The organism is Alphaproteobacteria bacterium (assembly GCA_030739735.1).
Lineage (GTDB): Bacteria > Pseudomonadota > Alphaproteobacteria > UBA7887 > UBA7887 > UBA7887.
The window spans coordinates 1-49,401 of sequence record JASLYQ010000021.1 but is presented as its reverse complement, the minus strand read 5'-3'; the positions used below and the strand labels follow the sequence as shown (position 1 = coordinate 49,401).

Genomic DNA, 49,401 nt, shown 5'->3' with positions numbered 1-49,401 from the left:
TGATCATGTTCTTCACGTAATCCGCATGACCGGGACAATCTACATGCGCGTAGTGCCGAGCCTCCGTCTGGTACTCCACATGCGCCGTCGCGATCGTGATACCGCGCTCCCGCTCCTCCGGAGCCTTATCGATTTCATCATAGGCTGTAAACTCCGCCCCCCCAGACTCGGCCAGCACCTTCGTGATCGCAGCCGTCAGCGTTGTCTTACCGTGGTCAACATGACCGATCGTGCCAACATTTACGTGCGGCTTCGTACGTTCAAATTTTTCCTTCGCCATCGCTCTTATGACTCCGTTCCTTGACGCCAACGCCCCTGCGACCGGTTTGGAGCGGGTGATGGGAATCGAACCCACGTAACCAGCTTGGAAGGCTGGGGCTCTACCATTGAGCTACACCCGCAGCAAACGCCACGCCCGCAGGCCACAGCCGACTTTGCCAAATGGTGGAGGGGGGAGGATTCGAACCTCCGTAGACGTACGTCGGCAGATTTACAGTCTGCTGCCTTTAACCACTCGGCCACCCCTCCGCGCCGAATCGGTTGTCAGGGCCGTCGGGCAAATGAGCGGACTATCGACATTAGCCTGGGCTTGTCAACCGGATTAGGGCTGATGCCGTTGTCGCGGCCCGATGCGAAAGGTAGGTTCTCCCATGGTAGCACGCAAACGCCGCAGATGGCTCCGCCGCCAAGCCCCCGAAACCGGTGCTACGGGCGCGCCATATTGGCTCTATGGACGCCACGCCGTTGGCGCCGCCGTGGACAACCCGGAACGCCGTATCGTCACTCTGTTGAGTACAGCGGGCATAGCGCCCGACGGGGCCGACATCGTCACTGCCGAGGTACTGTCCGCTCAGTTGCCGAAAGATGCCGTGCATCAAGGTGTCGCGGCGCTGGTGCAGCCACTGCCTGAAGCCGAACTCGCGCCCATCCTGGGTACCGACGCGCCTTTGGTGGTACTCGACAGGGTTAGCGATCCGCGCAATGTTGGCGCGGTGATGCGCTCGGCCGCAGCCTTCGGCGCCGCAGCGATAATCCTACCGAGCCGCCACGCGCCATCGGAATCGGGTGCCATGGCCAAGGCTGCATCGGGTGCGCTGGAGCGCTTGCCGCTGATACGGGTGACGAACCTGTCACGCAGCCTGGCCCAGGTCGCGGAAGCGGGATTTTGGCTTCTTGGGCTGGATGCCGCCGCGACGCGCAGCCTGGCCGAAGCTGCGCCGGTACGCCGTTCGGCCCTGGTTCTCGGTGCCGAAGGCGCGGGCTTACGCCGCCTGACCGCCGAGGCCTGCGACGAGCTGGTGCGCCTGCCGATCGGCGACGCCGTGGAAAGTCTCAATGTCTCGGCCGCGGCCAGCGCTGCGCTTTACGAGATCGTCCGCTTGTCGCCGTAAGCGCCTCGGGGTATCGTCCGCATCGCCATGCCGGCGTAGCTCAACTGGTAGAGCAATCGCCTTGTAAGCGATAGGTTGCGGGTTCAAGTCCTGCCGCCGGCACCATGGAGCCTCAGCATGCCAAATTTACCTTTGTTGCCGACCATGGGGGTCGGAAGCTATGCGTCGCCCGGCTGGATGATCTCGGCCCAGCACCAGATTCGTAATGGTGCCTTTGGCGCCGGCGATATCGCCGAGCTTTATGACGATGGCATCCGCATCGCCGTCGCGGATCAGATAGAGGCGGGCCTCGACGTCATCAGTGATGGTGAGCTGCGGCGCCAGCGTTTTGTCTTTTCCATGTTCGATGGCCTTGACGGCCTGGTGCGTATGGCACCGCAGCGTCGACTCGGCATCCCAGGCTACGACATGGCACCAGCGTTTATCGCGGAAGCGCCACCAACAGCGCCGAAAGGACTCGGCATCGCCCAAGACTTTGCGGTTCTCAAAGCACTAGCCCCCGATCGCCCCCTCAAGGTCGCCCTTCCCGGACCGCTGACCTTTGCCAGCGCCATCGATGCCGCCGCTGTCGGCAGCAAAGCCGTGCTCGATGCAACCACGCGCATCGTACGCAACGAGGTAGAGGCCCTGGCAGCAGCGGGTGCTGATTTCATCCAGCTCGACGAGCCGTCCCTTCCCCATCCACCCTACGACCTCGGGCCCGAAGAGAGCGCCGCCACAGTCAATGCGGTGCTCTCGGACATTAGTGGACGTCGGGCCGTACATATTTGCTTTGGCAACAATGCCGGACGGCCCCGTGCGGACCGGCGTTTCGGGCGCATGATGACGGCCATGGCCTCGCTGGCCTGCGAGCAGCTGGTACTGGAGTTCGCCAATCGAGAAATGGCCGAAATAGAACTGCTGGCGCTCTTGGTGGAGCGGTTCGAGATCGCCGCCGGTGTTGTCGACGTGAAGAACTGGCGCCTGGAAACCGCCAACGACGTTGCCGAGCGCATCCGCCTCTGCCTGGATCACGTGCCGGCAGAGAGATTGTGGCTGACAGCAGATTGCGGCTTTTCCGCCCTGCCCCGCTATCTGGCGCACGAAAAGATGCGGGCGCTCGTTGCCGGCGCTCGCATCGTCAGAAACAGTCTTTGAGACCTACCCAATTTCCAGCCGCAGAGCATGACCAAGAACGTGCCCCGTGTGAGCGATCAGGTGTGTGGATGACCCGACGATCAGCAGATCCGGCGGCAAGCTATTCGACCTCGACCGGTGGCGGCATGGTGATCAGATCTTCGAGCCGCTTGCTCAGCTGGCTGATCTTGAAATCCGGCAGCACGAAGACCCAGGAATCGGTCACTGCTGCCACCTCCGCCACCGTTGCCTCGACATCGAATGGCAAAGCTGCCTCCAGCGGATCGTCCTCCAAATCCATCTCTTCCTCCGGCATTGCCGCCGCCGCATCGTAGCTTGTCTCAATCCTCACCCAGGTCTCTTCGCCCGCCTTGTGCTGGGTGAAGATCACGGTCTGGCCGTCAAAGGTATCGAAGCGTGTCACGATAGGACCGTCGTCCGGCTCCGGCATCTCCGACAGACCGACAACCTCGTTGAAGCGCATCACCGTTACCGAGCGGATCATGTTCTCGATGGTCTTCGGCGAGCTGAAACTAGCACCCTCGGGCATCTCCACCAGAACGAACTCCGCATCCTTCGGCGTTTCCTTTGAGAGGTTGATAACCTGCCCGTCTGGGTGCTCTATCCTCACACCGCGCACGCGCTCCAAAGGTAGGCGAAGCAGCAACGTTTCGACCCAATCGTTCACCTCGTTGCCGGGATCGAGTGCGCTCTTCACGAGCCAAGTCTGGTCGTCATCCGAGCGCCGCACATAGCGCTGGTTATTCGTGCCACGCGCCGCGTTGCCGACCATCAGCTCGGCCAGCACGCCGTCATCATCGTTAAGCAAGGTAACCTTGGTAGCCACACCTTCCTCGGCATCAGGCGCGGCAAGCCCGAGCTTGGCATGGCGCTCCGGATTCGCGGTCTTGGCCTCGAGCGCGGTCAGTTCCGTCAGGTGCAGCAGCATCTCGCGCACCAGCTCACCGCGCGCCGGGAAATCCGCTTTGTCGGCGACAAACCAGTCCTGCCCGTCGCGAGTGAGACGAAACGTTCCGTCGGCCGTGGTTAAGGCCACCGCGGCAACATCGTTGATACGGCTACCGAGCTCAGGAAAGATCGTCTTCTCTACCAGAACACGCTCGACCGCCGACTCCCGTGTGGAGACGGCGAAAACGGTACCGATCACGACGATCGCAGTAAGGCCAGCCAGAATTAAGAGACTACGGTTCTGCATGATGTATCCATCAGTTTAACCCATAGCATGCGCACGGCGGCGGCGCTGCCGGCGCACCCACGATACGATTATCGCGACGCCGCCGATCAACAAGGGCACCAGTGCAATATTGAGGAATGCCAGCCGCGAGCCTAGTCCTTCGATATCCTTGCGCAGCGCGAGTTGAACGTCGCGCAACTCCTTGCGCGTAGCAACCAGCTCCCGGCGGAAGTCGGCGATGGCCTGGGTCTGCTCCTCACTCAGGATCACATTGCCACCAACGTTCTCGCCACTTTGCATGTTCGCAAGCTTGGCCTCGGTCTCGGCGATGCGAGCTTCAAGCACTTGCTCTGTCTCACGGAACTGGTCCTCGGCCTGACGCTGCAGATCTTGGACCACCTCAAAGGGCCGCGACGTGGCGCCACGGCTACGAAGGGCAATCAGCTCGCTCGAGCCTGCGAAGACGTCGATCGCATTGACCACGAAGGCGCCATTGTCAGCCGCCGGCACAGCATAGGCCTGCCCGGAAAACTGCTGCACGCGCACCCAGCTGCGATCGTGAAGGATATCGGAGTCGGCCACGACGACGACATTGATATCGCCCTGCGACTCGCCGATATGTTCGCGCCCGGTATCGACGCCTTCCGTCGGTCTGCCATCAGGGAATGCACTGCTAACCGGACCCGAGATGCGTGCGGCCAAAGTGTACTGCTCACCGCTGGCAACGAAGTTGGCAAGCAGAGATGCGGGATTGGGCACGAACTGGATCTGCACTCGCTCGAACAGCATCGCCTCCTGCGACGAAGTCACGAGCGGCACAAACTCGGTTGCCGCGCCCTCGATCTGGCTGAAGGCGCCTGAGCTCGCGAGATTTAACAGCGTCAAGCGGTTGGTGACCATCTCGTCGCGATTGACGAAGCGATCGTCGAGGGCGAGCCAGGCGATGTAGTCTATAGCCTCGGGCCGATCGGGCGGACCGGTACGCACGCGCCGCGCCAACTCGCGGTCGCCGACCACCATGCCCGGCGCCAGCTCGACACCCCAGGCCTTGAACAATTCCGGTAGGTTGGAGTTGTGCATGGGAATGGGATTGGACGGATCCGGCGCCCCTGCCGCCACTTCCGAATGCGGGTCAACGAAGATCATCGCCTTACCACCGCCGAGCACGTACTGGTCGATGGCATAGCGCGTCGTCTCTGGCAGATCTTGCGGATGGACGACCAACAGCACGTCGACCCCCTCAGGCACCGCGATGACTTCGGTCCCGAGATCATTGAGCTTGAACAGCTGGCTGATTTGTTGGGCCACAGCCCAGGGCTGTGTGAAGCTGCCAGTTTGAGGATCCACGCTACCATTCACGGGCAGCTTGCTGATCAGACCAACTACCTTCTGCTTCGGGTTAGCGAGATTGTAGAAGGCGCGCGTCAGGTCGTATTCGAGGAACGGCTCGCGCTGATCCTGGAAAAAGGGGATGATCTCCGCGTCATCGGTAGTGTTTGTCGCCGCCATGCCGAAATACAGGCGATCGCCGGAGGTATTCAACGGTACACCCTGCAGGCCGAAGGCCACAGCCTCGTCTTCCGTATCGGAAAACGGCTCCGGGTCGATCACCTGCAAGGTGATGGCACCATTCGAGACCGCAGCATAGGTCTCCAGAAGCTCCTGTACCCGCCGCGCATATTGGCTAATGGTCGGTACCGCGCTCGCCAGGCCATCGCTGAAGAAGAAGCGCACCGTGATCGGCTCATCGACAGCACCGATCACTGAGCGTGTTCCGTCGGACAGCGTATAGAGCCCCTCAGCGGTAAGATCCAGCCGAGCACCGCGCAGGACCGTCTGGCTAAGCACGTTAAGCGTCACAAACAGAACTGCCGCAACGACCACGGCTCCCCAAGCGCTAAGTCGGCGCGCCGAAGTCATGAGCTGATACCTTTCTCAGTCCGCGCAACCATGCCCTCACACCCCCTTCGTGTTATTGACGACAATTACATTGACGAACAGCCAGACAGCGATCAGGGAAACGAAATAAGTGATGTGACGAAGATCGATCACGCCGCGCATCATGTCGTTGAAATTGCCCAGAAAACTGAACGAGGCAATGGTCTCGACGAGCGCCTGCGGCGCCCAGCCAGCGAAGAAGTCCAACACGAAGGGCAGGCCGCTGACGGTGAACAGGAAACAGACCACAACGGAAACCACGAAAGCGATGACCTGGTTCTTAGTCATGGCCGAGATGCAGGATGAGATGGCCAGGAAGCCGCCCGCCATGAGCAGGCTGGCAAAATAACCAGCAACAATCAGGCCGTTATCCGGCTGGCCGAGATAATTCACCGTGATCCATATCGGGAAGGTGAGTGCCAACGCGATTGCCGCGAAGGCCCAGGCCGCCAAAAACTTACCGAGCACGGCTTGGGTCACCGAGATCGGTAGGGTCATGAGCAGTTCCAGCGTGCCGGTACGCCTCTCCTCGGCCCAAAGCCGCATGCCCAATGCCGGCACCAGAAACAGGTACAACCAGGGATGCCAGCTAAAGAAGGGCTGCAAATCCGCCTGGCCTCGATCGTAAAAATTACCCATGTAAAAGGTGAACATGCCGTTTAGCAGTAGGAAGATGACGATGAAGACGTAAGCGACGGGGGTCGCGAAATAGCCCCCAAGCTCGCGCCGAAAAATGCTCATAACCGTGCTCATCTGGCCGGCTCCCGCCTATTTGGCACCGGCGGACGCGCCGGTAGTGATGTTGCGGAACACCTCTTCGAGACGACCGCTCTCGACCCACATCTGATCGACCTCCCAGCCAACACTGCTGACGTGGGCGCTGACCTCGGCGATGATGGCGGCCGAGGCTTTCGGAAACAGCGTGCACCGCGTCACGCCCGTCTCGTTGTCGCTGAAGGCCACTTCCGCGACGCCGGAGATCGACGCCAAGCTGCTCTGCGCCTCTAGCGCCCCGATGCCGCGCAGAGTCAAAGTTACCGCATTGTGATAGCGCGACCGCGCCGCCAGCTCGATGGGTGTGCCGTCGGCGACCAGCTTGCCGCGGCTGATGATGACAGCGCGCGAGCAGACCGCGTCCACTTCCTCTAGGATATGGGTCGAGATGATGATGGCCTTGTCCTGTGCCATATCGGCTATCAGGCTGCGCACTTCGTGTTTTTGGTTGGGATCAAGACCGTCGGTGGGTTCATCGAGGATCAGCACTTCCGGATCGTGCAGCAAAGCCTGCGCCAAGCCGACGCGGCGTTTATAACCTTTTGACAGCGTATCCATAGGCTGGTCGAAAACGCTTTCGATACCGAGACGCGATACTGCCCAGTCCGTCCGCTCGCGCGCTCGAGATGCGCTCATGCCACGCACCGAGGCGACAAAGGCGAGTAGCGCCCGCGGCGTCATATCGCCATAGAGCGGCGCACCCTCGGGCAAATAGCCGATGGCAGTCTTAGCTGCGATGTCCTCGCTGGTCACGTCGTGCCCACAAACGGAGATTCGACCACCGTCATGGTTCAAAAAGCCAGTGATCATGCGCATGGTGGTGGTCTTGCCGGCTCCATTTGGGCCAAGGAAACCCAGCACGTCACCCCGGTCGACAGCAAAACTCACATCGTCAACGGCGAGCAAATCGCCGAAGCGCTTGCTGAGACCCTCGATTTCGATCAGAGCCGCCATGGTCTCCTCCTCAGGCATGCCACAAATTAACCCGCACCGCCGCTGTCGTGATCCGTGCAGGCCCAACACGAGGTGATAGGTAGAAAAACATCCCTAAGGATTCAAGAGGATTGCCTATAGATTTCACAAAGCGCACGAATTTGATACATGTCGTAGGATTGAGATTGCTACAATTGGCGGCCCCGCAAAGCTGGCAAATAGATAAAATTTAGTCAAAGTCCAATCCTTATTCCATTTTCGGTGACAACAGTGTTGTGGATGGTTGCCGACAAGGCTCACCCTGACATCAACACTTTGTAGGCTGCACTGGACCAGATTTGGTGATCGTGGTCTTGTTGGTGCCACTCAGAGGCAAAAGGATAGCAAACTCGACCGCACTGGCGTCGCGGCGCTAGCTGCAAAACCTATTTTCCCAAGTGGCACACTCAACGCCTCGTCCATTGCTCCAACCAGATCGACATTTTTACCACAGCCCCCTCAACCTGCACTGTCGTCCTTGCCGAGCTCGACAAGCCATCGGTGTGCCAGAGCTTACTAGAGACGATTCGATAGTAACTCATATATTCACATCTTATATTTTATAAAACTCATAATAGATTCGTATAATAAGTACATTACTTAATTCATAATTTTTATGACCATACGTTTCATTCTGTCGAGAAAGACCTCGTGGCACCTCAGGTTCCATCAGACAGATTACGGGAATATTGATGCCTGACCTCTAACCGATTAATATCACAACATAATCTTAACAAAGCTTTCAAGCAGTGCAAGCTGCATCCATAGGTGATATCACTTCGTATACTATTGTAAAACCGCAACGATAGTGCAGATACGTCGTACTTACCGAAATTAACCACCGATCAGAACCGCCATGACTGGAGAGCGTGGCAGTGAAACAACCGTTCCCGTGGCAATCGCCACGCCGTATGGCACCGGCTCGGTTGGCCGATGCAACGCGCCGACCCAGTCCACCCTGGCCAGCCGGGAGCCCAGCGGCAGGTGTCGGAACAGCAATAAAATTAGAGACAGAATGCCGCCAGCAACTGCAACCGCCATTACATATGGCGCAAATGCCGACCAACCAGTCCAAACGGCGCCCGCGGCGAAAAGCTTTATGTCGCCGCCGCCAAACACCCCGAGCGCGAAGGCTGCGATTCCGACCGTCAGGCAAGACAGCCCTATACCCAACGACACGGCAATCTGCTGAACATCGAGACCCGCCGCCCACGCCGCCACGAAGAACGCGGCCACCGCCAACAACGGAACCCAGTTGGGAATCGTAAAGCGGCCGAGATCGCTCACTGCGCCATAAATCATGGCCATGACCAGGACAACGGCCGATATGCCAAGCGCAAGGCTAGAAAAGACGCTCATGGCTCATGCGGCCGATTCGGAAGCCATGACGCGACTATCACTATTTCGGCAGCACTAAAACGCAACGCACTGGCCACATAGATGCCACCATGCGCAGATGCGAATGTCCCGCACAACGACGCACCACGAGTGATTGCCGATGCTGTTGTGTTCACCACCATAGCGGCACCGACACTTCGGCCAAGCGATCCAGTTATAGGGGACAGACTATCTCGCCCCCACCATGATGTGGTTGATCACCAGTTTGACATTGTCGGTCCCACCTGCAATGGCCAAGGCGCGCTGCCGCTCACCCTGGTTCGCGGCACGGCCGATCACGTAGACAACTCCCTCAGCCACGCGTACGCGATAATGCGCCGCACGAATGGATTGCTCGAGGGCATAATTGTCGGCGATAGACTTCTCGATCACCACGTCATTGAGGAAGGTTCCAACACCACTCTCGCTACCGACGTAGATCTCGTCGATGACCTCTTTGACGGTCTCCACGCGCGTCGCCACAGCAACAGCCACTTGCCGGTCGTCAGGCTCAGTGACGCGCCCCAGCAGCAGCGCTCGCCCCTCGAACACGACCGTCCTAATATCCTTGAACAGCCCCGCGCCATATTCGATCAGGCGCTTGTTCAGCTCTAATGTGATCATGTTATCGTCAGCCAATGTCGTCGCGTCGCTGTCTGCGACGACCACGCGCTCGCCGCTACCCGCACCCCCGATCGGCAAAGTGCTTGGCGCGCAGGCGGCAACCAACATTATGGCCGACAATAGCCATCCGAAAGCCGATGCCCCAGTCCTGTGATGGACGTTCCCGCGCAATCCAACCTCCCTGCGACCACCCAGTCGCCACACCATTAACAAACTATTGCACTCCCCGCATTTCCAACCTCTTCTCCCCTCGACCAAAACGGTCACACTACATAGAGTGCGTAAATCCGAATGTTATTAGGAAGTCATGGTGCTACACGGAACCAGCGGACGACATCGAATCTACCTTATGCGCCATGGCGAAGTACGCTATTTCGACGACGGCGGCCAGCCGCTGGAGCCGGATGGCGTTTTGCTGACCGCCGATGGCAGGGCCCAGGCTGAGGCGGCCGCGCAAGTGTTGGCGAGTGTCGATATCGATAAAGTGGTCTGTTCCGGCCTGGCGCGCACGCGCCAAACCGCAGAGTTGGTCATGGGTCTGCGAGCCGACGGCATCGAAGAGCGCCCCGCCCTCGCCGAGATGCGTCTCGGCAAGCTCTCCAATATTCCCCGCGACCGTATCGAGGCGGAACTGATCTACGGGCTGGAATCAGCCCATCTACCCGGCGCCCGCATGGCCGGCGGCGAGGTCTTTACCGAGTTCGAGGCGCGGGTAGTCGGTGGCTTTCTGGAGCTACTCAAGGAGCCAGTCTGGACCACCATGCTGGTGGTCGCGCACGATGGCGTGAACCGCGCCCTACTCGGCTGGGCCTGCGGCGCGGGGCTTGCCACCCTCGGCAGCTTCGAGCAGGACATGGGCTGCATAAACATCATCGACGTTGACCTAGCCGACGGCGAGATCGTGCGGCGCCTGATCAAGGCGGTAAATCTCACACCCTATAACCTCTCCAAGTTGGGCCTCAACTGCACCAGCATGGAAACCGTCTGCGCTGCGCTCATTACGCGACCATAGTAGCGCTCCCAGCTAGGCCGTGGAAGATGTCGCCCTCGCGCCAAATGGTAACTTCGACCGCTTCGAGTGCCAGCGTCAATTCAGCGACGTATAACGTCTGCACACCACCAAAAATATCGAACTTGAGCTGGGCTGCCACTGGTAGATACAAGGGCACGTGCAACTTAATGGCACCGAGAGCTTAGACCCCCAGAGTCGGCGCCAGGCCGTTCAAGAACTGAGCTGGATGGAAGACCGCATTGAGCACCGCATGGGCGTTGCCGCATGCAATTCGCTATAAACACCGACCGAACGGTCCATGGGTTCGCGCCGTAATGGGGCGGGTGATGGCAGAAAGTACTGGTCGGTCATGTCCTCTAAGGTGAGCGTCACCAGCACCATGCGGGAGAGAAAACCATCGCCGTTACAGCGCAACCACTCCAGAATATGGTCGATACCTAGCATCAACCAGCAATGCCACGTGCCCCAGTGTCGGGCATCTAGGCTAAGGCCGCAGGTTATGTTGTCGTACCAGAAAACCGTGGGAATTGTTAGGCATGAGACAAAGCCTGCGCTAGAACGACCGCGACGTGCTCAGCTTGGCGCCTGGCACCGTCAGCGATTTGGCAGCGGCAGCTGGTGCCGTCGGTAACAACGAGGGCGTCGACGGGCGCAACATCGAGTGCTGGGAACAGGTCGAGAGCGCCTACGGCCATGGAGATCTCGTAGGTCTCTGTCTGATAGCCGAAGGCGCCGGCCATGCCACAGCATGTCGACTCGATTGGCTCGGCCATAAGACCGGGGACGCGCCTGAGCATCTCGGTTGTATCACCCGCCGCCGCGAAGACCTTCTGGTGGCAATGGTCGTGCACCATCACCCTCGTTCCCGATTGCTCAGCGAATGGCAATGCGACGTCGGTCTCGACAAGATAGCTCTCGAACAGTTGCGCCTGTGCTGCGACAGCATCGGTCTTGGGACCGGGCAACAGCGCCGGCCATTCATCGCGCAAGGTATAGAGACAACACGGCTCGAGACCGAGAATGGGAACACCACGCTGCGCCAGCGGTGCCAGCACTGCCAACGACCGCTCTATCTCCTTGCGCGCTACCGCGATATCGCCGACGGCGAGCGCTGTGCGACCGCAGCAAAGGGGTCGACCCGTCGGGGCGCGCACGACAGTGACGCGGCAGCCGGCGGCGTTGAGCACGATAAGTGCGGCGCGCGGCACCTTCGGCTCGAACCAGGTGTTGAAGGTGTCTGCGAAGAGGGCAACTTCTGGCCCCTCGCGCTCCGCTCGTGGCGTCTCCAGGAAGGGGCGTGCATGCCATTCTGGCAGATCGCGACGAGCGCTGAAGCCGATACGCTCACCTAGGTGGCGTAAAAGATTAGAGCGGTTACGCAGATTTGTTAACCAACGAAAACGTGATGCCCATGGTGCATAGCGTGGCAAGTATGAAATCAGATGATCACGTAGTCGCTTCTGGGACCTCGCCAGCACTTCGATCTTAAGCTTCGCCATATCGACGCCGGTCGGGCATTCGCGCTTGCAACCCTTGCACGAGAGACAGAGCGACATCGCCTCTGCCATGGCGTCCGAGCCGAGCGCATCGGCACCCAGCTGGCCCGACAAAGCCAATCGTAAGCTGTTGGCGCGGCCTCGCGTCACATGCCGCTCGTCACCGGTGGCGCGATAGCTCGGACACATGATGCCGCGCGAGGCCTTGCGGCAGGCGCCGTTGTTGTTGCACATCTCTACCGCCGGCAGCAGCCCACCCCAGGCCGACCAATCGAACACCGGCTTGTGGGACAGCGATGCATAGCCGGGCGCATAGCGGAACAATGTGCGGTCGTCCATGCGCAGTGGGCGCACGATCTTACCTGGGTTGAAGGTGCCCACAGGGTCGAAACGGTCTTTTACCGCCTCGAAAGCCTCGACAATGCGCGGGCCAAACATGGCCTCGTGAAACTCGGAGCGTACCAAGCCGTCACCATGCTCTCCGGAATGCGAACCTTTGTATTCACGCACCATCTCGAAGGCCTCTTCCGCAATGGCGCGCATCTTTTTAGCCCCACCTTCCTCCTTCATGTTGAGTACCGGACGCACATGCAGGCAGCCCACCGAGGCGTGCGCATACCAAGTGCCGCGCGTGCCGTGCTTGGCGAAGATCGCTGTCAGGCGGTCAGTATATTCCGCCAGGTCTTCGAGCGGCACTGCACAGTCCTCGACGAAGGATACGGGCTTGCCCTCGCCTTTCATCGACATGACGATGTTGAGGCCCGCCTTGCGCATATCCCAGATTTGCGACTGCTCGGCACCGTCGATAACCTCGGCCACCGCATCGCTGTGGCCGAGATCGCCGAGCAGCTCACCAAGTTGTGTAAGTAACCGTTGCTGCAGCTCAAAATTGTCACCGGCGAACTCAACCAGGAGAACCGCCTCGGGTTGTCCCTTGATGAAGCGCTCGATGGTCGCCGCAAAAAGCGGCACGTCGCGGGCGAGATCCATCAGCGCCCGGTCGGCAAGCTCCACCGCACTGGGGCCAAGCGCAACGATATGTCGGGTCGCCGCCATGGCATCGTGCAAGGAAGCAAAATGGCAGATACCGAGCACCTTGTGCACCGGTAGCGGCTGCAGGTCGAGTTCCAACCTGGTGAAGAAGCCAAGCGTGCCTTCCGAGCCGACCAGCAGGTTCGCCATGTTGTGGCCGTCGGCTGCGATGGTTTCGATGTTGTAGCCGCCGACGCGGCGTAGCAGCTTTGGAAATCGCGCCGCGATCTCGTCCGCCTCGCGTGCGGCCAGTGCCCGCATGTCCTGCACAAGCGCGGCATAGGCGGACGTACCGTCGAGGCCGTCAAAATTACCCGGCGCCGGGGCGAAGCGGTGACGGGCGCCGTTGACCAACGCTTCGATGGCGTGCACGTTGTGCACCATGTTGCCGTAGCGGATCGAGCGCGCGCCGCAGGAGTTGTTGCCAGCCATACCACCGAGCGTCGCTCGGTTGCCGGTCGAGATATCGACGGGAAAAAACAGGCCGTGTTGCTCGAGTTGGCCATTGAGCTGATCGAGAACCAGACCCGGCTCGACCGTCGCACGCCGTGCCCCAGCATCGATGTCATGAATGCCGTTGAGATATTTCGACGTATCGACGATCAGCGCCTCGCCGACGGTCTGGCCACATTGCGAGGTGCCGCCGCCGCGCGGCAATACGGCCACGCCTTCCTCCACCGCGATGCTCACCGCTGCCTCGATATCGGTGACACTTTTCGGCACCACCACCCCGAGCGGCGTGATCTGGTAGATTGAGGCATCGGTGGCATAGCGCCCGCGGCTGAAAGCGTCGAACAGCACCTCGCCTTCGAGCGCGCGCGCGAGCCGCCGTGCCAAAACGCTGTCTGATGCCGAGTTAATCATCATTCCACCATCGTCTCCATTGCCACCCAGTTTGGCTCGGCCGCTGTCGCGAAACCGCAACAAACGAGCGAGCCAAGCGTCACCTTCCCCTTTCCTATCGTCAGGCGTGCCACCCCTTCGGCGCGATGATAGACGCCAAGGTGGGCGTCGAGAAGGGCCGCGGCCTTGCTCTCAGGCACGCCGGCGAGGCCGTCGGCGTAATGATAGCCGTTACACTGCATGTGGGTAACGCCGATCAGCGCAGACGATCTAGGTGTCGGGCGGGTTAAAATGTCCGCATATAGACTACCAACACCTCGCGCCATCCTCGCTCTGGACCCGCACACACGCGAAGCCCCTCAGTGCCTCGGCCTCAGCGATGAAGCCGAAACAAAACGTCAGGTGCGACCGAACTGGGCGCTCGTACAGACGCACGTCATGCGGTCTTGCTGTCTCTAACACTCAGCCCTCCCCGGAACGACGGCGCCGCCAAAGTAGGCCGTGGATACACGGGCAAAAAGCGGTAGCGGATTACGCCGATGCCGGGTAGCGCACCGCCGCCTGAGTGATCCTTCCTTGTTCCGCGCCGCTCAGTTAGGGTGCGCGCCCGTCAATGAGGCGGGAGAAAAGGCTGACAGATGACCGAGCGCAAGGCCGCCGCAGCCCGGGGCCGGCAGTTCCTGCATACGCCGGGACCGACCATGATGCCACCACGCATTCTGCGCGCCATGGACCGAGCGGCGGTCGATCATCGCGGGCCCGAGTTCCGGGCTCTGGCAATGCGCTGTCTGACGGGGCTCAAGGATGTCTATTGCACGAAATCACCCGTGGTAATTTTCCCATCCGCCGGGCATGGCGCATGGGAGGCAGCGCTGGTCAACACCGTCGCACCCGGCGAGCGCGTGCTGATGGCCGAAACCGGCGCCTTCTCGCACATGTGGAAAGCAATGGCGGAGAGCTACGGCATCGCCGTCGACTCCCTGCCGGGCGACTGGCTCCACGGCGCCAACCCTGACGCCATCTGCACGGCACTGACGGACGACCGAGCGCATGCCATCAAAGCGGTTGCCATCGTGCACAACGAGACTTCCACGGGAATCACCAGCCGGCTTGCCGAGATCCGCCAAGCCATGGACGCGGCACAGCACCCCGCCCTGCTGCTAGCCGACACCATCTCGTCAGCCGCGTCGATCGATTTCCGCATGGACGACTGGGGCGTCGATGTGACGATCGGCGGCTCGCAAAAGGGTCTGATGCTCCCGCCCGGCCTGAGCTTCAATGCCATCGGTCCAAAGGCGTGGCACGCCTCGCAGGTTGTCGAGCGGCCACGCAATTATTTCGACTGGCGCCAGGTGCTGCCCGACGGTACCAATCCGGCTTTTCCCTGCACCCCCGCCATGAGCCTGATGTTCGGTCTGACGGAAGCGCTCGACATGCTGGAAGAAGAAGGGCTTGAGGTCTGCTTCGCCCGCCATGCGCGCCTTGCCGACGCCGTACGTGCAGCCGTTACAGGCTGGGGCTATACGCTGGTTCCACAGGACGCGCGCGAGCATTCCAACTCGGTCACGGCATTCTTCCTACCGGAAAACGTAGACGCCGACGCGTTCCGCAAGCATTGTCTAAACAGCTATAATCTAGTGCTTGCCGGCGGCTTGATGAAGCTGGCCGGACGTGTGATTCGCATCGGCCATCTTGGTGACCTCAACGAGGCAATGATCCTCGGCACCCTGGCTACGGTCGAGCTGGCGCTCGGCACTGCGGGTGTACCTCATGAGTCAGGTGGTGTTGCCGCCGCAATCGATTTTCTTGCAGGAAAGAGCGATGGATGAGCTGATAGGCCTGAGCGCATGTGAGGCTGTCGAAAAACTACGCCTAGGCGAGGTCTCGTCGCTCGAGCTGATCGACGCGGCGGAAGCCCGTATTGCCAAGACCGACGGCACGCTCAACGCACTCCCGACACTATGCCTTGAGCGCGCACGCGAGCACGCCAAGCGCATCATGGCCAAGGCACCGAGTGACGCGGCACCACACTACCTACACGGCCTGCCCATCGCCGTGAAGGACCTGGTCGAAGTCGAGAGCGTACGCACCACCCACGGGTCGCCGATCTTTGCCGAGAATATCTCGGCCTTTTCCGACTACCTTGTCCAGCGCCTGGAAGCCAACGGCGCGGTGGTCCTCGCCAAGTCCAACACGCCGGAGCTTGGCGCCGGCTCGCAGACCTTCAACGAGGTCTTCGGGCAAACGCAGAACCCTTGGAATGGCACCTTGACGCCGGGCGGCTCATCGGGCGGCTCAGCAGCAGCGCTGACGGCGGGCCAGGTCTGGCTCGCCACAGGCAGCGATCTCGGCGGCAGCTTGCGCAATCCGGCCAGCTTCTGCTCGGTCATCGGCTTGCGCCCGAGCCCCGGCCGTATCGCCCACGGCCCGGCTAACCTACCTTTCGCGGACATGGCAGTGCAGGGCCCAATGGCGCGCAACGTCGCCGATACGGCGCTGATGCTCGACGCCATGGTCGGACAACATGCGGACGATCCACAGTCCCTACCCGTACCAGCAAGCCCATATGCCGATATCAAGGCCGTGGTGCCGAAGCGCGTCGCCTTCAGTCCAGATCTCGGCGGCATCGTGCCCGTGACGGCGGAAGTGCGCAGCGCCATCGCGCGAGCAGCAGAGGCCTTCGCCAATCTTGGCGCCGAAGTCGTGGAGGCCTGTCCAGATCTATCGCAAGCGCGCGATACCTTTCATGTGCTGCGCGCGCTGGGCTTCGCCTCAGGCCACGGCGCCCTGCTCGATAATCACCGCGATCTGCTCAAGGAGGAGGTGGTGTGGAACATCGAGGCGGGCCGCGCACTGACTAGCAGGGAGATCAGCCGGGCCCAACTCGCCCGTAGTCAGATCTTCCACAATGCCACGGAGTTTTTCGCAGACCATGACCTGCTGCTCTGCCCGGCTGCGGTAACGCCGCCGTTCGATAGCAGCATACGCTGGCTCGAGGAGGTCGAGGGCATCTGCTTAGAGACCTATATCGACTGGCTGTTGATTTGCTCGGCAATCACGCTCACGAGTTGCCCTGCCATTTCGGTCCCCTGTGCCTTCAGCACAGACGGCCGACCGATCGGCGCACAGATGGTAGCACCGCCACGGCGTGAGGACCAACTGATTGCCGCCGCGCTTGCCTTCGAAGACGCACACAACTTCGCCGCCATGGTGCCGATGGATCCGCGTTAGTGTTTAGCCTCCATGGACAATAGTCCATGCTGATTGTTAGTGCATGACCGGCCTTTGATCCATCGAGATGACGGTTTCCGGGGTCGGTGGCAAGGAGAATTATTACTCACACCTAGATAACGCGAAAGACGCTGTCTTTAGAGAGCGCCCTTTCGTCTTAGCTTACGCTTGACCTTACGCAGCCCGTTCGATCGCCATCGCCGTCGCCTCGCCACCACCAATACACAAGGTTGCAACTCCCTTCTTGAGGTTGTGCTTTTGCATAGCGCCAATCAGCGTTGCAATGATGCGTGAGCCCGAGGAGCCGATGGGGTGGCCCATGGCGCAAGCGCCACCGTGGATATTAACGATGTCGGGGGACAGCGCATGCTCCTTCATTGCTGCCATAGTGACCACCGCGAAGGCCTCGTTGATCTCCCAGAGATCGACTTCGTCCTTGGACCAGCCGGCCTTTCCCAGCACCTTGGTGATGGCGCCGACGGGCGCCGTGGTGAACCACTCGGGCTCGTGCGCGTTGACGGTGTGGGCAACGATGGTGGCGAGCGGCGTCAACCCACGCTTCTCAGCCTCGGAGCAGCGCATCATTACCAGCGCGCTGGCGCCGTCCGAGATCGAGCTCGAATTGGCCGCAGTCACCGTGCCATCCTTTTTGAAGGCCGGGCGCAGATTGGGAATCTTGCTGGTGTCGGCGCTAAACGGCTGCTCGTCGCGCTCGACCACCATCTCGTTTTTTCTGGTCTTGACGGTTACCGGCACCATCTCGGCGGCGAAAGAACCGTCCTCGTTGGCGGTCTTTCCGCGGTCCAGCGAGCGGATGGCAAACTGATCTTGGTCTTCGCGGCTGAACTGATATTTCTCCGCCGTGTTCTCGGCAAAAACGCCCATCAGCTTGCCCTTGTCGTAAGCATCCTCAAGGCCATCGAGGAACATATGGTCCTTGACCTCGGCGTGGCCCATGCGGAGGCCACCACGGGCTTTAGGCAGCAAATACGGCGCGTTGGTCATACTCTCAAGGCCGCCCGAGACCACCACGTCAGCAGTGCCGGCGGCAAGCATGTCATGGCCGAACATGGTCGCGCGCATGCCGGAGCCGCACATCTTGTTGACCGTGGTCGCGCCCGTAGAATTGGGAATGCCGGCGCCGATCGAAGCCTGGCGCGCAGGCGCCTGGCCCTGGCCCGCCTGCAACACGCAGCCCATCACCACCTCGTCGACATCGCCCGCCGCGATTCCCGCGCGCTCCAGCGCGCCGGAAACGGCAACCGCACCAAGTTCGGCCGCCGAGCAGGCCGCCAACGTTCCTTGAAAGCTGCCCATCGGCGTGCGCGCCATGCCCACAATGACGATCGGATCTTCAGCCATGTTTCTATCTCTCCCGCTGAATCTGAAACCCGCCCTTACGACGACGGCCGCGACTATACATAAATGGTGCAAGTGCGAAAAGCGTCAAAGTTTATTGTGCAAGTGCGAGATGCCCAAGATAGCAACAACGCTCGAAGCGCCTTGAGTCGATGTTGAGCGGGTGGCATATCCAGCAAGGAAGTCAAGGGCCATCCGCAAGGTGGAGGCATAGCCCTTGACTTCCTTGCTGGATATACCGAATGGCAACCATCGACCCAAGGTGCGAGCCGCCCAGGTGAGGAGTTACAATGACCCTGTCAAACGATCCGCAGCCACTGTGGCAGCCCTCACCCGAGCGCATCAAGAGCGCGAATCTAACCGCCTTCATGGCCGCGCTGCGCCGCGACTGGAGCGTGGACGTGGCTGATTATGCAGCGCTGTGGGACTTCTCGGTCGGCGACCGCGAGACCTTCTGGCGGGCGATCTGGGACTTTAGCGGGGTCATCGGCGACGGGCCCGGCAATGTTGCGATCGAGAATATGGACGCCATGCCCGGCGCACGCTTCTTTCCGGACGCCAGGCTGAATTTTGCCGAGAACCTGCTGCGCCGTCGCGGCGCCGGCGACGCCATCGTCTTCTGGGGCGAGAATAAGGTAAAGCGGCGGCTGTCGTGGGATGAGTTGCACGCCGCGACCTCGCTCCTCGCCCAGGCACTGGCGGCTGACGGCATTAGCAAGGGTGACGTGGTGGCAGGCTTTATACCCAACCTGCCGGAGGCCGTCATTGCCATGCTCGCCACCACCTCGCTGGGTGCAACCTGGACCTCGTGCTCGCCCGATTTTGGCGACCAGGGAGTGCTCGACCGCTTCAGCCAGACTGAACCCAAGCTGCTGTTTTGCGCCGACGGCTATCACTACAACGGCAAAAGCCACGAATCGCTCGCCCGTGTCGCGACCTTCGCGGCCGAGCTGCCGACAATCGAGCGCATCGTCGTGGTACCCTATCTTGGCAAGTCGGTAGATATCGACGCGGTGTCGCTTGCCGACTACATCGCACCCTACAAGGCGGACGACATCGCCTACACCCGCGTGCCCTTCAATACGCCGCTTTACGTCATGTATTCCTCCGGTACCACGGACAAGCCCAAATGTATCGTGCACGGGGTCGGCGGCACACTTCTGCAGCACTTGAACGAGCATCGTTTGCTCTGCGACATAACACCGAACGAACGCGTGTTCTACTTCACCACCTGTGGTTGGATGATGTGGAACTGGCTAGTCTCGGCGTTGGCCTCAGAGGCAACGCTTCTGCTCTATGACGGCGCACCGTTCTATCCTGACGCTAATATCCTATTTGACTATCTAGAAGCTGAGCAAGCAACCGTGCTCGGCACCTCGGCGAAATATATAGACGCGCTAGCCAAGGCTAACCTTGACCCAAAATCGACGCATAATCTGGGGGCCTTGCGCTCGGTGCTCTCGACCGGATCACCCCTGTTACCGGAGAGCTTCGATTACGTCTACGCGCACATCAAGGACGACGTCTGTCTCTCGTCTATGTGCGGCGGCACAGACATTCTCGGTTGCTTCATGGCAGGCAATCCCACCGGCCCAGTTTGGCGTGGCGAGATCCAGGCACGCGTTCTGGGGATGGCAATGGACGTGTTCGACAGCTCCGGCCGGCCGATCCGCGGCAAGAAGGGCGAACTGGTCTGTACCAAGCCGTTTCCGTCGATGCCCATCTGCTTCTGGGATGATGTCGACGGCGCGCGCTATCGCGCCGCCTATTTCGCGCGCTATCCCGGCGTCTGGCACCATGGCGATTATGTCGAACTCACCCAGCACGACGGCGTGATCGTCTACGGTCGCTCGGATGCTACGTTGAACCCCGGCGGCGTGCGCATCGGCACGTCAGAGATATACCGGCAGGTCGAGCAGATTGAGGCAGTAGCGGAATCGATAGTCATCAGCCAGGACTGGGATGGCGACGTGCGCGTAGTGCTGTTCGTCAAGCTACGTGACGGCCTCACCCTCGACGACGACATGGCGGCGGAGATCAGGGCGCGTATCCGCGAGGGCTGCACGCCGCGGCACGTGCCGGCCAAGGTGCTGCAGGTAGCCGATATCCCGCGTACCAAGAGTGGCAAGATCGTCGAGCTTGCGGTGCGCGAGGTAGTACATGGCCGCACCATTAAGAACATCGAGGCGCTCGACAATCCGCAAGCGCTCGACCTCTATAGGGACCGTGTGGATCTGAGAGATTAATGTCTGACTGTCATTTAACAGAAATCAATATCGGGCGCATTGTCGCGCCCGATACTGTCGACCCGCACTTAGCCGATTCTTGAGTGGACTCGACGAGATCAACGCGTTGGCAGAGGCCGCGCTGGGCTTTGTTTGGCGGCTTAAGAGCGATAAAAACAACACCACCGACATCCGCACCTATGCCTGCCAAACCTCTTTCAGAAAGCGCAGCCAGTTTTCGCCGAGCACCTTACGGGTCTTGGCCTCTGACCAGCCGGAGGCCAGCATGGCGGCGGTCAGCGCCGGGTAGTCGGCGAGCGAGGCAAAGCCGTCCGGGAAGCTGATCTCGCCAAACTCCGTCAGCTTGCGCGCGTAGCCCTTATCGCGGGTGATCCACTCGAAGAAATCGTCGCCATAGCCTTGCGTCATGTCGGTGCCAATGCCGACGCAGTCCTCACCTATCAGCGCGATAACGTAATCGATCGCCGCCACCACGTCGACAAGGGTGGCCTCGGTGCCGCGGGCGAGGAAGGGCGGAAACATGGTGACGCCGACGAAGCCGCCACGGGACGCCATGAAGCGCAGTTCATCATCGCTCTTGTTACGCGGATGCGACCGCAGGCCGGCGGGTAGGCAGTGGGTGTAGGCGACAGGCCGCTCAGAGACCTCAATGACGTCGCGTGAGGTGACCGGACCGACATGGCTTAGATCGCAGAGCATACCTACGCGGTTCATTTCGGCCACCATCTCGCGGCCAAAATCCGACAGCCCGCCGTCGCGCGTCTCGTAACTGCCGCTGCCGGCCAGGTTCTGGGTGTTGTAGGTGATCTGGGCGATACCAACGCCTGTCTCTTTAAACTCCGCCACCCGCTCCAGGCGGTCCTCAAAGGCCGAGGTGTTCTGGAAGCCGAGAATGATCCCGACCTTACCGGCAGCCTTGGCAGCATGGATGTCCGCGACCCCACACACCGGCAGGATGAGGTCGTCATGAGCCTCGAACCAATCCCGCCAGCGCGCCACGTTGGCGCGGGTGTCTGCCGTGTTTTCCCACACCGAACAGGTGCAGTTGGCTGCGGTGAGCCCACCAGCCTGCATGGAACGAAAAACATCTGGGCCCCAGTTGGAGACCACCAGCCCGTCAATGACGAGCGTCTCCCCGTGCAGGGCGGCGGCGGCCGTCACGGCCTCAGAACCCGATCGGCTCGGTAAGCTGCACCCAGCGTCCACCCTCGACCCGGTTGACGAAAACCGTCTCCGCGGCGAGCCGGCGCTCGGGCCCGAAGCTGGCGGGCGCAGCGCCGAACATGTCCGTATAGCCCTGGATTTTCTCGAGCCCGGCAACGAAGCTATCGGTGGAGAGATCGGGACCGGCATTCTGCATGCCGAGCGCGGTCAGCTGAATCACCTGGTAGCCAGCTACCGCCTGGATGTTGGCATCGGCATCGAAGCGCTCTCTGTAGCGATCCATCCAAGCCTGCACGTCGGTGCTGGCGCTGTCGTAATCGGGGATCGGCGTCATGCCCATGGCGTAGAGCCCTTCGACGACCTCCTTGCCGAGCATCACCACCTCGGGCGCGTAGCCCGCCTGATTGACCAAGAAGTCGACATCCCAGCCGATCTTACGCGCCTCAGCCATTGAGCCAACGGTCTCGCGGATAACTGACTGCAACGTCACCAAGTCGCATTCGGCGGCGCGCAGGCGGGCAATCTGACTCGAGAAGTCCGTGGCACCGCGCTTGTAGGTGGTGGTCTCAACCAGTGCCATGCCCATCGCCTCGAGCTGGGCGACGACGCCGCGATGCCCGTTGAGACCGAACTCGTCGTCCTGGTAGAGCGCGCAGACGCGGGTCTTACCGTGGTTTTCTACCATCCACTTCGTGCCCGCACGCATGGCGTGATAGTAGGGGGCAAAGAGAGCGAACTTGAGCTTGTCGAAAGGCTCGTACATCTGCTTCGCCGCGGTCAACGGGAAAACATGCGCCAGGCCCTGTCGCAACACGAGTGGCATCGAGGCGAGGACTGTCGGCGTACCCATAGCGCCGGCCATGACGAAGATCTCATCTCGATTGAGTAGCTTCTGGGTCGCTAGCACCGCCTTTTTTGGATCGTAGCCAGAATCTTCCACTACCAGCTTGAGTGAGCGGCCGTGGATGCCACCAGCGGTGTTGATCTCCTCGACCGCCATGACCATGCCGTTACGCACCGGCACGCCCCAGAAGGTGATCGGACCACTGAGATCCTGATGTGTCCCGATTACGACCTCGTCGTCGCTGACACCCTGGTCCGCAGCGGCTGTAGCAAGCGGCCCAATAGCCGCAGCCAGAACGGCGATTAGCGTGATACCTGTTTTCATAATAGATCCTCCCATTCGCTACCGCTCTCAGGCGGCCTGATACATCTCGTCGATAAGTGTCTTGTACTTGCTGCTGACGAAGCTGCGCTTGAGCTTCATGGTCGGGGTCAACTCCTCGTCCTCGGGGTCGAGCTGCTGATCAATCAGACGAAAGGTCTTTATCGTCTCAACGCGGGCAAATTTTGTATTCACAGCCTCGACCTCGGCGTTGATCAGATCAACCACTTCAAGCGCGCGCGTCAGGCTGGCAAAATTGGTAAAGGGGACGGCATTATCCTGGGCGTATTTCACGACCGTGTCGTGGTCGATCATGATCAGGCATGAGAGAAACTTACGGCCGTCGCCGATCACCACCGCATCCGAGATATAGGGGCTGAACTTGAGTTGGTTTTCGATCTCGGATGGTGTGATGTTCTTACCGCCAGCGGTGATAATAATGTCTTTCATGCGGTCGGTGATCCGTACATACCCTTGATTGTCAAGGCTGCCGACATCGCCGGTGTGCAGCCAGCCGTCGCGGATCGTCTCGGCGGTCTTTTCCGGGTTGCGATAATAGCCCATAAAGACGATATCACCGCCGATGAGGATCTCGCCCTCGTCCGATATGCGGATCTCGGCATGCGGCACCGTACGCCCCACGGTGCCGAGCTTGATGGCATCGGGCGTCGCGAGCGTGGCGATGCCGGCACTCTCGGTCTGGCCATAGGCCTCCAGCATCGGCAAGCCAAGCGCGAGATACCACTTGATCAGGTCTGGTGCGATGGGGGCGGCGCCCGTGGCCAGCCATTTACAGCGATCGACGCCGATCATGCGGCGGATGTTTTTCAACACCAGCCAGTAGGCTAACTTGCGCTTGATACGTAGGCCCAACGGTACCTTCTGGCCTTCGAGTTCGCGCTCGACCGCAGCCAGCCCGACCTCGATTGCCTTGCCGTAGGCGAGCTTCTGCAACCAGGTCGCGTCGCCCACCGCAATGGTGATCGCGGAATAAAACTTCTCCCAGATTCGTGGCACCGCGACCACGGCGCGCGGCTGCACCTCGCGCAGATCTTCGGCAACTGTATCGACGCTCTCGGCGAAGTTGGTGGTGATGCGGGCATAAAGCGAGATATACGCCATGCCGCGCTCGGCAATGTGGCAAAGCGGTAGGAAAGATAGCCGGTCATCGCCCGGTTCAGCCGGCAGCAACGGGGTGAAGTTGACGGCCTGATAAATAAGATTGTGGTGACTGATCATCGCCCCCTTCGGTGGGCCCGTGGTACCCGAAGTGTAGACCAGGATGGCGAGGTCCTCGGACTTCGCTTGGTCGATGCGCCAGTCCCAAAGCGCCGCATCCTCCTGGTGCAGCGTCTCGCCAAGGACGAAGAGGTCGTCAAGGCTCATCACCAGAGCATCCTCAAGCTCGTGCAAACCCTCCATGTCGAAAACTATTATCCTGATCAGATTAGGCATGTCGTCGCGTGCCTCGAGCGCCTTGTCGAGCTGCTCGTCATCCTCGACAAAGAGGAACTTGGCCTCACAATTTTCGACGATATAGGCAACCTGGTTGGGCGCGTCTGTGGGATAGATGCCTGAGACCACACCACCCGCGCAGATGGCCCCGAAATCGGCATAAAGCCATTCCGGATTGTTCTCGCTCAGGACGCAGACCTTGTCGCCAAGCTCAAGCCCAAGCGAGACTAGGCCGAGGCCAAGAGCGCGCGCGCGCGCGCCGAACTCGCGCCAGCTGATGCTGCGCCAGATGCCAAGGTGCTTCTCGCGCAGCGCGACCGCGTCGCCACCTTCGCGCACCTTCTCGCGAAACAGGGTGGCAACCGTGTGCTCCCTGTCCTTCCCTAGCGCCACAGCTTCTTGCGCTTCCATCGTTTTTCCCCACGCACGCCCTGGTCTTGCTTGCCGAGGTAGAATTCCTGGATGTCCTTCTGCTCGCGCAGCCGCGCGCAACTATCCTCCACGACGATCCGGCCAACTTCAAGCACGTAGCCCTTCTCGCCGATTTCCAGCGCCATGTGGGCGTTCTGCTCCACCAGAAGTATGGCGGTGCCCTCCTCCACATTGACGCGCGCGATGATGGCGAAGATCTCCTGCATCAGGATCGGCGAAAGGCCGAGCGAGGGCTCGTCCAGCAGCAGCAGCTTCGGGCGCGCCATCAGAGCTCGGCCAATGGCCAGCATCTGCTGCTCGCCGCCGGACAGACTTGCCGCCTCCTGGGAGTCACGCTCGGCAAGCACCGGAAAATAGTCATGGATACGCGCAAGGTCGCCAACGACGGTATCGCGATCGCGCCGCGCATAGGCGCCCATCATCAGGTTCTCGCGCACGCTGAGATAGGGAAACACCTCACGCCCTTCCGGCACATGGGCAATTCCGAGGCGTGCCACTTTATCCGGGTCGCGGCGCTGGATCTCCTTGCCCTCGAAGGTGACGGTGCCCTTGTCCGGATCCATGACACCAGAGATGGTCTTGAGCACGGTGGTCTTGCCCGCGCCGTTGGCGCCGAGCACGGTAACGATCGTGCCTTCCGACACCTTCAGGCTGACACCGCGTATGGCCTGGATTGGCCCGTAACTGGTTTCGACATTGCTCAAGCGCAGCAGCGGCTCGGTCATCGCATCCCCCGCCTCATTCACCGAGATAGGCCTTGACCACTTCCGGGTGACGGCGAACTTCCTCCGTCGTGCCGGTTGCTATCATGCGGCCGTAATTAAGCGCCAGCACGCGGTCAGAAACGCGGCCGACCAAGTTCATATCATGCTCGATCATCAGCACCGTGATGCCGAACTCGCGGCGGATATCGGAGATCCAGAAGGCCATATCACCGGTCTCTTCCGTATTGAGGCCAGAGGACGGCTCGTCGAGCAGCAAAAGCTTGGGCTCGCTGGCCAGCGCTCGACCCAGTTCTACGACCTTGCGAACGCCGTAGGGCAGGCTGCCAACGTGATTATGGCGGTAATGCTGCAGATCGAGAAAGTCGATCACGTCCTCGACCCGGCGCCGATGTTCGCGCTCGGCCCGGCGCACCATGGGCAAGAACAGCATATCGGCCAGCAAGTTGCTGTGATCGTGCGCGCGGGCATGGCGGCCTAGCAGAAGATTGGCGAGCACGCTGGCATTGTCGAACAGCTCAATGTTTTGGAAGGTACGCGCGATGCCAAGCCCGGCGATACGGTGCGGTGGCAGACGCGTGATGTCCTGGTCGTCAAAGGTAATGCGGCCGGCTGTGGGATTGTAAATGCGGTTGATCAGGTTGAAACAAGTGGTCTTGCCGGCGCCGTTTGGACCGATGATGGTAAACACCTCACCCGGCTCGACGGCAAAACTGAGTTCGTCGACGGCGCGGATGCCGCCGAAGGCCATGCTCAGCCCCTCTACCACGAACAGACTCATCGCAAGCGATCCGATTTTACATAGGATTTCTGCCGCTTGAAGGTCGCCTTGCGGTATACCGGAAACATGGCAAAGTAATGCTTGATCTTGTACCAGCGGCCGTAGATACCGAGCGGCTCGTACAACATAAAAAGCACGATCACGAGCCCGAAGATGCCCATCTTAATGCCGGTTTGCTGGGCCATCTTCTCTGGCAGCGCGCCCTGCAGCATGGCGACCAGCTCTGGTAGCACGATGACGAAGATGGCGCCGAACACAGCCCCGTGCAAGGACCCCAGCCCGCCGACCACGACCAGCAGCAACAGTTCCACCGACAACAGGATGTTGTAGCTCTCGGGGCTGATATAGGTGAGTTGATGGGCGTAAAGCGCGCCAGCGAGACCAGTGAAGGCGGCACTTATGGCAAAGGCCATGGTCTTGTACCAAGCCAGGTTCACGCCCATGCTCTGAGCTGCAATCTCGCTGTCCCGAATAGCTATCCAGGCGCGCCCGGTGGACGAGCGGAGCAGGTTAATCGCCGCCAACATAACTAGCACCGCGACACCGACACAGAGATAGTAGAAGTAGGTCTCATCATAAAAGGAGACGCCGGCGATGGTCAGCTCTGGCACCATCAGACCGCTGGTCCCTCCGGTTAGAGATTCCCAGCGCGCCAGAACCTCCTCGACGATAAAAGCGAACGCCAAGGTAGCGATAGCGAGATAGATTCCGGCAAGGCGCAGTGCCGGCAAGCCGATGGCGATGCCGAGAACGCCGGCGAGCAATCCTGAGCACGGCAAGGAGATTAGAAACGGTAGACCCGCATCCATGAGGATGGTTTCGGTGTAGGAGCCAGCGGCTAAAAAGGCGGCATGACCGAGTGAGACCTGGCCGGTATAGCCCGATAACAGCATCAGTCCGACGCCGGCGATAGTGAAGATGGCGACGAAGCTCGCCTGGGTCAAAAGATAGCGGTCAAGCAGCAGCGGCGCGGCGATCAGCGCGACGATCAGGACCCCGTACCAGAACAACGCTCCCGCATGGGGAAACATGCGGATGTCCTGGTCATAGGAGGTCTTGAAGACGAATCTCATCTCAAACCTTTTTCCGTGCAATCTCGCCGAACAGGCCCTGTGGGCGCACGATGAGCACGGCCAGCAGTACGACATAGGCGGCGACGTCCTTGAAACCTTCCGGCAAGTAGAAGCCGGCCAACGCCTCAACGACGCCGATGATCAGGCCGCCGACGATAGCGCCAGGGATCGAGCCGAAGCCACCCAGCACAGCAGCAGGAAAGGCCTTGATGCCGAGAAAGCCCATATTGACGTGGACGAAGGCGATCGGCGCCAGCAAGATGCCGGCGAAGGCGGCAACAGCGGCACTCAGCGCCCAGATCATGGAGAAGACCGTCTTGACCGGGATGCCCATATAATAGGCGGCAAGCTGGTTTTGCGAAGTCGCCTGCATGGCCACGCCAAGGCGGGTGTAGCGGAAGAACGCGAACAGCGCCGCCACCAGCAGAACGGTCAGCACGATGATCGCCAGATGATCTTGGCTGAGGACCAGATCGCCGAGGCTCACGACCTTACCGTAGAACGGCGTTCCGATGGTGTAGGTGTCAACACCCCAGCCCGGCGTCATGGCGACGATGCTGCGGAACATGAAGCCAATGCCGATGGTGACCATGATGATGGCGAAGACAGGCTGGCCCACCATCGGCCGCATCACCACGCGGTCGAGTGCGCCGCCGAGCAGCGCCGTGCCCAGCAGCGCCAACAACGCGCCAAGCCAGAAGCCCATGCCGAGAATGACGATGAAGGTGTAGGCCAGAAAGGCGCCGACCATCATCAGCTCGCCCTGCGCAAAGTTGACCACCTCGGTCGCCTTGTAGATCAGAACAAAGCCAAGCGCCACCAGCGCGTAGACACAACCGATGGCGGTACCGCTGACCACCTGTTGGGCAAACTGTACGAGGCCGTCCATCCCCTCCCCACTCTCGCAGGCCAGCCTTGTAGCATGGCTCCTGGTGAAGCCAAACCTTGCAGACCGATGAGTTCGCCACGGCCAATGTGCACTTCGTAAACAAGGACTTGCTGGACCTGAAGTGGGTGGATTTCCACGATCTCATCGCGCCGCAAAGTTTGCGCATTACCGGCGAGGCTATCATCACGATCGATGTCATCGACCCCGTGCTGCGGGAGATGCTAATGAATGTCCGCATCATTCGCGATGCCAACAATATCACCAACAACGCCGCCCTCGCCGATTTCGACAACACAAGCGATATTGAGAGCGCGACGCTGTTCTACGAACCTGCGCCGATCCACCCACCAGCACAGTCTCCGTGCGATACGAGTTCGCCGAAGAGGGCCATTACATCAGCTTCGCTGCCGCCCACAAGCCGGGTTTCGACGACGCGCTGCGTTCGTTATTTTCCTTTTCCATCGGTGTTGGTAAAACTGATGACCTAAATTAAGTGGGCGGTACGAATTCTGGCCTTAGGAAGCGGCCGCTATGTCTTCTCAGTTGATTGGGCGCGGCGAAGCCGTCACCCTTCCGTATGATCAGCGGTCGTGATTACCGATGTATAGAGCACTCGTCCTTATCGCGCTGACGCTTGGTCTTGCTGTGGGGGGCATCGTGCTGGCGCCGCCGGCTTGGTGGCCGGAGAGCTGGCAGCAGGCGGTCTTTACCCGAAAAGTACCAGCTTACGAGGCACCGCCGGCAAGCTCACCCCCGGTCGAACTCGCGACCGAGGCTATCTGCAACGAGCCCTTCCCGGAATGGCGCGCCGCGCAAACCCTGGACGGCGTGGCGATCGAGGCTTCGCCGCGCTGCAATCCCGACGCCCCGGCCGAGGTGGCTGCTTTCGTCAAGGGCACGAACAACGTGTCACCGGATGTGCTCATGCGCACGCGCCTTGCGTCCGATGCCGTGGTCAAGGGCGCAGACAGAGACGGCGACGGCGATGCAGACGAGATTCACCTGCGGCTCGAAGTGGCCGAACTCAACGGCGCATCGCCCGACGGCCTGGCACCGTCGCTCGATTACGCCATTGCCCCCGGCATCAGGCCAGGCTTCTGGGTGTTCGCACCCAAAAGCCGTGGAATGGCCACCAAGACCTCTGAGAACAGCGCCGCCTATCGCACACTGCGCGTGCCCTCACCGGTAATCCGCGTCGAACAGGGGGACACGGTCAAAATCACCCTCGAAAACACCCATACCATGCCCCACACCATCCACTTCCACGGCGTCGACCACCCATACGTCGGTGCCCAAGGCGATGGCAACGACGGCGTGCCTCTGACCAGTGAGATGCCGGTGATGCCGGGCGAGAGCCGCACCTACGAGATGACCCCACGCCAAGCTGGCACTATGTTCTATCACTGCCACGTGCAACCCGCCGTGCATATCCTGATGGGTCTGCAAGCGATGTTCGTGGTGGAAGAGAACCGGCCAAACAATCCCGTGCAGACGTTCAATGTCGGCGCTGGGCAGGTGCGGGCGCGCTCGCAAGCCAGTCAGGAGGCTTACGACCGCGAATACGACCTCCACTATCAGGAGGTGGATCGCGAGATGCACGATCTGGTGCGCCTCTCCAACGATCCACGACGGGTGATCAAGGAAATTCACCGCCGCTACGACATCACCGAACGCAGCTCCGATTATTTTCTGCTCAATGGCCGCTCCTTCCCCTATACGGCGCGCGAGTCCCTGATCGTGGTAGCGCCGAACGAGCGCGTGCGTCTGCGCGTGGCCAACGGCGGCGCAGAAGGCGTCGCCCTGCATACCCATGGCCACAAGGTCACCGTCACCCACACCGACGGGGTGCCAGTGCCGCCCGCGACCCAGCTGATCCGTGACGTGGTCTGGGTGGCCCCAATGCAGCGCGCCGACCTGCTACTCGAGACCGTAGACGACGGCCTGCATAGCTATGGCCAGGGGGTCTGGCTGATGCACGACCATCACGCGCCCGCGGTCACCAATAACGGCATCGGTCCCGGCGGCGGCATCAGCGCCATCGTCTATGAATCCTACCTCGTGGATGGTGGCCTGCCGAAACTCCAGGGCGTCGACTGGAGCCCCTATTTCAGCCCGGCCTTTTATGCTGGGCGGGTTCCCATATGGCAGACCTACGACCCGCTCGGCACCCTGGCTGACGTGGCGCCAGAGAGCTGGCCGACACTGCGACCGATCCTGTTCGGCCTCGATATCGGCCTCTTGCTGGCCGTGCTCTTCGCCTTGATGCGCAGACGGCGGGCATGATGCGGGCTCTCGCGCTGGTGATCACGCTGCTGGCAGCGGCGGCGTTGGCCGATGACGAGGCGGCCAGCGGCGTCGGCGTCATCCACCGTATCGCTGAGGATGGGCGCAGCCTGAACCTTACCCATGACCCCATTCCCGGCATCGGCTGGCCCGAGATGACCATGGACCTGGAACTCTCAGAAGACGTCAGCGCCGGAGATCTCGCGGCAGGCGACATAGTAACCTTCAGCCTCAAACGCGGGCGCGACCACATTTACCGCATCGGCACAATCGCCTTGGCGCCGCCCGGCATCACGGTCGCAGCGGTGACCGAGGACACAGCATCGATAGATCATAGCGCCCACGACCACCAGGCCATGACCTTCGACGACGAGGGCATGGTGATGAACGAGAATCGTGACACGCTGCCGGAGAATTGCAGCGCCATCTCTGCTGATATCGAGATAACTGTTCGCGCGGGTCGCCATTATGCCGAGGGGTATCCCGGCACCACTTTCGGTTACAACCGCAACGTCTTCGACGTCGAGCCATGCACACGCCTGACCGTGACCTTCATCAACGAGGACAGCGTGCGCCACCAGTGGATGGTGCACGGGCTGCCGCATTACCTCTACCCGCAAGGCATGTTCCATATGGAGGCGGCGGGCAAGGCGCAGAAGACGGGAACCTTCATCCTACCCAGCAACCGCGCCACCTATCTGGTCCATTGCGACATGCCCCAGCACACGGAGAAAGGCCTGCGCGGCGAGATCCGCGTCGCCGGGGGCGATGGCGACATACCGGGTATCCCCGGCCTCACTGGGCCGTTGCGGATCGAGCCCGTGCCGGGTCCCGGCCCGATCGGCGCACTCGCAGCGCTTTTCGGGCTGCTCGCCGGGTTGCTGATGTTACGCAGGCTCTAAAGAATAGAGCATCGACACGCCGGTGTACCGATCGCCTGGACTGTGAACGACAGCAGCGGCCCACGCGAGGTCATTGTAGAATCAGCCGGCCGCTATGACTACCTGCACCTTGATCCGAGTTTACTGAACTAATAACCCTGAACGAATAACCGGTATTGCTTGAATAGGCGGTATTTGCCGACGTACCGTGCGGCGCGCGCTTTTGCGTGCGTGGAATTTGACCTAGGAGCAGGAGTGATGGCGAAGGCGAGCACCGTTGCGAAAGCGGATATCGCAAGCATTCCCGATGCTGTGGCGCCACCACTGATTAATCCCAGCGCCGTTACGTTGCACCAGCTGCGAATCTTCTGGGCCGTGGCGCAGGCCAAGTCGTTCACCAAGGCATCGAAGATTCTCGACCTCGCTCAACCCTCGCTGTCGCAGCAAATCTCCAAGCTTGAGGAAGAGGTCGGCACCCAGCTCTTCAATCGCAGCCGTAACGAGATGACGCCCACCGATGCCGGTCAGTTTCTGCTGCGCAAGGCCGACGTTATTCTGTCGAGCGTTGAGGAAGCCCTGATCGGCCTGGAGGAGTTCTCCGCCGGCACCCGCGGCGTGGTTTCGATCGGGGCACTCAGTTCCATCGCCCGCAACGTATTGCCCGAATCGCTGCGCCTCTTGGCTACGCGTTATCCCGAGTTGGAGATGGACGTTCACGAATCCTCGCCGGCGGAAGCGGTTGATCTACTCTACGGACGCCGCATCAACATGGCCTTACTAGCAACCGATTCGACCGCCGGCGACGGCGCCAGCTTCCTGAGAGAAAAAGTGTCCTCTGACCCTTATGTGCTGGCGGTGCCTGAGGGGCTGGACCTTTCGGATGTGGGCGACGTGGAGCGAGATTTAGCACCGACAGAGCGTACAGTCGTCAACAGTACCATCCAGTTCAATTTCGGCAACCAGCACAAAAAGCGCATCGAGGACTGGTACCAGCACGTTCTACCCCATTACCGGGTTATAGCCCAGTCGCGCAGCTACGAAGTGGCGCTGTCTATGGTCCAGGCAGGACTCGGCGTGGCCGTAGTCCCGGCCCTGACGGCAGCCTTGGGCGCCAAGCGCGGGTTTGCCGTCACGCTCTACCGCACAACGCTGCCTAATCGCGAGATCGTCGCCCTGTTGCCTACCCAATATGCGCGCATCGAGCCCTATGTCAGCGTCGTCGAAATGGTCAAAGCCGCCGGCGCGACCATACAGCTGCCGCCCATCGAGCCCCTGCCACCGCTCCTCAAAGCGCTCTGAGCCGCGCCATAAGGATTCTTTATAGTCATTATAGAGTGTAATGGCGCGGGCAATCCGTAGCCTTCGTCATGCGGGGCGTTGCCTCGTCAGCGTCCCAAGGGTTTGGGTACCGTAGAGTTAGCCACAACACAGGCCAGAAGGCTTGGTAAATTTAGGAGTTCGGATCATGTGGACGAAGCCTGTAATCGTTGAAGTTGCGGTCGGTCTCGAAATTAACTGTTACGCCTGCGCCGACCTCTAGTCTCCGCGCAAGGCTGAAAGATTTAGCCGCCGGTCCCGCAAGGGGCCGGCGACTTTCGTTTAACCGTTATTCAATCCGAAACGACTACTCGCCTTCAACCCTCGTCGGCCAGCGCCGCGCCCTGGGGGGCGCTACGAGTATCGACCGTGACCACTACCGACATACCCGGCACCAGTCGTGCCGCGAAGCCCGCCGGAAAGTCGAAGAATATTTTTACCGGAATTCGCTGCACCACCTTGATGAAGTTGCCGGTGGCATTCTGCGGCGGCAGCAGGCTGAACTCGGCAGCGCTGGCCGGCGCCAAGCTGTCAATATACCCGACCAGCATCATGCCCGGGAAGGCATCGATCTCCATGTGCACTTCCTGGCCGACGCGCAGTCGCTCAAGCTGGGTCTCCTTAAAGTTGGCGATGACGTAGGTGGTCTGCAAAGGCACCACCGAGAGCATCGGCCAACCTTCCTCGGTATACATGCCGTTCTCGACGCGAAGATTACCCACCACGCCATCGATCGGCGACACCACCACTGTGTCCGACAGCGCGATCTCGGCCCGATCGAGATCGGAGCGGGCCCGGTCGACCTTGGCCTGCAGTCTATCGATCTCGCGCTCGATACGCAGCACATCGGTATCGATCACCGGCAGTTCGGCGCGTTCCGCTGCGGCCTCCGCCTGGGCGCGCGTCACCTCAGCCCGCATGGTGCGGTCGTGGGTCGTCGCCTCCTCAAATTTCTGGCGTGTTCCCGTGCCACGATCCAGCAGCTGACTATATCGCTCGACCTCGCGCGCAGCTTGCTCGGCCTGGGCCCGCGCCGCCTCCACACGCGCCTCGGCCTGGCGCACGCGCGATTGCTGCAAGGCACGCCGGGCGCCCATATTCGCGATGGTGGCCCGTGAGATCTCGATCTCGGCCTCGGCAGCACGCAGATCTGCACGCGCCGAATCGACATCGGATTCGTACTGGTCCGCCTGCAGCGTCACCAGCGGTTGGCCAGCGGTCACGTGCTGGTTGCTCGTCACATGCAGGGTCTCGATATAGCCGGCGACACGAGGGCTAATTGCAGTCACGTCACTACGCACATAGGCGTTGTCGGTGGTGACGACGACCTGTCGCATCTTCCACCAATTCATGCCATAGGCTCCGCCGCCGAGCACAGCGGCGATCAGGACAGTGCTGAAAATTGTCGTCTTCAGTTTCATTCGCTTTATGCCGTTTTGGCTCTTCTGCTGGGGTTATTGCGCTCTAACCACCGTGGAATATGGGAACTTGAATATGGGCTTTTTTGCAGTCTTTGAAAATAGCTTCGCCTGCAACCCAGACCCGCGCAAAATCGACAACCGAGGCGGATTTGCCTATATGCAAGCAAAATCGGCTACACTGGCCAACGTCAGCACAGGAAAGGCCCACGGATGAGTTTGTTCAAGAACGATGCCGACAGCTTGGTCGAGGCCATTTCCGACGGGGCGTCCTTGATCATGCCTTGCGATACCAACGGCGTGCCCATGGCCGCCGTTCGCGCCTTGATTCGCAAAGGCGCGCGCGGTCTTACGCTCATCGGTGGTCCCACCAGCGGCCTTGCCGCCGACCTGTTGATCGGAGCCGATTGTGTGGCGCAAATCGAGAGCGCTGCGGTGAACCTCGGCGAATATGGCGGCGCACCGCGTTTTCATGTGGCCGCGGGCAAGCCCGGCCTTGCCGTTCGCGAGACCACGTGCCCGGCCATTCACGCGGCATTACAGGCCGCCGAGAAGGGTATCCCTTTCATACCGCTGCGCGGCCTCATCGGCTCGGACGTACAGCGCCTGCGTAAGGACTGGAAGCTAATCGACAATCCGTATACACCCGAAAGCATGCGCGATCCGATCGCTCTGTTGCCGGCCATCACTCCTGATGTGGCCCTGATCCATGCCGCCTGCGCCGACGATGAGGGCAATGTTTGGATCGGCTTGCGCCGCGAGGTCCTGACCATGGCTCACGCCGCGCGTATCACCCTAGCAACGGTGGAAAAACGCGTCAGCGGGAACCTGCTCGACGACCCGGCGACCGCCTCGGGCACCATATCCTCACTTTACATGGACCATGTCGCGGCCTGTCCTGGCGGCGCTTGGCCGGTCGGGTTCGCCAACCAGTACGGGCCCGACGGCGCCCATATGCGCGCGTATGCCAAGCAGGCAAAAACGACTGCCGGCTTCACTGCCTATCTGGACGACCATGTGCTGAATGGGCAGGCCGTCGCCGCCGAATAGCCGATGTCACCTACCTCCTACAGCAACCGCGAGCTGCTGATTGCCGTGCTTGCGCGGCGTCTGCCCGATCACGGTCACGTGGTTGCCGGCGCAATCTCACCCATCCCGGCCGCTGCTGCCATGCTTGCGCACCAGCGTAGCGCTAGGCACTTGCGTATCACCGTTCTCGGCTCCGAGCGCTTCTACCGCCATGCCGACGGCGGCCGTGAGATTTTCGATGCAGCCGGGCGCGGCCGTGTCGACGTCTTCTTTCTTAGCGGTGGCCAAATCGACGGCAAAGCCAACATCAACCTAGTCGGTGTCGGCGACTATCCCAACTTGAGCGTCAGGTTTCACGGCAATTTCGGCTCCGCCTATCTCTATTACATGGTACCAAACGTTATCCTGTTTCGCGAAGAGCACAGCTCCAGGGTGCTGGTGCCGCAAGTGGATTTCATCAGCGCGCCGGGCAGCGGGCCAGAGGGCGTCTACCGTCCAGGCGGGCCCAGCGCGCTAGTCACCGGCCGTGCCATATTCGACTTTGACAAGGCGACCGCGCGCTTCAACCTTGAAAGTCTACACCCAGGCCATGATTTGCAAGAGGTCGAGGCGGCCACGGGGTTTCCCTTCGCCCATGCCGCAACAGCGGCGACCACGCCCGCGCCGAGGCGCGAGGAGCTAGACCTAATCCGCGGTCCTGTGCGCGAGATGTTAGCCGAAACCTATCCAGAAGTGGCAGCAACACTCGGCTGAGCGACCGGCAAGGCACCGTTAACCTGTTGTCGGTTACATGAAAAGCATGGTTAAGAATTAGATACGAACAGACCACCCAGCGGGTCCTCCGGTATGAGTGGGATTATCGAAAGCCTAAGCATTAGCCGCCGAGATGTGGGACAAGGTTAACAATTAATACTGGGTCGTTCTCACTTCATCATGACGGTAGCTTACCACCGAAAACCTGACTAAACCATACATTGCCGATGCTATCACGGCCGGTAAAACAAACAGGATACACCCTACCAGAACCCGTCGTCGGAGACCGGAGAAGATCGTGGGGCGCGGCGATATCCGCCATCTGAAATGTGACGTAGCGGCCATGGTGTCAACGGCAAAAAATGGGCCAGGGAGCGGCGGAATGGCGCTAAGCTAGCCTCATCTGTGGAGGAGGGTCTACAGAGGTGCTCCGTTATCGCCGACAGCCGCCAAGCACGCCGCATCGTCGTGCCGCGGATTGTTGACATGCTGACTTACCGGCCGCGCTACCAGCCTTATTCCGTCACCCGGTCCCAGCAACCCGGCAAGCAGACCCGCATCCGTCGTCTCCAGCCAAGTGGATTGATGCGCCGGCGCAAGGATCACCGGCATGCGGTGATGAATGAGAGCCAGATCCGGCGAGGCTTCGGTCGTGAGGATGGTGAAGGTCTCGAGCGGTGCATCGCCGCCCCAACACTCCCAAAGCCCGGCAAAGGCTATCGGCCTGCCGTCAGCAGTCGTGACATAATAGGGTTGCTTGGCACCGTCGCGCGCCTGCCATTCATAGAACCCGTCTGCCGCAACCAGACAGCGGCGGCGGCGAAAGGCGGCACGGAAAGATGGCTTCTCGGCAACGGTCTCGGCCCGCGCATTGATCATACGATTGCCAACGGCCGGATCTTCGGCCCAGGAGGGCACCAGACCCCAGCGCAGCCACGCCCATTGCCGCTGTCCCTCGGCGTCGAGGCGCACGACGGGAAGGATTTGGCTTGGTGCCGCATTGTAGCGTGACCCATATCCTGTCAAGGATCCAGCCTCGAACAGGCCGACAAGAGCCTCCTCGGACGTAGTCAGAGAGTAGCGACCACACATAGCATATCCCGACAATCGTGCGCGGTGAATTGGGTATCAAGGCGCCGGATAATGCTCTAGATTCTCGTCCAAGGAAACGTATTCACAACGTAGCGCAACAGGCAGGGACCATGCCGACCGTTAGTACCCTGGCGCTTGCGCTCTGGGACGATGCCGAAGCAATGTTGGCCCGCAACGAGGAATTCGCGGCGGTGCTTCCTGCTGTTGCTCATATGATGGTCCCCGGCGTCTCCTACGAGGTGCTCCTGCAGGCCGCAGTGGGGGCCGGCGCCATTGCCTCCGCGCAAGATGACTCCTGTGGCTGGCTTGCTCGGCATCTCTCCCAGCAAAGGGGTGGTGAGCCAGGCGATATCGTCGAGATGCTGCCCGGCCGCTTCTTTCGCCTCGCCACGGCCCAACTCGCCAACGGTTACCGCGTGACCGGCTGGAGCGATATTACCGTCGAGCGGGAGCACGAGCAGGGGCACAGGCAGAGCGAAGCGCGCTACCGCGAGTTGCTCGAGCTGACCCCTGCCGTGGCGTTAGTTCACGATGGAGACAGGGTTCTGTTCTGCAATAGCCGCGGTGCGGCGACGTTGGGCTATGATTCCGCAGATGCTCTCCAAGGCCTGCTGCTCGCTACCGTCCTGGACCAGGATACCCAGCGGCTACGCCGTGGCGATGGCACGCTGCTAGAGGGCAAAACCAGCGAAGCGCCCCTCGACGACGGCGACAGGTGCTATACGCTGGTGATTGCAGAAATCACCCCCGATCGCGAGCCGGCGGACAATGATCCCCTAACCGGCCTGGCCGGGCGGGGACACTTTTTCGAGCGCTTGCAACATTTCACCCGTCAGGCCGAGGCCAGCGGCACGATGGTGGCACTGCTGCTCATTGACCTCGACCATTTCAAGACCGTCAACGACACCCTGGGTCATGCCGTCGGCGACAGGCTGCTGCAAGAGGTGGCAACACGGCTGCGCGGTTGCCTGCCAGCGGACGGCCTCGCGGCGCGCGTCGGCGGCGACGAATTCGCAATCATCCAGCCCGGCATCACCGGTGCGGAGCAGGTGAGCGAGCTGGCGCAGGCCATCGAGACGGTGCTTGCCGAGCCGGTCATGTCGCAAGGCCAGGCCCTGCATACCGGCGGCTCGATCGGCATCACGCTTTATCCAGACCATGCGGAATCCGCAGAAGATCTGCTGAAAGGCGCGGACCTGGCGCTCTACCGTGCGAAGTCCCTGGGGCGCGGCTGTGCCGCCTTCTATTCGCGTAACATGGGCGAGGAGGCGCACCACCACCTTCGGCTCGGCCAAGGCCTGCGCCGTGCCCTCGCGCAGAACGAGTTCGCCTTGCACTATCAGCCCAAGGTTGATCTCGCCGACGGCATGGTCGTCGGCGGCGAGGCACTGCTGCGCTGGAATCACCCTGCGCGCGGACTGGTCGCACCTGGCGAATTCATCGCCCATGCCGAGGCCACGGGCATGATCCTCGCCATCGGCGGTTGGGCGCTGGAGGGCACCTGCGCCCAGCTTGGTAACTGGGCGCGCAAGGGTAGTCTGACGGTGCCGATCTGGGTCAATGTCTCACCGGCCCAGTTTCAGGACCGCGCGCTAATCGACAAGGTGCGCAACACCCTGCTCGGCGCGGGCGTGCCGCCGCGCCTGCTCGGCCTCGAGATTACCGAGAGCGTTCTGATGCCCAACGCGGCACTTGCCGTGGAAACGCTCACCAGCTTGGTCGAACTCGGAGTGGAGCTATCGATTGACGATTTCGGTACAGGCTATTCGTCGCTCAACTATCTCAAGCGGCTACCCGTAGGTAAGCTCAAGATCGACCGCTCTTTCGTCACCGACATCACCAGAAACCCGATCGACGGGGCCATTGCCCGCGCTATCATACATCTTGGGCACAGCCTCGGTATGAAGGTGCTGGCCGAGGGCGTCGAGACCGAGGACCAGGCGAGCATGCTGAGCGATCTCGGCTGCGACCAGATCCAGGGCCTGCTAATCAGCCCACCTTTGCCGGCAGACGCCTTCGTCGATTTCGTCAACCGCCGTAGCGGCCAACGCGAGCCCCACCTATAGGGCGGACGGCCAGGTCCCAGATGTGAGTGCGCGCCTGCGCGCCAGAGCAGCGATCATATCAATGGTCGGCGTCGGTACCGCAGTCAGGCGGCCGAGTTCGGCCACAGCATCGATCAGCGCCGGCAACTCGACCACCTGCCCCGCCTCGTAATCCTGCAGGGTCGAGGTCTTGTGCTCACCTACCTTAGCTGCACCGTCAATGCGGCGATCAACATCTATGGGAAAGCTAACGCCCAAGGTCTCGGCCACGGCCTTGGTCTCGACCATCATGGTCCGCACGGTGCTGCGCAGCACCTTGTCTGACGCAATATCCACAAGTGTTGCACCAGTTAGCATACTTAACGGATTGAAGGCGACATTGCCCCAAAGCTTGATCCAAATATCATCCCGGATACGCGGACGCACCGGCGACTTGAAGCCAGCACCAACCATAATCTTGCTTAGGGCTAGGGCGCGCTCGGAGCGCGAGCCATTGGGCTCGCCTAGGGGCAACCGGTCGAGCGCTAGGTGACGGACGACCCCGGGCTCGACAACCTCAGCCGCAGGGTAGACCACACAACCGATAACCCGCTCTGGCCCGACATAACGCCATAGCAGACCGCCGGGATCGACGGTCTCGATCTGCTTTTCCTCCCAGGGTCCATCAAGCTTGTGGAAATACCACCACGGCACGCCGTTTACCGCAGGCACCACCACAGTCTTAGAGCCCAGCAGGGGCGCAAGCCGCTCGGCGATGTCCGGCAAGGAATGCGCCTTCATGGCAAGGATGACCGCATCCTGAGGCCCAACCCCGGCAGCATCCTCGGTGACGACCGGGTGCGCTGTGAAATCCTCACCGGCAGGCTCCGAGATCAACCGCAAGCCGTTTCGTGTCATGGCCTCGAGCTTGGCGCCACGCGCGATCACCGTGACATCCTGGCCGGCACGTGTGAGCCGCGCCGCCATGTAGCCGCCTATGGCACCCGCGCCGTAGACGCAGATTTTCATCTCAGAGGCCCAACTTCTCGGCCAACCCGATGCGCTGTAGCTTTCCCGTGGCGCCCTTCGGGATTTCGTCGAGGAAGACTATCTTACGCGGCACCTTAAAGTCGGTAAGGCGTGACGCGGCGAAGTCACGCAAGGTGCGCTCATCGGCATCCGCACCATCGCGCAGCACAACCGCTGCGGCCACCTCCTCACCGAGCTTGCCATGCGGCATGGCGAAAGTAACTGCTTGCGCCACAGCCTCGTGATCCATGAGTACGTCGTCGATCTCACTTGGGCTCACCTTCTCGCCGCCTCTATTGATAATCTCCTTGAGCCGCCCGGTAATCGTCAGATAGCCGTCTGCGTCAAGCATGCCCTGGTCGCCAGTGCGGAACCAGCCGTCCATGAAGGCGCCAGCATTGGCCTCTGGGTTGGCAAGATAACCCGCCGTTACGTTGGGCCCGCAGATGACTATCTCACCGGTCACGCCTGGCTCGGCGAAGCCCCCCTCGGGCTTGAGCACGCGCACCTCGGAGCCAGCAGGCAGGCCGACGCTACCCGGTTTGCGCACCGCCGGCGGCAGCGGATTACTGGTCATCTGATGCGCAGCCTCTGTCATGCCATAGGCCTCGATCACCGGCGCCCCGAATAGCGTTTCAAGCTCACCCATCACCTGCGCCGGGAGCGACGCCGAAGACGAGCGTACCAGGCGCAGATTGTTGCGCGCCACGATCTCAGTATTGCGCGCCGCCCGTGCCAGGATGGTCTGGTGCATGGTCGGCACCGCAGTGTACCAGGTCGGCTTGTATTCACCGAGCCAGGCAAAAAAACGCAGCGCATTAAACCCCGGCGTGCAGACGATGCCAGCGCCGGCGACAAGCGAGGACAATACCGCCGCGATCAGCCCGTGAATATGGAAAAGCGGCATGACGTTGAGGCAAAGATCTTCCGGTACCAGAGCCAGCGTCTCGCGGATATTTTGGGCCGATGCCGCCAAATTAGCCTGGCTCAACGGCACCATCTTGGGCCGCGATGTGGTGCCCGAGGTATGCAGGATCAACCCGATATCGCCAACCTCCGCCGACCCACCACGCACCTCGCGCGCCTGCTTAGGCCCTTGCAGGGTGAAACGGCCAGCTTCCTCGCCTGGATAGAGTTCATACACGGCAATACCCCGTTCAGCGGCCGCATGGCGTGCTGGGCCATCGGCGCCTGCCGCAACCACGAGGGCTCGGGCGTCGAGGTCGCCGAGATAGAAATCCAGTTCCTCCGCGCGATAGGCGGGATTGAGCGGTGCCGTCGTCACGGCGCAGGCGATGGAAACAAAGGCGCTCGCCATGTCAGGCCCGTTGGGCAGCACGATGGCCACCGTGTCGCCGCGGCCAATGCCACAGCCGTTGAGCGCGGCGACAGTAGCGTCGGCCTGGGCGCGGAGCGCGCCGAAGCTGAGTGGATCGCGGTCGGGGGCGATCAGCGCCGCCGCGTCGTCTCCGCCGGCATCGAGCAGGCGGCGGATAGTCTCTGACTGGCTCATGGGATCAAGTTTTAGAGCCCTTTCACGTCTATTGGAACCGCATGAGTGCTATGATGAATTTATGACAGAGCTAGGAGACAACGGCGGCGTTGGGCCGCGGGTGCTGAGAGTGCCCGAAGGCGACAGCCGGCCGCGCCACACCTGCCCGGACTGCGGCTTCATCCATTACCGCAATCCGCTCATCGTCGTCGGCTCGGTCTGCCTGGCCGGCGACGGCCGGCTCCTACTGTGCCAAAGGGCGATCGCCCCGCGCGTCGGCTATTGGACAATCCCCGCCGGCTATATGGAACTCGAGGAATCGACCGAGGACGGCGCCCGCCGCGAGGCTATCGAGGAAGCCAATGCGAATATCAACATCGAGCACCTGCTGGCGATCTACAACATTCCGCACATCAGCCAGGTGCAAATTCTCTACGCCGCGCGTCTCACGAACGACGCCGTGTCGCCAGGCCCGGAGAGCCAAGCGGTCGATCTGTTCGAGTGGGAGGACATGCCGTGGAGCAACTTAGCCTTTCCCAGCGTGCACTGGGCACTGACCCATCATCGCCAGGCCGTGGAGGCGGGCGACTGGACACCGCGCAGCGCGCCGGCGCCATGAGGGGTCTCGTCCTTCTTGCCGCGACCGTCCTGACGCTACCGACGTTAGCCTGGGCGGGTGCCAACGTCGAGGCCTGCCTGGCGGACCCGGAGCCGCTTTGCGTGCTGACCCTGGCGGACGACATGGTCCGCCATTCCGGTGATGCACATGCGGCGAAATATCTCGGCAGCAGCGTCGCCGGCGCATGGGCCTCTCACGGTGCCAAGGATCGCGCGCACGATTTGGCTGCTGCGCTGCCTTCGCCGTCCGCACGGGCCGAGGCCTGGGGCACGATTGCCGCCACCTTGGGCGACGAAGAGAGCCGCAATTCGGCGATCGCTGAGGCCCGTGGTATTCTGGATCCACTCGACCGCGTGCATACTTTACTATCGTTGAGTAGACGGCTCGACAACCCGGATCCACTGATGTCCGCCGTGACGGAAGTAGAAAAAATCGCCGATGTCGAGATTCGACATCAGGCCTTGATTGAGGTCAGCGCGGCGCTTGCCGCCTCGGGTCGCTCGGCCATGGCACGTTCAACAGCGCGCGTGATGGCGCAAGACGACACCGGGCGCGAAGCAACGCTTGCCGCCGTCGTCGATGCGGAGGCCAGCGACAGTCGCCTCGACGATGCCAGCATAACCTTCGCAGAGATGATCCCTGGACCGGCGCGCGACGAGGCGGCCAGCACCCTCGCCCGTGCCCTCGCCCTGAATGGTGATGCTTCTGCCGCCCTGGCCCTGGCCGACAACATCGCGGACGAAGACGCACAGGCCTGGGCACTGGCATCCGTCGTCGCGGCCGGTGGCATAGAGCAGCTAGACCGTATTCCCTGGGGCGAGGCCCGCGACATGGCACTGAGTAGCCTGTCGTCTGACGCCTTACAAGCCGGCGACACGCGAGCGGCACAGGACACCGCACAGGATATCGGGAATGATGAGACGCGCGCAATCGCCTTGCGTGCCGTCGCCCGTAAGGTATCCGGCGGCCGCGCAACCATGATAGCCGCCGAGATCGATCACCCCGAGATCCGCGCTGCCATCATGGCAGACGCCGCCGAGACCACGGCAAAGACCGGGCGCGTGATCGCTGCGGTGGCCATGGCAGATTCCATTGCGCTGCCCGCCTATCAGGCGTTGGGCCTGCTCAAGGTGGCTGCGGTGACGGGCGATACAGACATGTTCGCTCGTGCCATGACCGCGGCGGAGACCCTAAGCCAGAAAGAGCGCGACGACGCCATCGCCGCCATCGCGACGGCCCAGGCCGATAACGGTAATTTCGGCGCCGCGCGCGTTACTACCGAGGCTATTGCGGATGCTGAGCACCGCGGCTTCACCGAGTGGCAGATCGCCCGTCTTGAGGCCCTGGCCGCCAAGACCGGAATGACCGCGGAGACCCTTGGCGCTATCGCGGCCCCTTTGCCTCGCGCCCTCGCCCTCTCTGAGATCGGTGAGCATGCTAGCGCCCTCAAAGCCGCGCTCGAAGTGACCGAGTCCGCTGCCCGCGCTGAGACCCTGATCGTCGTCGCCAGCGCTATGCGTTAATCGCTATCAGTCTCCCCATCGTCCGTCTCCGGATCCTGGATGAGGTGGCGGTTTATGAGCGGCATCTGGGCCAGGCTGAAGACAAGTGTCAGCGGCATGATGCCGAAAAGCTTGAACTCGATCCAGGTTTCAGTGCTCTGGGTGCGCCAGACAATCTCGTTGAGGGCGGCGAGGCAGACGAAAAAGACCGCCCAGCGGAAACCCAGTACACGCCAGCCCCAGTCGCTCAGCGCAATCACCTGGCCGAGCACGCGTTGTAGCAGCTGCAGGCGCAAGGCGAGGCCACCGAACAGGATCGTCGCGAAAAGCAAATTAACGATGGTCGGCTTGAGCTTGATAAAGACCTCGTCTTCGAAATAGAGCGTCAGGCCGCCGAAGCCGAGAACGAAGACGCCAGAGACCAATGGCATGATGGGGATCTGACGCATCAGCATCCAAGCCGCAGGTAGCGCCACCGCCGTCGCGGTCATGAAGGCAGCCGTCCCGGGCAGGATGCCCCACTTACCGTTGACGATGAAAAACGCCACCAGCGGCCCGAGCTCCAAGAGCAGCTTAACGACTTGCTTGCCGCCGCCGAGCTGTGGCTGGGCTTCCGTCATGCTTCCAGCCCCATCAAACTGCGCGCGAAATCCGTCGCATCAAAAGGCCGCAGGTCGTTCGCACCCTCGCCAACGCCAACCGCGTGAATGGGCAGGCCGAAGCGCTCTGCCAGCGCCACGACGACACCACCGCGGGCCGAACCGTCAAGCTTCGTAACGACCAACCCCGAGACCTCTGCGATGTCGCGAAACACCTCCACCTGCCGGTGGGCGTTCTGTCCGGTCGTCGCATCAAGCACCAGCACCACGTCGTGCGGCGCCGTCTCGTCAAGCTTGCGCAATACGCGGACAATTTTGGCCAGCTCGTCCATCAAATCGGCCTTGTTGTGCAAGCGCCCGGCGGTATCGATAGCGAGCACATCGCTGCCCTCTGCTTGGGCACGCGCCAGGGCGTTGTAAGCGAGACCAGCCGGATCGCCACCGGTCTTTCCGGTAACCACCGGCACGCCGGCACGCTCACCCCAGATACAGAGCTGCTCTACCGCCGCGGCGCGGAAGGTATCGCCCGCCGCCAGCATAACCTTGTAGCCCGCTGCCTGCCACCGAGTGGCCAGCTTACCGATAGTTGTGGTCTTACCGGTACCGTTAACGCCGACCGCCAACACCACATGTGGTCGTTTGGCCGGGTCGAGCTGTAGCGGTTTGGCGACGGGTGTCAGAATACCGGCAACGTCGTCCGCCAGAGCCATGCGAACGGCGTATGCATCGGCATCTTTTTCAAAGCGTTTTTTGCCCAAATCTCCCGCCAGCCGCGCCGCGATTGGTGCGCCGAGGTCGGCCGTGATGAGAAGCTCCTCAAGTTCCTCAAGCGCCTCGGCATCGAGCTTGCGCTTCAACAGCACGTCGCCGATGCCGTCGGACAGGGCCTTCGCCGAACGCCCCAACCCGGCGCTGAGGCGGGTCAGCCAGCCGCCTGTGCTGTCCTCCGCCTCACTCATGCTGCGATCAGGGCCGTGCCATCATGGCCGGCGATAGGCGTAACGGCAACGCTGCCGGGTGTCCCGGGCGCCGCCAGAAGCACCGCCGCATAAGCCTCGCTGCGCCCACGTGTCTCGGTTTCCACCAACACGCTCTCGCGAACCCCCACACGGCTTGCCAGATAACTGGCCAGGCGCGCTGCAAAGGCCTCGCGCAAGCGACCGGCGCGATCCTTGCGCACATCGCCCGGCACTTGCGACATGCGCGCAGCTGGCGTGCCGGGGCGCGGCGAATAGGGAAAAACGTGGCCCCAGACGAGATTGCAGGTCGCGACGAGATCGAGCCCGTTGCCGAACATAGCATTGGTCTCGGTCGGGAACCCGGCGATCATGTCGGCGCCGATGGCGATATCCGGGCGCGCCGCGCGCAAGGCATCGCACAATGCGATCACATAGGCGCGGGAGTGGCGACGGCGCATACGCTTGAGCACCATATCATCGCCGGCTTGGAGACTGAGATGGGCATGGGGCATGAGTCGCGGCTGCTCTCCATAGGCTCGGATCAAGGCTGCGTCGACAGCTGCCGGATCGAGCGACGAGAGACGCAGGCGGGCAAGCTTAGGGACCGCGGCAAGCAACCGCGTTACCAGCCCGCCGAGGCGCGGAGTGCCAGGCAGATCGGTCCCGTAAGAGGTCAAATCAACGCCGGTGAGCACGATCTCCTGATAGCCGGCAGCGACCAGGCGGCACGCTTCCTCGACTACGGCGCCTAAAGGCACGCTGCGGCTCTGCCCACGGCTGAAGGGAATAACACAGAAGGTGCAGCGGTGGTCGCAGCCGTCCTGAATACGCAGATGGGCGCGGGCGCGGCCCTTGGGTCCTTCGACCATGGCAGGCTCGAGCTTCTCACTCGCCATGATGTCGCCGACCACAACGGCGGGACCGTCTGTCACCAACAGCGCCTCGCCGAGCTTCTCACGATTGCCCAGCACGCGGTCGACCTCGGGCATGGCGGCATAGCGCTCGGGCGCTATTTGCGCCGCACAGCCAGTCACCACGATGCGCGCCCCGGGCCGGGCCCGGCGAGCCTTGCGGATGGCTTGACGCGCCTGGCGCTCGGCCTCGGCCGTCACAGCGCAGGTGTTAAAAATGACCACGTCGTCGAGCCCCGCCGCACGGGCGCGGGTTACCATCGCCTCCGACTCCCAGGTGTTGAGCCGACAGCCGAACGTGATCACCTCAGGCGCTGGAGCCTGTGCGCTCATGGCAGAAGGCTATCCGTCTCGCCACGGAAGCTGGTGGCAACGTCGCCAGTCATCCAGACATGATCATCCACGCGCCAATCGATATCGAGCACACCGCCGTCAAGCGTAACCGCCACGCGGCGGCCGGTGAGCCCACGCCGGCTCGCCGCCACCGCGGCCGCGCAGGCGCCGGTGCCACAAGCGCGAGTGATACCAACGCCGCGCTCCCAGACGCGGAAGCGCAGGCTAGCGGGCCCGGTGATCTGGCCCACGCCGACATTGATGCGCTCGGGAAACATGGCAGCCGTCTCTATGGCCGGCCCGAACTCTTCAAGTGGCACAGCGGCAATATCCAGCACGAAGAAGGTCACATGCGGGTTACCCATGTTGGTCGCCACAGGATCGCTGAGCGAGCCATGGGCGAAGCCCACATGCAGGGTCTCGCAGGCCTCGGCCAGCGGAATCTCGTCCCAATCGAGCCCCGGCGCGCCCATGTCGACGCTGACCCGCCCCTCGCCCGCGTCATGCGCTTCGTGTACGCCGATGCTGGTTTCGATAAGTGCAGTATCGGCCTCCTTCTCCTCCATCAGCGTCGAGGCGACGCAGCGTGCAGCATTGCCGCAGGCCTCGGCCTCACCGCCATCAGCATTGTAGATGCGCATACGGGCATCCGCGGTCTCACTGGCTTCGAGCAGAATGAGTTGATCGCAGCCGATGCCCGTATGCCTATCGGCGAGACCGCGCACTTGGTCCGCGCTCAAGACGAGCGCTGCCCAGCGCCCGTCGAGTACCACGAAATCGTTCCCCAGCCCGTGCATCTTGGTAAAGCGGTGAACAGCCATGACCCGCGTTATATGGGGCGCCGATAGCCCTCGTCCATGGGAAAGGGGGTGTTGTTACGTATTGGCTCCCTGGTGGAGGCCAAGCGCTCCGCTTGACTTGAGCTGCGCTTTGCGGATTATTGCGGCCGCATTTGCGTGGGTGTCGGCTAAAGAGGTGTCGGCGCCCTGACTGGTGTTGGGAAATCGGTATGTTCGACGCCTTATCCGGCAGGTTCGGCGATATCTTCGATCGCCTGAAGAAACGCGGCGCTCTCTCGGAGAGCGACGTGGGCGAGGCTTTGCACGAAGTGCGCATCGCCCTGCTCGAGGCCGATGTGGCACTACCAGTAGTCAAGGACTTCGTCGCCCAGGTGCGCGAGCGCGCCACCGGCGCGGAGGTGATCAAGAGCGTCACTCCGGGCCAGATGGTGGTGAAGGTCGTCAACGATCATCTGGTCGAGACACTGGGCGACAAGGCCGTGCCGCTGGCACTCTCCGGCAATCCGCCAGTGGTACTGATGGTCGTCGGCCTGCAAGGCTCGGGCAAAACAACGACGGCCGCCAAGCTCGCCAAGTATCTAGCCGAGCGTGAGAAGAAGTCGGTGCTGGTTGCGTCGCTCGACGTGCAGCGCCCGGCTGCTCAGAAGCAACTCGCCGTGCTCGCCGAACAAGCTGGTGTGCTCTCGCTGCCCAACGTTGCCGGCCAGGTGCCAACCGCTATCGCCAAGCGTGCCCTGCAGGCGGCCCGACTCGGTGGCAACGACGTGGTGGTGCTCGATACCGCCGGCCGGCTGCATGTGGACGAGGCGCTGATGGCTGAGCTCGCGCAAGTGAGCGCCGTTGCCAGCCCGGTCGAGACCCTGTTGGTCGCGGATGCATTGACTGGCCAGGATGCAGTCAACAGCGCCAGCGCCTTCAAGGCGCGCGTAGCGCTGACCGGCATTGTGCTAACACGCATTGATGGCGACAGCCGCGGCGGTGCTGCGCTCAGTATGCGCGCGGTCACCGGCTGCCCAATCAAACTCATGGGCACGGGCGAGAGCTTGGATGCCATCGAGCCGTTTTATCCCGAGCGCATCGCATCGCGCATCCTCGGCATGGGCGACGTGATCAGCTTGGTCGAGAAGGCCGCCCAGGTCGTCGAAGAGGACGAGGCCGAAAAGCTCGCCGCCAAGATGGAGGCGGGAAATTTCGACCTCTCCGACATGGCGGGCCAGTTTCGCCAGATGCGCAAGATGGGCGGCATGGACGGGCTGATGGGCCTGCTGCCGGGCGTCGCCAAGGTCAAGAGCCAGCTCGCTCAGGCAAAGGTCGACGACGGCATGTTGCGCCGCCAGGAGGCGATCATCCAGTCGATGACGCCGGGCGAGCGGCGCAAGGCGAAGGTGCTAAACAGCTCGCGCAAGCGTCGGATTGCCGCCGGCTCGGGCACCACGGTGCAGGACGTGAACCGTCTGCTCAAGCAGTTCAAGGATATGACGGTAATGATGAAGCGCGTGCGCAAGATGGGCAAGAAAGGCCTAGCGCGCCACGGGCTTCCAGGCATGATGCCGCCGGGCTTTCCCGGCCACTGACAGAGTAACGAAAAGAGGACGACGGCATGGCATTGAAGATACGACTGGCGCGCGTCGGCGCCAAGAAACGGCCCCAGTACCGCATCGTGGTGGCCGACGTGCGCAGTCCGCGCGACGGCCGCTTTATCGAGAAGGTGGGCATCTACAACCCCCTGCAACCCAAGGACAGCCCGCAACACACCACGCTCAATAGCGAGCGCATCAGCTACTGGCTCTCCAAGGGTGCCAAGCCGACCGACCGCGTGGGTCGCATTCTCGGCCAGGCTGAGATCGTTCCCATGCCGGCCCAGCGCAACAATCCGCAGAAGGCGAGGCCAAAGGCCAAGGCTCAGGAGCGTATGAAGGAAGCCGAGGAGGCGGCCAAGGCCGAGGTCGAGGCAGCCGCAGCGCCGGCCCAGGAAGAAGCGCCGGCCGAGGAGGTAGCCGAGGTCGAGGCAGCCGCAGCGCCGGCCCAGGAAGAAGCGCCGGCCGAGGAGGTAGCCGAGGTCGAGGCAGCCGC

At 61.6% G+C, this 49,401-nt stretch carries 44 protein-coding genes, 3 tRNA genes and 1 pseudogene; 20 read left to right on the top strand and 28 right to left on the bottom strand.

All coding sequences use genetic code 11. The features are described from left to right. The 3 genes from QF629_10695 to QF629_10685 all read right to left on the bottom strand — a co-directional run. Positions 1 to 280, bottom strand: a 280-nt coding sequence (locus QF629_10695; protein MDP6013995.1) for a GTP-binding protein, incomplete at its 3' end; no start/stop codon positions are given. 47 nt (positions 281 to 327) lie between these two features. Beyond that, a tRNA-Gly gene (locus tag QF629_10690) sits at positions 328 to 401 on the bottom strand. A 41-nt stretch (positions 402 to 442) separates the two neighbouring features. Beyond that, positions 443 to 528: transfer RNA gene (locus tag QF629_10685), tRNA-Tyr, on the bottom strand. A 122-nt stretch (positions 529 to 650) separates the two neighbouring features. On the opposite strand from QF629_10685, the gene QF629_10680 reads away from it, so the two are divergent. From QF629_10680 to QF629_10670, 3 genes are all read left to right on the top strand, one after another. Next, the gene (locus tag QF629_10680; protein MDP6013994.1) at positions 651 to 1,391 is read left to right on the top strand and encodes an RNA methyltransferase; all 741 of its coding nucleotides are present in this window, start codon (positions 651 to 653) and stop codon (positions 1,389 to 1,391) included. A 29-nt stretch (positions 1,392 to 1,420) separates the two neighbouring features. After that, a tRNA-Thr gene (locus QF629_10675) sits at positions 1,421 to 1,496 on the top strand. 12 nt (positions 1,497 to 1,508) lie between these two features. Next, positions 1,509 to 2,528 carry a cobalamin-independent methionine synthase II family protein gene (locus tag QF629_10670; protein ID MDP6013993.1) on the top strand — a complete coding sequence of 340 codons (1,020 nt, stop codon included), beginning with the start codon at positions 1,509 to 1,511 and terminating at the stop codon, positions 2,526 to 2,528. A gap of 100 nt (positions 2,529 to 2,628) precedes the next feature. On the opposite strand, the gene QF629_10665 is transcribed toward QF629_10670, so the two are convergent. From QF629_10665 to QF629_10640, 6 genes are all read right to left on the bottom strand, one after another. Continuing rightward, entirely contained in the window at positions 2,629 to 3,723 is a 1,095-nt protein-coding gene (locus tag QF629_10665; GenBank protein MDP6013992.1) for a DUF4340 domain-containing protein, read from the bottom strand. 15 nt (positions 3,724 to 3,738) lie between these two features. After that, positions 3,739 to 5,622, bottom strand: a complete 1,884-nt coding sequence (locus QF629_10660; GenBank protein ID MDP6013991.1) for a Gldg family protein — start codon at positions 5,620 to 5,622, stop codon at positions 3,739 to 3,741. Positions 5,623 to 5,658: 36 nt separating this feature from the next. Beyond that, positions 5,659 to 6,393, bottom strand: a complete 735-nt coding sequence (locus QF629_10655; protein ID MDP6013990.1) for an ABC transporter permease subunit — start codon at positions 6,391 to 6,393, stop codon at positions 5,659 to 5,661. A gap of 15 nt (positions 6,394 to 6,408) precedes the next feature. Continuing rightward, positions 6,409 to 7,359: an ABC transporter ATP-binding protein gene (locus QF629_10650; protein MDP6013989.1), complete on the bottom strand. Its 951-nt coding sequence runs from the start codon at positions 7,357 to 7,359 to the stop codon at positions 6,409 to 6,411. Positions 7,360 to 8,220: 861 nt separating this feature from the next. Next, positions 8,221 to 8,745 (bottom strand): prepilin peptidase, encoded by a 525-nt coding sequence (locus QF629_10645; GenBank protein ID MDP6013988.1) that lies wholly within the window; start codon positions 8,743 to 8,745, stop codon positions 8,221 to 8,223. A gap of 207 nt (positions 8,746 to 8,952) precedes the next feature. Next, entirely contained in the window at positions 8,953 to 9,495 is a 543-nt protein-coding gene (locus QF629_10640) for a BON domain-containing protein (GenBank protein MDP6013987.1), read from the bottom strand. A 199-nt stretch (positions 9,496 to 9,694) separates the two neighbouring features. Here QF629_10640 and QF629_10635 point away from each other — a divergent pair, with 199 nt between their 5' ends. Then, the gene (locus QF629_10635) at positions 9,695 to 10,399 is read left to right on the top strand and encodes a histidine phosphatase family protein (GenBank protein ID MDP6013986.1); all 705 of its coding nucleotides are present in this window, start codon (positions 9,695 to 9,697) and stop codon (positions 10,397 to 10,399) included. Here QF629_10635 and QF629_10630 read toward each other — a convergent pair. From QF629_10630 to QF629_10620, 3 genes are all read right to left on the bottom strand, one after another. Continuing rightward, positions 10,386 to 10,562, bottom strand: coding sequence for a hypothetical protein (locus QF629_10630; GenBank protein MDP6013985.1), 177 nt, complete (start codon positions 10,560 to 10,562; stop codon positions 10,386 to 10,388). The two genes, QF629_10635 and QF629_10630, sit on opposite strands and share 14 nt — an antisense overlap. Positions 10,563 to 10,929: 367 nt before the next feature. After that, positions 10,930 to 13,794: an FAD-linked oxidase C-terminal domain-containing protein gene (locus QF629_10625; protein ID MDP6013984.1), complete on the bottom strand. Its 2,865-nt coding sequence runs from the start codon at positions 13,792 to 13,794 to the stop codon at positions 10,930 to 10,932. After that, positions 13,791 to 14,012: a hypothetical protein gene (locus tag QF629_10620; GenBank protein ID MDP6013983.1), complete on the bottom strand. Its 222-nt coding sequence runs from the start codon at positions 14,010 to 14,012 to the stop codon at positions 13,791 to 13,793. Before QF629_10620 ends, QF629_10625 begins: the two co-directional genes overlap by 4 nt. A 396-nt stretch (positions 14,013 to 14,408) precedes the next feature. On the opposite strand from QF629_10620, the gene QF629_10615 reads away from it, so the two are divergent. Together QF629_10615 and QF629_10610 are read left to right on the top strand one after the other, a co-directional pair. Beyond that, positions 14,409 to 15,599, top strand: a complete 1,191-nt coding sequence (locus QF629_10615) for an aminotransferase class V-fold PLP-dependent enzyme (protein MDP6013982.1) — start codon at positions 14,409 to 14,411, stop codon at positions 15,597 to 15,599. After that, a complete protein-coding gene (locus QF629_10610; GenBank protein ID MDP6013981.1) occupies positions 15,592 to 17,001 on the top strand; it encodes an amidase family protein in 1,410 nt (469 codons plus the stop codon). The genes QF629_10615 and QF629_10610 overlap by 8 nt, the downstream gene beginning before the upstream one ends. Positions 17,002 to 17,175: 174 nt before the next feature. Here the strand turns inward: QF629_10610 and QF629_10605 are convergent, their stop codons facing one another. Continuing rightward, positions 17,176 to 18,363 carry an acetyl-CoA C-acyltransferase gene (locus tag QF629_10605; protein ID MDP6013980.1) on the bottom strand — a complete coding sequence of 396 codons (1,188 nt, stop codon included), beginning with the start codon at positions 18,361 to 18,363 and terminating at the stop codon, positions 17,176 to 17,178. A 287-nt stretch (positions 18,364 to 18,650) separates the two neighbouring features. On the opposite strand from QF629_10605, the gene QF629_10600 reads away from it, so the two are divergent. Both QF629_10600 and QF629_10595 read left to right on the top strand, forming a co-directional pair. Continuing rightward, the gene (locus tag QF629_10600) at positions 18,651 to 20,606 is read left to right on the top strand and encodes an acetoacetate--CoA ligase (GenBank protein MDP6013979.1); all 1,956 of its coding nucleotides are present in this window, start codon (positions 18,651 to 18,653) and stop codon (positions 20,604 to 20,606) included. A 79-nt stretch (positions 20,607 to 20,685) separates the two neighbouring features. After that, positions 20,686 to 20,733 (top strand): annotated as a pseudogene (locus tag QF629_10595) (hypothetical protein). 50 nt (positions 20,734 to 20,783) lie between these two features. Here the strand turns inward: QF629_10595 and QF629_10590 are convergent. The 7 genes from QF629_10590 to QF629_10560 are packed head-to-tail and all read right to left on the bottom strand — an operon-like array spanning position 20,784 to position 28,287. Then, positions 20,784 to 21,767: a dipeptidase gene (locus tag QF629_10590; GenBank protein MDP6013978.1), complete on the bottom strand. Its 984-nt coding sequence runs from the start codon at positions 21,765 to 21,767 to the stop codon at positions 20,784 to 20,786. 4 nt (positions 21,768 to 21,771) lie between these two features. Further along, positions 21,772 to 22,938: an ABC transporter substrate-binding protein gene (locus tag QF629_10585; GenBank protein MDP6013977.1), complete on the bottom strand. Its 1,167-nt coding sequence runs from the start codon at positions 22,936 to 22,938 to the stop codon at positions 21,772 to 21,774. A 27-nt stretch (positions 22,939 to 22,965) separates the two neighbouring features. Next, positions 22,966 to 24,801 carry a long-chain fatty acid--CoA ligase gene (locus QF629_10580; protein ID MDP6013976.1) on the bottom strand — a complete coding sequence of 612 codons (1,836 nt, stop codon included), beginning with the start codon at positions 24,799 to 24,801 and terminating at the stop codon, positions 22,966 to 22,968. Beyond that, the gene (locus QF629_10575; GenBank protein MDP6013975.1) at positions 24,774 to 25,547 is read right to left on the bottom strand and encodes an ABC transporter ATP-binding protein; all 774 of its coding nucleotides are present in this window, start codon (positions 25,545 to 25,547) and stop codon (positions 24,774 to 24,776) included. Before QF629_10575 ends, QF629_10580 begins: the two co-directional genes overlap by 28 nt. A gap of 13 nt (positions 25,548 to 25,560) precedes the next feature. Continuing rightward, positions 25,561 to 26,325 (bottom strand): ABC transporter ATP-binding protein, encoded by a 765-nt coding sequence (locus QF629_10570; protein MDP6013974.1) that lies wholly within the window; start codon positions 26,323 to 26,325, stop codon positions 25,561 to 25,563. Then, complete coding sequence (locus QF629_10565; GenBank protein ID MDP6013973.1) at positions 26,322 to 27,398, bottom strand: branched-chain amino acid ABC transporter permease; 1,077 nt, start codon at positions 27,396 to 27,398, stop codon at positions 26,322 to 26,324. Before QF629_10565 ends, QF629_10570 begins: the two co-directional genes overlap by 4 nt. Before the next feature lies 1 nt (position 27,399). Then, the gene (locus QF629_10560; protein ID MDP6013972.1) at positions 27,400 to 28,287 is read right to left on the bottom strand and encodes a branched-chain amino acid ABC transporter permease; all 888 of its coding nucleotides are present in this window, start codon (positions 28,285 to 28,287) and stop codon (positions 27,400 to 27,402) included. 56 nt (positions 28,288 to 28,343) lie between these two features. Here QF629_10560 and QF629_10555 point away from each other — a divergent pair, with 56 nt between their 5' ends. From QF629_10555 to pqqA, 5 genes are all read left to right on the top strand, one after another. After that, the gene (locus QF629_10555) at positions 28,344 to 28,775 is read left to right on the top strand and encodes a hypothetical protein (GenBank protein ID MDP6013971.1); all 432 of its coding nucleotides are present in this window, start codon (positions 28,344 to 28,346) and stop codon (positions 28,773 to 28,775) included. Positions 28,776 to 28,887: 112 nt separating this feature from the next. Next, complete coding sequence (locus QF629_10550) at positions 28,888 to 30,570, top strand: multicopper oxidase domain-containing protein (GenBank protein MDP6013970.1); 1,683 nt, start codon at positions 28,888 to 28,890, stop codon at positions 30,568 to 30,570. Continuing rightward, the gene (locus QF629_10545; protein MDP6013969.1) at positions 30,567 to 31,472 is read left to right on the top strand and encodes a copper-binding protein; all 906 of its coding nucleotides are present in this window, start codon (positions 30,567 to 30,569) and stop codon (positions 31,470 to 31,472) included. The genes QF629_10550 and QF629_10545 overlap by 4 nt, the downstream gene beginning before the upstream one ends. Before the next feature lie 237 nt (positions 31,473 to 31,709). Beyond that, on the top strand, positions 31,710 to 32,750 hold the full coding sequence (locus tag QF629_10540; protein MDP6013968.1) for a LysR family transcriptional regulator: 1,041 nt from the start codon (positions 31,710 to 31,712) through the stop codon (positions 32,748 to 32,750). A gap of 166 nt (positions 32,751 to 32,916) precedes the next feature. Next, positions 32,917 to 32,991, top strand: a complete 75-nt coding sequence (gene pqqA, locus QF629_10535) for a pyrroloquinoline quinone precursor peptide PqqA (protein MDP6013967.1) — start codon at positions 32,917 to 32,919, stop codon at positions 32,989 to 32,991. Between the two features lie 94 nt (positions 32,992 to 33,085). On the opposite strand, the gene QF629_10530 is transcribed toward pqqA, so the two are convergent. Then, complete coding sequence (locus QF629_10530) at positions 33,086 to 34,189, bottom strand: HlyD family secretion protein (protein MDP6013966.1); 1,104 nt, start codon at positions 34,187 to 34,189, stop codon at positions 33,086 to 33,088. A 210-nt stretch (positions 34,190 to 34,399) separates the two neighbouring features. On the opposite strand from QF629_10530, the gene QF629_10525 reads away from it, so the two are divergent. Next, positions 34,400 to 35,236, top strand: coding sequence for a CoA-transferase (locus QF629_10525; protein MDP6013965.1), 837 nt, complete (start codon positions 34,400 to 34,402; stop codon positions 35,234 to 35,236). A 3-nt stretch (positions 35,237 to 35,239) separates the two neighbouring features. Further along, on the top strand, positions 35,240 to 35,968 hold the full coding sequence (locus QF629_10520) for a CoA-transferase (GenBank protein ID MDP6013964.1): 729 nt from the start codon (positions 35,240 to 35,242) through the stop codon (positions 35,966 to 35,968). 417 nt (positions 35,969 to 36,385) lie between these two features. Here the strand turns inward: QF629_10520 and QF629_10515 are convergent, their stop codons facing one another. Continuing rightward, positions 36,386 to 37,060, bottom strand: a complete 675-nt coding sequence (locus tag QF629_10515; GenBank protein ID MDP6013963.1) for an SOS response-associated peptidase — start codon at positions 37,058 to 37,060, stop codon at positions 36,386 to 36,388. A 110-nt stretch (positions 37,061 to 37,170) separates the two neighbouring features. Between QF629_10515 and QF629_10510 the strand changes: the two genes are divergently transcribed. Then, a complete protein-coding gene (locus QF629_10510; protein ID MDP6013962.1) occupies positions 37,171 to 39,126 on the top strand; it encodes an EAL domain-containing protein in 1,956 nt (651 codons plus the stop codon). Here QF629_10510 and QF629_10505 read toward each other — a convergent pair. Both QF629_10505 and QF629_10500 read right to left on the bottom strand, forming a co-directional pair. Beyond that, positions 39,121 to 40,113, bottom strand: coding sequence for a 2-dehydropantoate 2-reductase (locus QF629_10505; GenBank protein MDP6013961.1), 993 nt, complete (start codon positions 40,111 to 40,113; stop codon positions 39,121 to 39,123). The genes QF629_10510 and QF629_10505 overlap by 6 nt on opposite strands. Position 40,114: 1 nt before the next feature. Then, a complete protein-coding gene (locus tag QF629_10500; GenBank protein MDP6013960.1) occupies positions 40,115 to 41,626 on the bottom strand; it encodes an acyl--CoA ligase in 1,512 nt (503 codons plus the stop codon). Positions 41,627 to 41,687: 61 nt separating this feature from the next. Between QF629_10500 and QF629_10495 the strand changes: the two genes are divergently transcribed. After that, the gene (locus tag QF629_10495) at positions 41,688 to 42,224 is read left to right on the top strand and encodes an NUDIX hydrolase (GenBank protein ID MDP6013959.1); all 537 of its coding nucleotides are present in this window, start codon (positions 41,688 to 41,690) and stop codon (positions 42,222 to 42,224) included. Further along, positions 42,221 to 43,747: a hypothetical protein gene (locus tag QF629_10490; protein MDP6013958.1), complete on the top strand. Its 1,527-nt coding sequence runs from the start codon at positions 42,221 to 42,223 to the stop codon at positions 43,745 to 43,747. Before QF629_10495 ends, QF629_10490 begins: the two co-directional genes overlap by 4 nt. Here QF629_10490 and QF629_10485 read toward each other — a convergent pair. Genes QF629_10485 through dapF form a run of 4 tightly spaced genes read right to left on the bottom strand, consistent with a single transcriptional unit; the run spans position 43,744 to position 47,349 of the window. Continuing rightward, entirely contained in the window at positions 43,744 to 44,346 is a 603-nt protein-coding gene (locus tag QF629_10485; GenBank protein ID MDP6013957.1) for a septation protein A, read from the bottom strand. The genes QF629_10490 and QF629_10485 overlap by 4 nt on opposite strands. Beyond that, positions 44,343 to 45,284, bottom strand: a complete 942-nt coding sequence (ftsY, locus tag QF629_10480) for a signal recognition particle-docking protein FtsY (GenBank protein ID MDP6013956.1) — start codon at positions 45,282 to 45,284, stop codon at positions 44,343 to 44,345. Before ftsY ends, QF629_10485 begins: the two co-directional genes overlap by 4 nt. Beyond that, a complete protein-coding gene (mtaB, locus tag QF629_10475; GenBank protein ID MDP6013955.1) occupies positions 45,281 to 46,528 on the bottom strand; it encodes a tRNA (N(6)-L-threonylcarbamoyladenosine(37)-C(2))-methylthiotransferase MtaB in 1,248 nt (415 codons plus the stop codon). The genes ftsY and mtaB overlap by 4 nt, the downstream gene beginning before the upstream one ends. Further along, positions 46,525 to 47,349: a diaminopimelate epimerase gene (gene dapF / locus QF629_10470; GenBank protein MDP6013954.1), complete on the bottom strand. Its 825-nt coding sequence runs from the start codon at positions 47,347 to 47,349 to the stop codon at positions 46,525 to 46,527. The genes mtaB and dapF overlap by 4 nt, the downstream gene beginning before the upstream one ends. A 188-nt stretch (positions 47,350 to 47,537) precedes the next feature. Between dapF and ffh the strand changes: the two genes are divergently transcribed. Both ffh and rpsP read left to right on the top strand, forming a co-directional pair. After that, positions 47,538 to 48,902, top strand: a complete 1,365-nt coding sequence (gene ffh / locus QF629_10465) for a signal recognition particle protein (protein MDP6013953.1) — start codon at positions 47,538 to 47,540, stop codon at positions 48,900 to 48,902. 26 nt (positions 48,903 to 48,928) lie between these two features. Next, the coding region (rpsP, locus tag QF629_10460; protein ID MDP6013952.1) for a 30S ribosomal protein S16 at positions 48,929 to 49,401 on the top strand (473 nt) is incomplete at its 3' end.

What these genes read in the sequence shown, in the direction of transcription:
- QF629_10680 (MDP6013994.1), top strand. Translation starts at nt 651, where the DNA reads ATGGTAGCACGCAAACGCCGCAGATGGCTCCGCCGCCAAGCCCCCGAA.
- QF629_10670 (MDP6013993.1), top strand. Translation starts at nt 1,509, where the DNA reads ATGCCAAATTTACCTTTGTTGCCGACCATGGGGGTCGGAAGCTATGCG.
- QF629_10665 (MDP6013992.1), bottom strand. Translation starts at nt 3,723, where the DNA reads ATGCAGAACCGTAGTCTCTTAATTCTGGCTGGCCTTACTGCGATCGTC.
- QF629_10660 (MDP6013991.1), bottom strand. Translation starts at nt 5,622, where the DNA reads ATGACTTCGGCGCGCCGACTTAGCGCTTGGGGAGCCGTGGTCGTTGCG.
- QF629_10655 (MDP6013990.1), bottom strand. Translation starts at nt 6,393, where the DNA reads ATGAGCACGGTTATGAGCATTTTTCGGCGCGAGCTTGGGGGCTATTTC.
- QF629_10645 (MDP6013988.1), bottom strand. Translation starts at nt 8,745, where the DNA reads ATGAGCGTCTTTTCTAGCCTTGCGCTTGGCATATCGGCCGTTGTCCTG.
- QF629_10640 (MDP6013987.1), bottom strand. Translation starts at nt 9,495, where the DNA reads ATGTTGGTTGCCGCCTGCGCGCCAAGCACTTTGCCGATCGGGGGTGCG.
- QF629_10635 (MDP6013986.1), top strand. Translation starts at nt 9,695, where the DNA reads ATGGTGCTACACGGAACCAGCGGACGACATCGAATCTACCTTATGCGC.
- QF629_10625 (MDP6013984.1), bottom strand. Translation starts at nt 13,794, where the DNA reads ATGATGATTAACTCGGCATCAGACAGCGTTTTGGCACGGCGGCTCGCG.
- QF629_10620 (MDP6013983.1), bottom strand. Translation starts at nt 14,012, where the DNA reads ATGCAGTGTAACGGCTATCATTACGCCGACGGCCTCGCCGGCGTGCCT.
- QF629_10615 (MDP6013982.1), top strand. Translation starts at nt 14,409, where the DNA reads ATGACCGAGCGCAAGGCCGCCGCAGCCCGGGGCCGGCAGTTCCTGCAT.
- QF629_10610 (MDP6013981.1), top strand. Translation starts at nt 15,592, where the DNA reads ATGGATGAGCTGATAGGCCTGAGCGCATGTGAGGCTGTCGAAAAACTA.
- QF629_10605 (MDP6013980.1), bottom strand. Translation starts at nt 18,363, where the DNA reads ATGGCTGAAGATCCGATCGTCATTGTGGGCATGGCGCGCACGCCGATG.
- QF629_10600 (MDP6013979.1), top strand. Translation starts at nt 18,651, where the DNA reads ATGACCCTGTCAAACGATCCGCAGCCACTGTGGCAGCCCTCACCCGAG.
- QF629_10585 (MDP6013977.1), bottom strand. Translation starts at nt 22,938, where the DNA reads ATGAAAACAGGTATCACGCTAATCGCCGTTCTGGCTGCGGCTATTGGG.
- QF629_10580 (MDP6013976.1), bottom strand. Translation starts at nt 24,801, where the DNA reads ATGGAAGCGCAAGAAGCTGTGGCGCTAGGGAAGGACAGGGAGCACACG.
- QF629_10575 (MDP6013975.1), bottom strand. Translation starts at nt 25,547, where the DNA reads ATGACCGAGCCGCTGCTGCGCTTGAGCAATGTCGAAACCAGTTACGGG.
- QF629_10570 (MDP6013974.1), bottom strand. Translation starts at nt 26,325, where the DNA reads ATGAGTCTGTTCGTGGTAGAGGGGCTGAGCATGGCCTTCGGCGGCATC.
- QF629_10565 (MDP6013973.1), bottom strand. Translation starts at nt 27,398, where the DNA reads ATGAGATTCGTCTTCAAGACCTCCTATGACCAGGACATCCGCATGTTT.
- QF629_10560 (MDP6013972.1), bottom strand. Translation starts at nt 28,287, where the DNA reads ATGGACGGCCTCGTACAGTTTGCCCAACAGGTGGTCAGCGGTACCGCC.
- QF629_10550 (MDP6013970.1), top strand. Translation starts at nt 28,888, where the DNA reads ATGTATAGAGCACTCGTCCTTATCGCGCTGACGCTTGGTCTTGCTGTG.
- QF629_10545 (MDP6013969.1), top strand. Translation starts at nt 30,567, where the DNA reads ATGATGCGGGCTCTCGCGCTGGTGATCACGCTGCTGGCAGCGGCGGCG.
- QF629_10540 (MDP6013968.1), top strand. Translation starts at nt 31,710, where the DNA reads ATGGCGAAGGCGAGCACCGTTGCGAAAGCGGATATCGCAAGCATTCCC.
- QF629_10530 (MDP6013966.1), bottom strand. Translation starts at nt 34,189, where the DNA reads ATGAAACTGAAGACGACAATTTTCAGCACTGTCCTGATCGCCGCTGTG.
- QF629_10525 (MDP6013965.1), top strand. Translation starts at nt 34,400, where the DNA reads ATGAGTTTGTTCAAGAACGATGCCGACAGCTTGGTCGAGGCCATTTCC.
- QF629_10520 (MDP6013964.1), top strand. Translation starts at nt 35,240, where the DNA reads ATGTCACCTACCTCCTACAGCAACCGCGAGCTGCTGATTGCCGTGCTT.
- QF629_10515 (MDP6013963.1), bottom strand. Translation starts at nt 37,060, where the DNA reads ATGTGTGGTCGCTACTCTCTGACTACGTCCGAGGAGGCTCTTGTCGGC.
- QF629_10510 (MDP6013962.1), top strand. Translation starts at nt 37,171, where the DNA reads ATGCCGACCGTTAGTACCCTGGCGCTTGCGCTCTGGGACGATGCCGAA.
- QF629_10505 (MDP6013961.1), bottom strand. Translation starts at nt 40,113, where the DNA reads ATGAAAATCTGCGTCTACGGCGCGGGTGCCATAGGCGGCTACATGGCG.
- QF629_10500 (MDP6013960.1), bottom strand. Translation starts at nt 41,626, where the DNA reads ATGAGCCAGTCAGAGACTATCCGCCGCCTGCTCGATGCCGGCGGAGAC.
- QF629_10495 (MDP6013959.1), top strand. Translation starts at nt 41,688, where the DNA reads ATGACAGAGCTAGGAGACAACGGCGGCGTTGGGCCGCGGGTGCTGAGA.
- QF629_10490 (MDP6013958.1), top strand. Translation starts at nt 42,221, where the DNA reads ATGAGGGGTCTCGTCCTTCTTGCCGCGACCGTCCTGACGCTACCGACG.
- QF629_10485 (MDP6013957.1), bottom strand. Translation starts at nt 44,346, where the DNA reads ATGACGGAAGCCCAGCCACAGCTCGGCGGCGGCAAGCAAGTCGTTAAG.
- ftsY (MDP6013956.1), bottom strand. Translation starts at nt 45,284, where the DNA reads ATGAGTGAGGCGGAGGACAGCACAGGCGGCTGGCTGACCCGCCTCAGC.
- mtaB (MDP6013955.1), bottom strand. Translation starts at nt 46,528, where the DNA reads ATGAGCGCACAGGCTCCAGCGCCTGAGGTGATCACGTTCGGCTGTCGG.
- dapF (MDP6013954.1), bottom strand. Translation starts at nt 47,349, where the DNA reads ATGGCTGTTCACCGCTTTACCAAGATGCACGGGCTGGGGAACGATTTC.
- ffh (MDP6013953.1), top strand. Translation starts at nt 47,538, where the DNA reads ATGTTCGACGCCTTATCCGGCAGGTTCGGCGATATCTTCGATCGCCTG.